Genomic DNA, 57,671 nt, shown 5'->3' on the forward strand with positions numbered 1-57,671 from the left:
TTTTGTTATTAACGGTGAGAATGCTAGTGATAATAGTGGCATCTCAGTCTCCTCAGCAGGCGATGTCAACGGCGATGGCTTGGATGACTTAATTGTTGGTGCTTTTCACGCGACCCCTAATAGTAAAAGTGAAGCAGGAAAATCTTATGTTGTCTTTGGTAAAACCAATGAAAGTGCTGTTAATTTATCAGTCATAGCTGCTAACACGGGTGGTTTTGTTATTAATGGTGAGAATGTTAATGATTGGAGTGGCATCTCAGTCTCCTCAGCAGGCGATGTCAACGGCGATGGCTTGGATGATTTGATTGTTGGTGCTTATTTTGCAGACCCTAGTAGTAGAAGCAATGCAGGTAAATCTTATGTTGTGTTTGGTAAAGTTGATAAAAATGCTGTTAATTTGTCAGCCTTAGGCACAGGTGGCTTTGTTATTAATGGTGAGAATGCTGGGGATTATAGTAGCATCTCAGTCTCCTCAGCAGGCGATGTCAATGGCGATGGTTTGGATGATTTGATTGTTGGCGCTTATGGAGCAGATGTTGCTAGTAATAAAGTCGATGCAGGTAGATCTTATGTTGTATTTGGTAAAATCAATGAAAGTGCTGTTAATTTATCGGTCATAGCCTCAGGCACGGGTGGCTTTGTTATCAATGGCGAGAGTGCTGGGGATAATAGTGGCATCTCAGTCTCCTCAGCAGGCGATGTCAACGGCGATGGCTTGGATGATTTGATTGTTGGTGCTTCTTTTGCAGACCCTAGTAGTAGAAGCAATGCAGGTAAATCTTATGTTGTATTTGGTAAAACCAATGGCAGTGCTGTTGATTTATCAGCCATAGCCTCTGGCACAGGTGGTTTTGTTATTAATGGTGAGAATATTGATGATGGCAGTGGCATCTCAGTCTCCTCAGCAGGCGATGTCAACGGCGATGGCTTGGATGATTTGATTGTTGGTGCTTATCGAGCTGACCCTAATAGTAAAGACAAAGCAGGTAAATCTTATGTTGTATTTGGTAAGACAGACACAAAAGCCATTGATTTAGCAGATGTTAGTGCTGGTAATGGTGTTGTTGCTCATGCTATTGATTTTCAAGGTAATGGCGAGAGCAACGCACTTACAGGTACCTCTGCCGATGAGTTGTTTGTTACTGGTTTAGGCGATGATACTTTAATAGGTAACGGAGGCACCGATGTCTTTAATGCAGGAGCCGGTAACGATACTATTGTTATTAATGCGGACAACCTTGCTAAACTCTCCAGCAAGATGCTGAGTAGCGATTTACTCGCTCGTGTTGATGGTGGTGGTAATACCGATACGCTGAAATTAGCAGGTGCGGATCTAAATCTAGATCTCACTCAAATAGACAATGGTCGTATTCAAGACATTGAAATCATTGATTTAACAGGTTCAGGTAACAATACTTTGAAACTTAATCTTAATGACTTATTGGATATTTCCAGTTCAACCAATGTTCTTAAAGTTATAGGTGATACGGGTGATAAAGTTGATATAGAACTTAGTGACAATGCTTTTGTTAAAGATTCTACAAAAACAGAGGACGGCATTACTTATGATATTTATAACAATGTTAATGCTGCTGACACTGTAGAATTATGGGTAGAACAAGATTTAGCGGTGTTTTAGATAATTTTTTTATCATTTAACCTTAGTGCAATAGAGCAATATTTCGACTAAATCTTTGTTGTTTGCATTAGCAATTGTTGCACTTGGCGGTATTGTTGTGCAGTTTTTTGGGTGATATTATCTGGCAGGCTTGATCTTGGTGCAGGTGGGGTTTTGCCCCAGTCTAGTGTTTCTAAATAATCACGCACAATTTGCTTGTCAAAACTTTTTGGACTGGTGCCGATGTGGTAGTCAGATTTTGACCAAAAGCGTGATGAATCGGGGGTTAGAACTTCGTCCATTAGGGTTAAGCAATTGTTTTCATCCAGTCCAAATTCAAATTTGGTGTCAGCGATAATAATGTCTTTTTTCAGGGCGTAGTCGCTGGCGAAATTGTAGCGTGCATGGACACCAAATTATTGCCAATTGGCATTTGGTAGATTGCATTATCACCTGTAAGTGAGGCGTGCATTTTTGTATGTTGCCTGTTGTTATCATTGTACGGTTTTTTTGTAATTCATCATTATTTTTTATTGGGTTGTTTTTTTAGGCTTTTGTTCCCAACAATTTCATTTTTAAGCGCAAATCTTTTAAGATTAACCAATGTATAATTACATAAAAATAATTATTATGTAGGAAAGAAACATGAAAAAATCCCAAATCACAACACAACAAAATAAAGCCCAAAAAATCACCAACCAACTTAACAAAGAAGTGCTTTCCCTCACCAAAGGCACCCACCACATCCAGCCACAAACCGGCATCGCCTACCAACTAAACCCCAAAGATTTTAATACTAAAAAAACCAGCCTAATCGCCAAAAGAGTAAACGATGATTTAGAAGTCACATTTGCAGAAAGCGTCCTCATCTTTGACAACTATTTCACCCTTTGTAAAACCGACTTATCTTGCCTAGTTTCCCTCCCCACCGAAGACGGTGGTCTTTACCATGTGGTTGCCGACACTTTCTTTACTTTAGAAGACGGCACTCAAGTCGTTTATTTTTATGGCGAACAATCCATTGTTGCTACAGAATCTAGTGCAACAAGCACAGGCGGCAATCAAAGTTTCTCTGATGTTATTGCCTCAAACATAGGCATCGTGGCTGCCGTTGTGGTTGCAGCCGTTGTGGTAGCCAGTAGCGGCAGTGGTAGTGATGGCGATGGCGATGTCAATGGCGATGATGACGATACAACACAGCCTATCGTAATCGCTTTAACGAATGACGCAGGTTCATCAAATAGCGATGGGATTAGCAAAAATGGCGAAATTACAATTAAGCATTTAAAAAGTGGTGACACTTGGGAGTATTCCACTAACGGCGGTAATAGTTTTATCAGTGGCACAGGCAATAGTTTTGTGCTGGCTAGTGGCACTTATGGGGCAAACGATATTCAGATTAAAGTGAGTGGCAGCGCCACAATTATCAAGTACACCTCCTCTATTACTATAGACACCTTAGCCCCTTCCTTCACCAGTGCAGCAACTGCCGAGGTTGAAGCAAATACCGAAGCATCGACAACAATATATACAGCAGCAACAGACGACAACACGGTAACTTATACTTTAAAAGCGGGAGAGCAACAAGACAAATTTACCATTAGTAATACTGGCGAATTAAAATACAAACAAGCGCAAACGCAAGCAGGCACTCACACAGTGACTATCATTGCCACCGATATTGCAGGCAATACAGCGGAAAAAACTGTTAGCGTATCGGTCGTAGATATCGGCTTGTCAACCTCAATTACTTGGAGCAATATCGGCACTGACAATATCATCAATACTGCTGAGATGGCAACGGCTACTTTGAGTGGCACAGTGAGCGTTATTGGCACAGTGAGTTCAATAAGTGTTAGTAGCATTGTTTTTAAACAAGGTGATACTACTGTTCATGTGATTACTACCAATCTTCCAGCTATTGTTAACAATACTTGGGCTTTAGACAATAACAGCGCTTGGACTTCAAAACTTACTCAGGGCGATTACACAGTTACTATTAACCTTGCTGGCAAAAACAGTGACAACCAAGATGTTACGGGTGTAGATTCAACAACAATAAAGGTTGACATGGCTCCACCAGTCCAACCCACATTTATTTTAGCAGATGACACAGGGGCATTAGATGACGATAAGGTTACCAAGATTGGCACAATAACAGTTGCTAGTTTGGAAGAAGGTGCAACTTGGCAATATTCCACAAATGGTGGTACTAACTGGACTAACGGCACAGGCACCAGTTTTACGCTGGCTGAAGGCACCCATGCTATTGATGCCATTCAGGTTAAGCAAACCAATGTAGCGGGTAATGTCTCAAGCGTTGTTAAGAATGCTGGCGCTATTGTTGTGGACACCTCAGATCCTTTGTTTGCTGGTGCGTCCACTGCTAATGTAGGGATAAATGCTGCTATCACTACAATTGTTTATGATGCTCAAGCCAGTAATCTTAATGGTGGCAATGCAGATGATGGTATTACTTATAGCATAAAAAATGCAAGCACCAGTAAGTTTGCAATTACTACTGATACTGGCATCGTTACTTATAAGGCAATACAAACGGCAGCGCATAGTGATACAGTGACCATTATTGCTACTGATGTTGCAGGTAATGCAACAGAACGGGTTGTTGCTGTGTCGGTGAGAGGTTCTATTGCACAAGGTTTTGTTATGAATGGTGAGAGTGCTGGGGACCAGAATGGTTATTCAGTCTCCTCAGCAGGCGATGTCAATGGCGATGGCTTGGATGATTTGATTGTTGGTGTTAGTAATGAGGTTTCCAATGGTACAAACGCAGGTAAATCTTATGTTGTATTTGGTAAAGTTGACGAAACTGCTATTAATTTATCAGCCATAGCCTTAGGCACGGGTGGCTTTGTTATTAATGGTGAAAGTGCTGGGGATAAAAGTGGTGTCTCAGTCTCCTCAGCAGGCGATGTCAACGGCGATGGCTTGGATGATTTGATTGTTGGTGCTTTTTTTGCAGACCCTAGTAGTAAAAACAAAGCAGGTAAATCTTATGTCGTGTTTGGCAAAACTGATAAAGGCGCTGTTAATTTATCAGCTATAGCCTCAGGCACGGGTGGCTTTGTTATTAATGGTGAGAGTGCTAATGATTGGAGTGGCATCTCAGTCTCCTCAGCAGGCGATGTCAATGGCGATGGCTTGGATGATTTGGTTGTTGGTGCTTTTTATGCAGACCCTGATAATAAAAGTGAGGCAGGCAAATCTTATGTTGTATTTGGTAAAACCAATGACAGTGCTATTAATTTATCAGCCATAGCCTCAGCCTCAGACACGGGTGGCTTTGTTATTAATGGTGAGAGTGCTAATGATCTTAGTGGCGTTTCAGTCTCCTCAGCAGGCGATGTCAATGGCGATGGCTTGGATGATTTGATTGTTGGTGCTTATCTGGCAGACGGCATTGCAGGCAAATCTTATGTTGTATTTGGTAAAACCAATGACAGTGCTATTAATTTATCAGCCATAGCCTCAGCCTCAGACACGGGTGGCTTTGTTATTAATGGTGAGAATGCTGGGGATTATAGTGGCGTCTCAGTCTCCTCAGCAGGCGATGTCAATGGTGATGGCTTGGATGATTTGATTGTTGGTGCTTATCTGGCAAAAATTAATGATAGAGCGACAGGTAAATCTTATATTGTATTTGGTAAGACCAATGGCAGTGCTATTAATTTATCAGCCATAGCCTCAGCCTCAGACACGGGTGGCTTTGTTATTAATGGTGAGAGTGCTGGGGATAGCAGTGGCATCTCAGTCTCCTCAGCAGGCGATGTCAATGGTGATGGCTTGGATGATTTGATTGTTGGTGCTTATCAAGCAGACCCTAATAGTAAAGACAAAGCGGGTAAATCTTATGTTGTATTTGGTAAAACCAATGGCAGTGCTGTTGATTTATCAGTCATAGCCTCTGGCAAGGGTGGCTTTGTTATTAATGGTGAGAATGCTGGGGATTATAGTGGCGTCTCAGTCTCCTCAGCAGGCGATGTCAACGGCGATGGCTTGGATGATTTGATTGTTGGTGCCCATCAAGCAGACCCTGATAATAAAAGCAAAGCAGGTAAATCTTATGTTGTATTTGGTAAAACCGATACAAAAGCCGTTGATTTAGCAGATATTAGTGCTGGTAATGGTGTTGTTGCTCATGCTATTGATTTTCAAGGTAATGGCGAGAGCAACGCACTTACAGGTACCTCTGCCGATGAGTTGTTTGTTGCTGGTTTAGGCGATGATACTTTAATAGGTAACGGAGGCACCGATGTCTTTAATGCAGGAGCTGGTAACGATATTATTGTTATTAATGCGGACAACCTTGCTAAACTCTCCAGCAAAGTGTTGAGTAGCGATTTACTCGCTCGTGTTGACGGGGGTGGTAATACCGATACGCTGAAATTAGCAGGTGCGGATCTAAATCTAGATCTCACTCAAATAGACAATGGCCGCATTCAAGACATTGAAATCATTGATTTAACAGGGTCAGGTAACAATACTTTGACACTGAATCTTAATGACTTATTAGATATTTCTAGTTCAACTAATGCGCTTAAAGTGGTTGGTAATTCGGGTGATAAAGTTGAAGTCAAGACACTCGGATTTGAAAAATCAAATGCAACCGAAGTTGCTAATGGTATTACTTATGATATTTATTCTCATGCAAGCGCTTCTACTGCAAAATTGTGGTTAGCGCAAAATTTAACGGTTTCTTTGCCCTCTATTGCACAAGGTTTTGTTATAAATGGAGAAAGTACTGAGGATTCTAGTGGTCGCTCAGTCTCCTCAGCAGGCGATGTCAATGGCGATGGCTTGGATGATTTGATTGTTGGTGCTTATCATGCAGATCCTGATAATAAAGATAAAGCAGGTAAAACTTATGTTGTGTTTGGCAAAAAAGACAAAGTTGCTGTTGATTTGTCAACCATAGCCTCAGGTGCGGGTGGTTTTGTTATTAATGGCGAGAATACCGAGGATTTGAGTGGCTTCTCAGTCTCTTCAGCAGGCGATGTCAATGGTGATGGCTTGGATGATTTGATTGTTAGCGCTCATCATGCAGACCCTGCTAATAAAAGCACTGCAGGTAAATCTTATGTTGTATTTGGTAAAACTAATGCAAGTGCCATTAATTTATCAGCCATAGCCTTAGGCACAGGTGGCTTTGTTATTAATGGTGAGAATGCTAACGATTTTAGTGCCTACTCAGTCTCTTCAGCAGGCGATGTCAATGGTGATGGCTTGGATGATTTGATTGTTGGTGCTTTTTTTGCAGGCTTTGACGCATACTATAGCGCAGGTAAATCTTATGTTGTATTTGGTAAAAAAGACAAAGTTGCTGTTGATTTGTCAATCATAGCCTCAGGCACAGGCGGCTTTGTTATTGGTGGTGAGGGTGGTGATGATTGGAGTGGCTACTCAGTCTCCTCAGCAGGCGATGCCAACGGCGATGGCTTGGATGATTTGATTGTTAGCGCTCATTATGCAGATCCTGCTAATAAAAGCAATGCGGGTAAAACTTATGTTGTATTTGGTAAAACTGATAAAGACGCTGTTAATTTATCAACTTTAGGTACAGGCGGCTTTGTTATTAATGGTGAGGATGCTAATGACGAGAGTGGCTATTCAGTCTCCTCAGCAGGCGATGTCAATGGCGATGGCTTGGATGATTTGATTGTTGGTGCTTATCAAGCAGACCCTGATAATAAAAGCGATGCAGGCAAATCTTATGTTGTATTTGGTAAAGTTGATAAAAATGCTGTTAATTTGTCAGCCTTAGGCACGGGTGGCTTTGTTATTAATGGTGAGAGTGCTGGGGATAATAGTGGCATCTCAGTCTCCTCAGCAGGCGATGTCAACGGCGATGGCCTGGATGATTTGATTGTTGGCGCCTATCAAGCAGACCCTGATAATAAAAGCAATGCAGGTAAATCTTATGTTGTATTTGGTAAAACCAATGGCAGTGCTGTTGATTTATCAACCATAGCCTCTGGCACAGGTGGTTTTGTTATTAATGGTGAGAATATTGATGATGACAGTGGCCGTTCAGTCTCCTCAGCAGGTGATGTCAATGGTGATGGTTTAGATGATTTGATTGTTGGTGCTTTTAATGCAGACCCTAATAATAAAAGCGATGCAGGTAAATCTTATGTTGTATTTGGTAAAACCGATACAAAAGCCGTTGATTTAGCAGATGTTAGTGCTGGTAATGGTGTTGTTACTCATGCTATTGATTTTCAAGGTAATGGCGAGAGCAACGCACTTACAGGCACCTCTGCCGATGAGTTGTTTGTCGCTGGTTTAGGCGATGATACTTTAATAGGTAACGGAGGCACCGATGTCTTTAATGCAGGAGCTGGTAACGATACTATTGTTATTAATGCGGACAACCTTGCTAAACTCTCCAGCAAGGTGCTGAGTAATCATTTACTCGCTCGTGTTGACGGGGGTGGTAATACCGATACGCTGAAATTAGCAGGTGCGGATCTAAATCTAGATCTCACTCAAATAGACAATGGTCGCATTCAAGACATTGAAATCATTGATTTAACAGGTTCAGGTAACAATACTTTGAAACTTAATCTTAATGACTTATTGGATATTTCCACTTCAACCAATTTTCTTAAAGTTATAGGTGATACGGGTGATAAAGTTGATATAGAACTTAGTAACAATGCTTTTGCTAAAGATTCTACAAAAACAGAGGACGGCATTACTTATGATATTTATAACAATGTTAATGCTGCTGACACTGTAGAATTATGGGTAGAACAAGATTTAGCGGTGTTTTAGATAATTTTTTTATCATTTAACCTTGGTGCAATGAAACAATATTTCGACTAAATCTTTGTTGTTTGCATTAGCAATTGTTGCACTTGGCGGTATTGTTGTGCAGTTTTTTGGGTGATATTATCTGGCAGGCTTGGTGCAGGTGGGGTTTTGTCCCAGTCTAGTGTTTCTAAACAATCACGCACAATTTGCTTGTCAAAACTTTTTGGACTGGTGCCGATGTGGTGTCAGATTTTGACCAAAAGCGTGATGAATCGGGGGTTAGAACTTCGTCCATTAAGGTTAAGCAATTGTTTTCATCCAGTCCAAATTCAAACCTGGTGTCAGCGATAATAATGTCTTTTTTCAGGGCGTAGTCGCTGGCGAAATTGTAGCGTGCATGGACACCAAATTATTGCCAATTGCCAATTGGCATTTGGTAGATTGCATTATCACCTGTAAGTGAGGCGTGCATTTTTGTATGTTGCCTGTTGTTATCATTGTACGGTTTTTTTGTAATTCATCATTGTTTTTTATTGGGTTGTTTTTTAGATCTTTATTCCCAACAATTTCATTTTTAAGCGTAAATTTTTTAAGATTAACCAATGTATAATTACATAAATAATAATTAAATGGAGAGAAACATGAAAAAATCCCAAATTACAACACAACAGAATAAAGCTCAAAAAATTACTAACCAACTTAACAAAGAAGTGCTTACCCTCACCAAAGGCACCCACCACATCCAACCACAAACTGGCATCGCCTACCAACTAAACCCCAAAGATTTTAACGCTAAAAAAACCAGCCTAATCGCCAAAAGAGTAAACGATGATTTAGAAGTCACATTTGCAGAAAGCATCCTCATCTTTGACAACTATTTCACCCTTTGCAAAACCGACTTATCTTGCCTAGTTTCCCTCCCCACCGAAGACGGTGGTCTTTACCATGTGGTTGCCGACACCTTCTTTACTTTAGAAGACGGCACTCAAGTCGTTTATTTTTATGGCGAACAATCCATTGTTGCTACAGAATCTAGTGCAACAAGCACAGACGGCAATCAAAGTTTCTCTGATGTTATTGCCTCAAACATAGGCATCGTGGCCGCCGTTGTGGTTGCAGCCGTTGTGGTAGCCAGTAGTGGCAGTGATGGCGATGGTGACGATACAACACAGCCACTCGCAATCGCTTTAACGAATGACGCAGGTTCATCAAATAGCGATGGGATTAGCAAAAATGGCGAAATTACGATTAAGCATTTAAAAAGTGGTGACACTTGGGAGTATTCCACTGACGGCGGTAATAGTTTTATCAGTGGCACAGGCAATAGTTTTGTGCTGGCTAGTGGCACTTATGGGGCAAACGATATTCAGGTTAAAGTGAGTGGCAGCGCCACAATTATCAAGTACGCCTCCTCTATTACTATAGACACCTTAGCCCCTTCCTTCACCAGTGCAGCAACTGCCAAGGTTGAAGCAAATACCGAAGCATCGACAACAATATATACAGCAGCAACAGACGACAACACGGTAACTTATACTTTAAAAGCGGGAGAGCAACAAGACAAATTTACCATTAGTAATACTGGTGAATTGAAATACAAACAAGCGCAAACGCAAGCAGGCACCCACACAGTGACTATCATTGCCACCGATATTGCAGGCAATACAGCGGAAAAAACTGTTAGCGTATCGGTCGTAGATATTGGTTTGTCAACCTCAATTACTTGGAGCAATATCGGCACTGACAATATCATCAATACTGCTGAGATGGCAACGGCTACTTTGAGTGGCACAGTGAGCGTTATTGGCACAGTGAGTTCAATAAGTGTTAGTAGCATTGTTTTTAAACAAGGTGATACTACTGTTCATGTGATTACTACCAATCTTCCAGCTATTGTTAACAATACTTGGACTTTAGCCAATAACAGCGCTTGGACTTCAAAACTTACTCAGGGCGATTACACAGTTACTATTAACCTTGCTGGCAAAAACAGTGACAACCAAGATGTTACGGGTGTAGATTCAACAACAATAAAGGTTGACATGGCTCCACCAGTCCAACCCACATTTATTTTAGCAGATGACACAGGGGCATTAGATGACGATAAGGTTACCAAGATTGGCACAATAACAGTTGCTAGTTTGGAAGAAGGTGCAACTTGGCAATATTCCACAAATGGTGGTACTAACTGGACTAACGGCACAGGCACCAGTTTTACGCTGGCTGAAGGCACTCATGCTATTGATGCCATTCAGGTTAAGCAAACCAATGTAGCGGGTAATGTCTCAAGTGTTGTTAAGAATGCTGGCGCTATTGTTGTGGACACCTCAGATCCTTTGTTTGCTGGTGCGTCCACTGCTAATGTAGCGATGAATACTGATATCACTACAATTGTTTATGATGCTCAAGCCAGTAATCTTAATGGTGGCAATGCAGATGATGGTATTACTTATAGCATAAAAAATGCAAGCACTAGTAAGTTTGCAATTACTACTGATACTGGCATCGTTACTTATAAAGCAATACAAACGACAGTGCATAGTGACACAGTGACCATTATTGCCACTGATGTTGCAGGTAATGCAACAGAACGGGTTGTTACTGTGTCGGTGAGAGGTTCTATTGCACAAGGTTTTGTTATGAATGGAGAAAGTGCTGAGGATCATAGTGGCTCTCCAGTCTCCTCAGCAGGCGATGTCAATGGTGATGGCTTGGATGATTTGATTGTTGGTGCTTTTCAAGCAGACCCTGCTAATAAAAGCAATGCAGGTAAATCTTATGTTGTATTTGGTAAAGTTGACGAAACTGCTATTAATTTATCAGCCATAGCCTCAGGCACAGGTGGCTTTGTTATGAATGGCGAGAGTGCTGGGGATAATAGTGGCTTCTCAGTCTCCTCAGCAGGCGATGTCAACGGCGATGGCTTGGATGATTTAATTATTGGTGCTTATCAAAACAGGGCAGGTAAATCTTATGTTGTATTTGGCAAAACTGATGGAAGTGCTGTTAATTTATCAGTCATAGCTGCTGGCACGGGTGGTTTTGTTATTAACGGTGAGAGTGGTGGTATTGACGGTGAGAGTAGTGGGGATTATAGTGGCTATTCAGCCTCCTCCGCAGGCGATGTCAACGGCGATGGCTTGGATGACTTAATTGTTGGTGCTTTTCATGCAGATTCTAGTGGTACAAATAATGCAGGAAAATCTTATGTTGTCTTTGGTAAAACCAATGAAAGTGCTGTTAATTTATCAGTCATAGCTGCTGGCACGGGTGGCTTTGTTATTAACGGTGAGAATGTTGATGATTGGAGTGGCTACTCAGTCTCCTCAGCAGGCGATGTCAACGGCGATGGCTTGGATGATTTGATTGTTGGCGCTTTTCAAGCAGACCCTGCTAGTAAAAGCAAGGCAGGTAAATCCTATGTTATATTTGGGAAAACTGATGAAACCTCTGTTGATTTATCAAAGATAGCCTCAGGCACGGGTGGCTTTGTTATTAATGGTGAGAATATCGATGATTGGAGTGGCCGCTCAGTCTCCTCAGCAGGCGATGTCAACGGCGATGGTTTGGATGATTTGATTGTTGGTGCTTATCTGGCAGATCCTAGTGGTACAAATGATGCAGGTGAATCTTATGTTGTATTTGGCAAAAAAGACAAAGCTGCTGTTGATTTATCAGTCATAGCCTTAGGCACGGGTGGCTTTGTTATTAACGGTGAGAATGCTGAGGATTATAGTGGCATCTCAGTCTCCTCAGCAGGCGATGTCAACGGCGATGGTTTGGATGATTTGATTGTTGGTGCTCATTATGCAGACCTTGATAATAAAAGCAAAGCAGGTAAATCTTATGTTGTATTTGGTAAAACCAACGGCAGTGCTGTTGATTTATCAGCCATAGCCTCTGGCACAGGTGGTTTTGTTATTAATGGTGAGAATACCGAGGATTTTAGTGGCCGCTCAGTCTCCTCAGCAGGCGATGTCAACGGCGATGGCTTGGATGACTTGATTATTGGCGCCTTTCAAGCAGACCCTAGTAGTAAAAACAAAGCAGGTAAATCTTATGTTGTATTTGGTAAGACAGACACAAAAGCCGTTGATTTAGCAGATGTTAGCACTGGCAAAGGTGTTGTTGCCCATACTATTGATTTTCAAGGTAATGATGATGATAATACACTCACAGGCACCTCTGCCGATGAGTTGTTTGTCGCTGGTTTAGGCGATGATACTTTAATAGGTAACGGAGGCACCGATGTCTTTAATGCAGGAGCCGGTAACGATACTATTGTTATTAATGCGGACAACCTTGCTAAACTCTCCAGCAAAGTGTTGAGTAGCGATTTACTCGCTCGTGTTGACGGGGGTGGTAATACCGATACGCTGAAATTAGCAGGTGCGGATCTAAATCTAGATCTCACTCAAATAGACAATGGCCGCATTCAAGACATTGAAATCATTGATTTAACAGGGTCAGGTAACAATACTTTGACACTGAATCTGAATGATTTGTTGGATATTTCTAGTTCAACTAATGTGCTTAAAGTGGTTGGTAATTCGGGTGATAAAGTTGAAGTCAAGACACTCGGATTTGAAAAATCAAATGCAACCGAAGTTGCTAATGGTATTACTTATGATATTTATTCTCATGCAAGCGCTTTTACTGCAAAATTGTGGTTAGCGCAAAATTTAACGGTTTCTTTGCCCTCTATTGCACAAGGTTTTGTTATGAATGGTGAGAGTGCTGACGACGAGAGTGGCTACTCAGCCTCCTCAGCAGGCGATGTCAACGGCGATGGCTTGGATGATTTAATTGTTGGTGCTCGTTATGCAGATCCTGCTAATAAAAGCAATGCGGGCAAAACTTATGTTGTATTTGGTAAAACCAATGAAAGTGCTGTTGATTTATCAGCCATAGCCTCAGGCACAGGCGGCTTTGTTATTGGTGGTGAGAGTGCTCGGGATAATAGTGGGTACTCAGTCTCCTCAGCAGGCGATGTCAATGGTGACGGCTTGGATGATTTGATTATTGGTGTTTTTCTGGCAGGCCCTGATAAAGCAGGTAAATCTTATGTTGTATTTGGTAAAACCAATAGCAGTGCTGTTGATTTATCAGCCATAGCCTCAGGCACAGGCGGCTTTGTTATTGGTGGTGAGAGTGCTTGGGATAGTAGTGGGCACTCAGTCTCCTCAGCAGGCGATGTCAATGGCGATGGCTTGGATGATTTGATTGTTGGTGCTGATCATGCAGACCCTGCTAATAAAAGCGCTGCAGGTAAATCTTATGTTGTATTTGGCAAAACTAATGCAAGTGCTATTAATTTATCAGCCATAGCCTCAGGCACAGGTGGCTTTGTTATGAATGGTGAGAATGCTAATGATTTTAGTGCCTTCTCAGTCTCTTCAGCAGGCGATGTCAACGGCGATGGCTTGGATGATTTGATTGTTGGTGCTTTTTTTGCAGGCTTTGACGCATACTATGGCACAGGCAAATCTTATGTTGTATTTGGTAAAAAAGACAAAGTTGCTGTTGATTTGTCAATCATAGCCTCTGGCACAGGCGGCTTTGTTATCAATGGTGAGAATACTAATGATCTTAGTGGCAGATCAGTCTCTTCAGCAGGCGATGTCAACGGCGATGGCTTGGATGATTTGATTGTTGGTGCTTATCAAGCAGACCCTGATAATAAAAGCAATGCGGGTAAAACTTATGTTGTATTTGGTAAAACTGATAAAGATGCTGTTAATTTATCAACTTTAGGCACAGGCGGCTTTGTTATTAATGGTGAGAATGCTGATGATAGCAGTGGCAACTCAGTCTCCTCAGCAGGCGATGTCAACGGCGATGGCTTGGATGATTTGATTGTTGGTGCTTATCAAGCAGACCCTGATAATAAAAGCAATGCAGGTAAATCTTATGTTGTATTTGGTAAAACCAATGGCAGTGCTGTTGATTTATCAGTCATAGCAGCTGGTACGGGTGGTTTTGTTATTAACGGTGAGAGTGCTAATGACAACAGTGGCGTCTCAGTCTCTTCAGCAGGCGATGTCAACGGCGATGGCTTGGATGATTTGATTGTTGGTGCTTCTTGGGCAGACCCTAGTAGTAAAGAAAGTGCAGGCAAATCTTATGTTGTGTTTGGTAAAACAGACACAAAAGCCATTGATTTAACAGATATTAGTGCTGGCAATGGTGTTGCTGCTCATGCTATTGATTTTCAAGGTAATGGTGAGAACAATATACTTACAGGCACCTCTGCCGACGAGTTGTTTGTTGCTGGTTTAGGCAATGATGTTTTAACAGGTAACGGCGGTGCCGATGTCTTTAATGCAGGCAAAGGTGATGATACTATTGTTATTAATGCGGACAACCTTGCTAAACTCTCCAGCAAAGTGTTGAGTAGCGATTTACTCGCTCGTGTTGATGGCGGTGGTAATACCGATACGCTGAAATTAGCAGGTGCGGATCTAAATCTAGATCTCACTCAAATAGACAATGGCCGCATTCAAGACATTGAAATCATTGATTTAACAGGGTCAGGTAACAATACTTTGAAACTTAATCTTAATGACTTATTGGATATTTCCAGTTCAACCAATGTTCTTAAAGTTATAGGTGATGCGGGTGATAAAGTTGATATAGAACTTAGTAACAATGCTTTTGCTAAAGATTCTACAAAAACAGAGGACGGCATTACTTATGATATTTATAACAATGTTAATGCTGCTGACACTGTAGAATTATGGGTAGAACAAGATTTAGCGGTATTTTAGATAATTTTTTTAAAGCTTTTTATCGTTTAACCTTGGTGCAATGAAACAATATTTCAACTAAACCTTTGTTGTTTGCATTAGCAATTGTTGCACTTGACGGTATTGTTGTGCAGTTTTTTGGGTGATATTATCTGGTAGGCTTGGCGCAGGTGGGGTTTTGTCCCAGTCTAGTGTTTCTAAACAATCACGCACAATTTGCTTGTCAAAACTTTTTGGACTGGTGCCGATGTGGCAGTCAGATTTTGACCAAAAGCGTGATGAATCGGGGGTTAGAACTTCGTCCATTAGGGTTAAGCAATTGTTTTCATCCAGTCCAAATTCAAACTTGGTGTCAGCGATAATAATGTCTTTTTTCAGGGCGTAGTCGCTGGCGAAATTGTAGCGTGTATTGACACCAAATTATTGCCAATTGCCAATTGGCATTTGGTAGATTGCATTATCACCTGTAAGTGAGGCATGCATTTTTGTATGTTGCCTGTTGTTATCATTGTACGGTTTTTTTGTAATTCATCATTGTTTTTTATTGGGTTGTTTTTTTAGGCTTTTGTTCCCAACAATTTCATTTTTAAGCGCAAATCTTTTAAGATTAACCAATGTATAAATGTATAAATGTATAATTACATAAAAATAATTATTATGTAGGAAAGAAACATGAAAGAATCCCAAATCACAACACAACAAAATAAAGCCCAAAAAATCACCAACCAACTTAACAAAGAAGTGCTTACCCTCACCAAAGGCACCCACCACATCCAACCACAAACTGGCATCGCCTACCAACTAAACCCCAAAGATTTTAACGCTAAAAAAACCAGCCTAATCGCCAAAAGAGTAAACGATGATTTAGAAGTCACATTTGCAGAAAGCGTCCTCATCTTTGACAACTATTTCACCCTTTGCAAAACCGACTTATCTTGCCTAGTTTCCCTCCCCACCGAAGACGGTGGTCTTTACCATGTGGTTGCCGACACCTTCTTTACTTTAGAAGACGGCACTCAAGTCGTTTATTTTTATGGCGAACAATCCATTGTTGCCACAGAATCTAGTGCAACAAGCACAGACGGCAATCAAAGTTTCTCTGATGTTATTACCTCAAACATAGGTATCGTGGCTGCCGTTGTGGTTGCAGCCGTTGTGGTAGCCAGTAGCGGCAGTGGCAGTGGCAGTGATGGCGATGGCGATGGCGATGTCAATGGCGATGATGACGATACAACACAGCCTATCGTAATCGCTTTAACGAATGACGCAGGTTCATCAAATAGCGATGGGATTAGCAAAAATGGCGAAATTACGATTAAGCATTTAAAAAGTGGTGACACTTGGGAGTATTCCACTAACGGCGGTAATAGTTTTATCAGTGGCACAGGCAATCGTTTTGTGCTGGCTAGTGGCACTTATGGGGCAAACGATATTCAGATTAAAGTGAGTGGTAGCGCCACAATTATCAAGTACGCCTCCTCTATTACTATAGACACCTTAGCCCCTTCCTTCACCAGTGCAGCAACTGCCAAGGTTGAAGCAAATACCGAAGCATCGACAACAATATATACAGCAGCAACAGACGACAACACGGTAACTTATACTTTAAAAGCGGGAGAGCAACAAGACAAATTTACCATTAGTAATACTGGCGAATTGAAATACAAACAAACGCAAACGCAAGTAGGCACTCACACAGTGACTATCATTGCCACCGATATTGCAGGCAATACAGCGGAAAAAACTGTTAGCGTATCGGTCGTAGATATCGGTTTGTCAACCTCAATTACTTGGAACAATATCGGCATTGACAATATCATCAATACTGCTGAGATGGCAACGGCTACTTTGAGTGGCACAGTGAGCGTTATTGGCACAGTGAGTTCAATAAGTGTTAGTAGCATTGTTTTTAAACAAGGTGATACTACTGTTCATGTGATTACTACCAATCTTCCAGCTATTGTTAACAATACTTGGGCTTTAGACAATAACAGCGCTTGGACTTCAAAACTTACCCAAGGCGATTATACGGTTATTGTTAATCTTGCTGGTAAAGGCGCTAGCAACCAAGATGTTACAGGCTTAAATTCAATAACAACAAAGATTGACATAACTCAACCAGCCCAGCCTACATTTACTTTAACAAATGACACAGGGGTATTAAATAGCGATGGTGTTACTAATAATGGCATGATGACGGTTGCTGGTTTGGAATCAGATGCAACTTGGCAATATTCCACGAATGGCGGCACTAACTGGACTAACGGCACAGGCACCAGTTTTACGCTGACTGAAGGCACCCATGCTATTGATGCCATTCAGGTTAAGCAAACCAATGTAGTGGGTAATGTCTCAAGTGTTGTTAAGAATGCTGGCGCTATTGTTGTGGACACCTTAGATCCTTTGTTTGCCGGTGCGTCCACTGCTAATGTAGCGATGAATACTGATATCACTACAACTGTTTATGATGCTCAAGCCAGTAATCTTAGTGGTGGTAATGCAGATGATGGTATTACTTATAGCATAAAAAATGCAAGCACCAGTAAGTTTGCAATTACTACTGATACTGGCATCGTTACTTATAAAGCAATACAAACGACAGTGCACACTGACGCAGTAACTATTATTGCCACTGATGTTGCAGGTAATGCAACAGAGCAGACGGTTACTGTGTCGGTGAGAATCGCTGATATTGCACAAGGTTTTGTTATGAATGGTGAGAATGTTGAGGATCATAGTGGTAAATCAGTCTCTTCAGCAGGCGATGTCAATGGTGACGGCTTGGATGACTTAATTGTTGGTGCTTATCATGCTGAAAGTTATGCAGGTAAATCTTATGTTGTATTTGGCAAAACTGATGGAAGTGCTGTTAATTTATCAGCCATAGCCTTAGGCACAGGTGGCTTTGTTATTAACGGTGAGAATGCTGATGATTGGAGTGGCAACTCAGTCTCCTCAGCAGGCGATGTCAATGGTGATGGCTTGGATGATTTGATTGTTGGTGCTTTTCAAGCAGACCCTGCTAATAAAAGCAAGGCAGGTAAATCCTATGTTATATTTGGGAAAACTGATGAAACCTCTGTTGATTTATCAAAGATAGCCTCAGGCACGGGTGGCTTTGTTATTAATGGTGAGAATATCGATGATTGGAGTGGCCACCCAGTCTCCTCAGCAGGCGATGTCAACGGCGATGGCTTGGATGATTTGATTGTTGGTGCTTATCTGGCAGATCCTAGTGGTACAAATGATGCAGGTAAATCTTATGTTGTATTTGGCAAAAAAGACAAAGCTGCTGTTGATTTATCAGTCATAGCCTTAGGCACGGGTGGCTTTGTTATTAACGGTGAGAATGCTGATGATTGGAGTGGCTACTCAGTCTCCTCAGCAGGCGATGTCAATGGTGATGGCTTGGATGATTTGATTGTTGGTGCTTTTCAAGCAGACCCTGCTAATAAAAGCAAGGCAGGTAAATCCTATGTTATATTTGGGAAAACTGATGAAACCTCTGTTGATTTATCAAAGATAGCCTCAGGCACGGGTGGCTTTGTTATTAATGGTGAGAATATCGATGATTGGAGTGGCCACTCAGTCTCCTCAGCAGGCGATGTCAACGGCGATGGTTTGGATGATTTGATTGTTGGTGCTTATCTGGCAGATCCTAGTGGTACAAATGATGCAGGTGAATCTTATGTTGTATTTGGCAAAAAAGACAAAGCTGCTGTTGATTTATCAGTCATAGCCTTAGGCACGGGTGGCTTTGTTATTAACGGTGAGAATGCTGGGGATTATAGTGGCGTCTCAGTCTCCTCAGCAGGCGATGTCAACGGCGATGGCTTGGATGATTTGATTGTTGGTGCTCATCAAGCAGACCCTGATAATAAAAGCAATGCAGGTAAACCTTATGTTGTATTTGGTAAAACCAATGGCAGTGCTGTTGATTTATCAGCCATAGCCTCTGGCACAGGTGGTTTTGTTATTAATGGTGAGAATATTGATGATGGCAGCGGCATCTCAGTCTCCTCAGCAGGCGATGTCAACGGCGATGGTTTGGATGATTTGATTGTTGGTGCTTATCAAGCTAACCCTAATAGCAAAGACGATGCAGGTAAATCTTATGTTGTATTTGGTAAGACAGGCACAAAAGCCGTTGATTTAGCAGATATTAGTGCTAGCAATGGTGTTGTTGCTCATGCTATTGATTTTCAAGGTAATGGTGAGAACAATATACTTACAGGCACCTCTGCCGATGAGTTGTTTGTCGCTGGTTTAGGCGATGATACTTTAATAGGTAACGGAGGCACCGATGTCTTTAATGCAGGAGCTGGTAACGATATTATTGTTATTAATGCGGATAACCTTGCTAAACTCTCCAGCAGGGTGCTGAGTAATCATTTACTCGCTCGTGTTGACGGGGGTGGTAATACCGATACGCTGAAATTAGCAGGTGCGGATCTAAATCTAGATCTCACGCAAATAGACAATGGCCGCATTCAAGACATTGAAATCATTGATTTAACAGGGTCAGGTAACAATACTTTGACACTGAATCTGAATGATTTGTTGGATATTTCTAGTTCAACTAATGTGCTTAAAGTGGTTGGTAATTCGGGTGATAAAGTTGAAGTCAAGACACTCGGATTTGAAAAATCAAATGCAACCGAAGTTGTTAATGGTATTACTTATGATATTTATTCTCATGCAAGCACTTCTACTGCAAAATTGTGGTTAGCGCAAAATTTAACGGTTTCTTTGCCCTCTATTGCACAAGGTTTTGTTATGAATGGTGAGAGTGCTGACGACAAGAGTGGCTACTCAGTCTCCTCAGCAGGCGATGTCAACGGCGATGGCTTGGATGATTTAATTGTTGGTGCTTATCAGGCTGACCCCAATAGTAAAAGCAATGCAGGTAAATCTTATGTTGTATTTGGTAAAACTGATGGAAGTGCTGTTAATTTATCAGCCATAGCCTTAGGCACAGGTGGCTTTGTTATTAACGGTGAGAATGCTGATGATTGGAGTGGCTACTCAGTCTCCTCAGCAGGCGATGTCAACGGCGATGGCTTGGATGATTTGATTGTTGGTGCTCGTCTTGCAGACCCTGATAATAAAGATAAAGCAGGTAAATCTTATGTCGTGTTTGGCAAAACTGATAAAGACGCTGTTGATTTATCAGCCATAGCCTCTGGCACGGGTGGCTTTGTTATTAATGGTGAGAATGCTGATGATCGGAGTGGCCTCTCAGTCTCCTCAGCAGGCGATGTCAACGGCGATGGCTTGGATGATTTGATTGTTGGTGCTTATTTTGCAGATCCTGATAATAAAGATAAAGCAGGCAAATCTTATGTTATATTTGGCAAAAAAGACAAAACTGCTGTTAATTTATCAGCCATAGCCGCCTCCTCAGGCATGGGTGGCTTTGTTATTAATGGTGAGAATGTTGATGATAGGAGTGGCGTCTCAGTCTCCTCAGCAGGCGATGTCAACGGCGATGGTTTGGATGATTTGATTGTTGGTGCTCTTATGGCAGACCCTGATAATAAAGATAAAGCAGGTAAATCTTATGTTGTATTTGGTAAAACCAATGGCAGTGCTGTTGATTTATCAGTCATAGCCTCTGGCGCGGGTGGCTTTGTTATTAATGGTGAAAATGCTGATGATTGGAGTGGCCTCTCAGTCTCCTCAGCAGGCGATGTCAATGGTGATGGCTTGGATGATTTGATTGTTGGTGCTTTTAATGCAGACCCCAATAATAAAAGCGATGCAGGTAAATCTTATGTTGTATTTGGTAAAAAAGAAAAAGATGCTGTTAATTTATCAGTTATAGCCTCTGGCACAGGTGGCTTTGTTATAAAAGGTGAGAGTGCTTATGACGACAGTGGCACCTCAGTCTCCTCAGCAGGCGATGTCAATGGCGATGGTTTGGATGATTTGATTGTTGGTGCTCATCTGGCAGACCCTGATAATAAAAGCAATGCAGGTAAATCTTATGTTGTATTTGGTAAAACCAATGGCAGTGCTGTTGATTTATCAGTCATAGCAGCTGGTACGGGTGGTTTTGTTATTAACGGTGAGAGTGCTAATGACAGCAGTGGCGTCTCAGTCTCTTCAGCAGGCGATGTCAACGGCGATGGCTTGGATGATTTGATTGTTGGTGCTTTTTGGGCAGCCCCTAGTAGTAAAGAAAGTGCAGGCAAATCTTATGTTGTGTTTGGTAAAACAGACACAGAAGCCGTTGATTTAGCAGATATTAGTGTTGGCAATGGTGTTGCTGCTCATGCTATTGATTTTCAAGGTAATGGTGAGAACAATATACTTACAGGCACCTCTGCCGATGAGTTGTTTGTTGCTGGTTTAGGCAATGATGTTTTAACAGGTAACGGCGGTGCCGATGTCTTTAATGCAGGCAAAGGTGATGATACTATTGTTATTAATGCGGACAACCTTGCCAAACTCTCCAGCAAAGTGCTGAGTAGCGATTTACTCGCTCGTGTTGACGGGGGTGGTAATACCGATACGCTGAAATTAGCAGGTGCGGATCTAAATCTAGATCTTACTCAAATAGACAATGGCCGCATTCAAGACATTGAAATCATTGATTTAACAGGTTCAGGTAACAATACTTTGAAACTTAATCTTAATGACTTATTGGATATTTCCAGTTCAACCAATGTTCTTAAAGTTATAGGTGATACGGGTGATAAAGTTGATATAGAACTTAGTGACAATGCTTTTGCTAAAGATTCTACAAAAACAGAGGACGGCATTACTTATGATATTTATAACAAGGCTACTGCTACTGTAGAATTATGGGTAGAACAAGATTTAGCGGTGTTTTAGATAATTTTTTTAAAGTTTTTTATTATTTAACCTTGGTGCAATGAAACAATATTTCAACTAAATCTTTGTTGTTTGCATTAGCAATTGTTGCACTTGGCGGTATTGTTGTGCAGTTTTTTGGGTGATATTATCTGGCAGGCTTGGTGCAGGTGGGGTTTTGCCCCAGTCTAGTGTTTCTAAATAATCACGCACAATTTGCTTGTCAAAATTTTTTGGACTGGTGCCGATGTGGTGTCAGATTTTGACCAAAAGCGTGATGAATCGGGGGTTAGAACTTCGTCCATTAGGGTTAAGCAATTGTTTTCATCCAGTCCAAATTCAAACCTGGTGTCAGCGATAATAATGTCTTTTTTCAGGGCGTAGTCGCTGGCGAAATTGTAGCGTGCATGGACACCAAATTATTGCCAATTGGCATTTGGTAGATTACATTATCACCTGTAAGTGAGGCGTGCATTTTTGTATGTTGCCTGTTGTTATCATTGTACGGTTTTTTTGTAATTCATCATTGTTTTTTATTGGGTTGTTTTTTTAGGCTTTTGTTCCCAACAATTTCATTTTTAAGCGCAAATCTTTTAAGATTAACCAATGTATAATTACATAAAAATAATTATGTATGCAGGAAAGAAACATGAAAAAATCCCAAATCACAACACAACAAAATAAAGCCCAAAAAATCACCAACCAACTTAACAAAGAAGTGCTTTCCCTCACCAAAGGCACCCACCACATCCAACCACAAACTGGCATCGCCTACCAACTAAACCCCAAAGATTTTAATACTAAAAAAACCAGCCTAGTCGCCAAAAGAGTAAACGATGATTTAGAAGTCACATTTGCAGAAAGCGTCCTCATCTTTGACAACTATTTCACCCTTTGCAAAACCGACTTATCTTGCCTAGTTTCCCTCCCCACCGAAGACGGTGGTCTTTACCATGTGGTTGCCGATACCTTCTTTACTTTAGAAGACGGCACTCAAGTCGTTTATTTTTATGGCGAACAATCCATTGTTGCCACAGAATCTAGTGCAACAAGCACAGACGACAATCAAAGTTTCTCTGATGTTATTGCCTCAAACATAGGCATCGTGTCTGCCGTTGTGGTTGCAGCCGTTGTGGTAGCCAGTAGTGGCAGTGATGGCGATGGTGACGATACAACACAGCCACTCGCAATCGCTTTAACGAATGACGCAGGTTCATCAAATAGCGATGGGATTAGCAAAAATGGCGAAATTACGATTAAGCATTTAAAAAGTGGTGACACTTGGGAGTATTCCACTAACGGCGGTAATAGTTTTATCAGTGGCACAGGCAATAGTTTTGTGCTGGCTAGTGGCACTTACGGGGCAAACGATATTCAGATTAAAGTGAGTGGTAGCGCCACAATTATCAAGTACGCCTCCTCTATTACTATAGACACCTTAGCCCCTTCCTTCACCAGTGCAGCAACTGCCGAGGTTGAAGCAAATACCGAAGCATCGACAACAATATATACAGCAGCAACAGACGACAACACGGTAACTTATACTTTAAAAGCGGGAGAGCAACAAGACAAATTTACCATTAGTAATACTGGCGAATTAAAATACAAACAAGCGCAAACGCAAGCAGGCACCCACACAGTGACTATCATTGCCACCGATATTGCAGGCAATACAGCGGAAAAAACTGTTAGCGTATCGGTCGTAGATATCGGTTTGTCAACCTCAATTACTTGGAACAATATCGGCACTGACAATATCATCAATACTGCTGAGATGGCAACGGCTACTTTGAGTGGCACAGTGAGCGTTATTGGCACAGTGAGTTCAATAAGTGTTAGTAGCATTGTTTTTAAACAAGGTGATACTACTGTTCATGTGATTACTACCAATCTTCCAGCTATTGTTAACAATACTTGGGCTTTAGACAATAACAGCGCTTGGACTTCAAAACTTACTCAGGGCGATTACACAGTTACTATTAACCTTGCTGGCAAAAACAGTGACAACCAAGATGTTACGGGTGTAGATTCAACAACAATAAAGGTTGACATGGCTCCACCAGTCCAACCCACATTTATTTTAGCAGATGACACAGGGGCATTAGATGACGATAAGGTTACCAAGATTGGCACAATAACAGTTGCTAGTTTGGAAGAAGGTGCAACTTGGCAATATTCCACAAATGGTGGTACTAACTGGACTAACGGCACAGGCACCAGTTTTACGCTGGCTGAAGGCACTTATGCTATTAATGCCATTCAGGTTGGACAAATCGATGTATCAGGTAACATCTCAAGTGTTGTTAAGAATGCTGGCACTATTGTTGTAGATACCTCAAATCCTTCGTTTACCAGTGCAACAAATGTTAATTTTGAAATAAATGCTGCTATCACTACAACTGTTTATGATGCTCAAGCAAGTAATCTTAATGGTGGCAATGCAGATGATGGTGTTACTTATAGCATAAAAAATGCAAGCACTAGTAAGTTTGCAATTACTACTGATACTGGCATCGTTACTTATAAGGCAATACAAACGGCAGTGCATAGTGATACAGTGACCATTATTGCCACTGATGTTGCAGGTAATGCAACAGAGCAGACGGTTACTGTGTCGGTAAGAAGCTCTATTGCACAAGGTTTTGTTATGAATGGTGAGAGTGGATACGATTGGAGTGGCTTCTCAGTCTCCTCAGCAGGCGATGTCAATGGCGATGGCTTGGATGATTTGATTGTTAGTGCTTATCTTGCAGACCCTGCTAATAAAAGCTCTGCAGGTAAATCTTATGTTATATTTGGTAAAACTAATGCAAGTGCTATTAATTTATCAGCCTTAGGCACAGGTGGCTTTGTTATTAATGGTGAGAATGCTAATGATTTTAGTGGTTATTCAGTCTCCTCAGCAGGTGATGTCAATGGCGATGGCTTGGATGATTTGATTGTTGGTGCCAATGGAGTAGGCTCATATGCAGGTAGGTCTTATGTCGTGTTTGGTAAAGTTGATAAAAATACTGTTAATTTATCAGCCTTAGACACAGGTGGCTTTGTTATTAATGGTGAGAATACTTGGGACAAGAGTGGCACCTCAGTCTCCTCAGCAGGCGATGTCAATGGCGATGGCTTGGATGATTTGATTGTTGGTGCCAATGGGGTAGGCTCAAATGCAGGTAGGTCTTATGTCGTGTTTGGTAAAGTTGATAAAAATGCTGTTAATTTGTCAGCCTTAGGCACGGGTGGCTTTGTTATTAATGGTGAGAATGCTGGGGACAAGAGTGGTTATTCAGTCTCCTCAGCAGGTGATGTCAATGGTGATGGCTTGGATGATTTGATTGTTGGTGCTAATAATGCAGACCCTACTGGCAAAACCAATGCAGGTAAATCTTATGTTGTATTTGGCAAAATAAATGAAAGTGCTGTTAATTTATCGGTCATAGCCTCAGGCACAGGTGGCTTTGTTATTAATGGTGAGAATACTGAGGATTATAGTGGGCTCTCAGTCTCCTCAGCAGGCGATATCAATGGCGATGGCTTGGATGATTTGATTGTTGGTGCTTATTTTGCAGATCCTGCTAGTAAAAGCAAGGCAGGTAAATCCTATGTTATATTTGGGAAAACTGATGAAACCTCTGTTGATTTATCAAAGATAGCCTTAGGCACGGGTGGCTTTGTTATTAATGGTGAGAATATTGAGGATTATAGTGGCCGCTCAGTCTCCTCAGCAGGCGATGTCAATGGCGATGGCTTGGATGATTTGATTGTTGGTGCTAGTGATGCAGACCTTACTGGTAAAAGAAATGCAGGTAAATCTTATGTTGTATTTGGTAAAGTTGATAAAAATGCTGTTAATTTGTCAACCTTAGGCACGGGTGGCTTTGTTATCAATGGTGAGAATGCTTTGGATCTGAGCGGCTACTCAGTCTCCTCAGCAGGCGATGTCAATGGTGATGGCTTGGATGATTTGATTGTTGGTGCTTATCAAGCAGGCCCTGATAATAAAATCAATGCAGGCAAATCTTATGTTGTATTTGGTAAGACAGACACAAAAGCCGTTGATTTAGCAGATATTAGTGCTTGCAATGGTGGTGTTGCTCATGCTATTGATTTTCAAGGTAATGGCGAGAGCAACGCACTTACAGGCACCTCTGCCGATGAGTTGTTTGTCGCTGGTTTAGGCGATGATACTTTAATAGGTAACGGAGGCACCGATGTCTTTAATGCAGGAGCTGGTAACGATACTATTGTTATTAATGCGGACAACCTTGCTAAACTCTCCAGCAAGGTGTTGAGTAATCATTTACTCGCTCGTGTTGACGGGGGTGGTAATACCGATACGCTGAAATTAGCAGGTGCGGATCTAAATCTAGATCTCACACAAATAGACAATGGTCGCATTCAAGACATTGAAATCATTGATTTAACAGGTTCAGGTAACAATACTTTGAAACTTAATCTTAATGACTTATTGGATATTTCCAGTTCAACCAATGTTCTTAAAGTTATAGGTGATGCGGGTGATAAAGTTGATATAGAACTTAGTAACAATGCTTTTGCTAAAGATTCTACAAAAACAGAGGACGGCATTACTTATGATATTTATAACAATGTTAATGCTGCTGACACTGTAGAATTATGGGTAGAACAAGATTTAGCGGTATTTTAGATAATTTTTTTAAAGCTTTTTATCGCTTAACCTTGGTGCAATGAAACAATATTTCGACTAAATCTTTGTTGTTTGCATTAGCAATTGTTGCACTTGGCGGTATTGTTGTGCAGTTTTTTGGGTGATATTATCTGGTAGGCTTGGCGCAGGTGAAGACCCCTGCATAGCACCCTAAAACCAACCATCAAAACCCAAAACCCTCAATTTTTGACTTTTCAAAGTCAAAAAACATATAAAATCCAGCTTTCATTAAAAAAATCATCAATATCAACTATAAATCGCTCATTTTTTACTCTTTTTTGTACTGTTTCCACAAAAAAGACACAATAATCCCTAGGTTGCATTTAATCCCTTGTTAATATAAACATTCGCCGCTCTAACTAGATTATAAGCAATAGCTTTAAGATTAACTTCGCTGGCAACTTTCTCTAAACCAATATAACGACTTCTTGCCAAACCATAAGTGCGTTTGAGCGTACCAAAGGTGCGTTCAACCACAAACCTTCTTTTGCTGATTGCTTTATTGCGTAATTTATTCCAATGACTCATTTGCTTGCCTTTGGGTTTTTTGCGCATAATACCATCTCTTAACTTTTGTGCTTTAAGTGCTTCACTATTAGCTTGAGAGGCTGTTCCTTTGTCGTATAAAACTCTTACGCCTTTTTGATTGCCTGCCTGTTTAACATTTTCTTCAAAATGAGTCATTTCACTATCATTAGCAGGGTGCGTAGTGGCTTTGTTAATTAATCCATTGGCATCAGTTGTTACTACTGATGAATATCCATAAGTGTATTTTCCCGCCTTAAATGTCCATCTTGCATCTTTATCATCTGAATATTGAATTGGGTTACTATCAATCTCATAAACCTCACCAGTTTTGTGTGTTGTAATAATCTTCTTAGTGCGTCTAGCACTTTGAATTAAGGTTGCATCCATGGCAACATGTTTGCCATTAGAGAGTTTGAGTTGATTATTCTCAAGCATAAGATTGATGCTACTCAAAAGTCTATCAAATAGATTTTGTTTGATTAGTTTGGTTCTAAATCTGCCAATGGTTGTAGCATCAGGTTTGTTGCCACTTAGGCTAAAGTTGCAAAAGTTAATAAAGACTAAATCTCTACTAAGACTATCAGCCAACTTCTCATCAGAGAGATTGTGCCATGTGCCTATTAATAGCGCTTTAAACAGACTAACAGCAGAATAGTCAACTTTAATATGAGACAGATCTTTGGCTATAACTTCCCAATCGATAACTTTGTTAATGATGTCTAGTTGGGAGTTTGGTATGTTGATAAAACTATCAGCAAAGGTTTGTTCTTGAGTGGTTTTAACTCGCATTTTTTTGTAAGTGTCTGATAATTATAGTATTTTATCATAAATGCTAATGTTTGCATAAGGTTTTGAGGGTTGATTTGTGATTTTTTGTTGGGTTTTTTAGTTTAATGCAGGGGTCTTAGGTGGGGTTTTGTCCCAGTCTAGTGTTTCTAAACAATCACGCACAATTTGCTTGTCAAAACTTTTTGGACTGGTGCCGATGTGGTGTCAGATTTTGACCAAAAGCGTGATGAATCGGGGGTTAGAACTTCGTCCATTAAGGTTAAGCAATTGTTTTCATCCAGTCCAAATTCAAACCTGGTGTCAGCGATAATAATGTCTTTTTTCAGGGCGTAGTCGCTGGCGAAATTGTAGCGTGCATGGACACCAAATTATTGCCAATTGCCAATTGGCATTTGGTAGATTGCATTATCACCTGTAAGTGAGGCGTGCATTTTTGTATGTTGCCTGTTGTTATCATTGTACGGTTTTTTTGTAATTCATCATTGTTTTTTATTGGGTTGTTTTTTAGACCTTTATTCCCAACAATTTAATCTTTAAGCGTAAATTTTTTAAGATTAACCAATGTATAATTACATAAATAATAATTAAATGGAGAGAAACATGAAAAAATCCCAAATTACAACACAACAGAATAAAGCTCAAAAAATTACTAACCAACTTAACAAAGAAGTGCTTACCCTTACCAAAGGCACCCACCACATCCAACCACAAACTGGCATCGCCTACCAACTAAACCCCAAAGATTTTAATACTAAAAAAACCAGCCTAATCGCCAAAAGAGTAAACGATGATTTAGAAGTCACATTTGCAGAAAGCGTCCTCATCTTTGACAACTATTTCACCCTTTGCAAAACCGACTTATCTTGCCTAGTTTCCCTCCCCACCGAAGACGGTGGTCTTTACCATGTGGTTGCCGACACTTTCTTTACTTTAGAAGACGGCACTCAAGTCGTTTATTTTTATGGCGAACAATCCATTGTTGCTACAGAATCTAGTGCAACAAGCACAGACGGCAATCAAAGTTTCTCTGATGTTATTGCCTCAAACATAGGCATCGTGGCCGCCGTTGTGGTTGCAGCCGTTGTGGTAGCCAGTAGTGGCAGTGATGGCGATGGTGACGATACAACACAGCCACTCGCAATCGCTTTAACGAATGACGCAGGTTCATCAAATAGCGATGGGATTAGCAAAAATGGCGAAATTACGATTAAGCATTTAAAAAGTGGTGACACTTGGGAGTATTCCACTGACGGCGGTAATAGTTTTATCAGTGGCACAGGCAATAGTTTTGTGCTGGCTAGTGGCACTTATGGGGCAAACGATATTCAGGTTAAAGTGAGTGGCAGCGCCACAATTATCAAGTACGCCTCCTCTATTACTATAGACACCTTAGCCCCTTCCTTCACCAGTGCAGCAACTGCCGAGGTTGAAGCAAATACCGAAGCATCGACAACAATATATACAGCAGCAACAGACGACAATACGGTAACTTATACTTTAAAAGCGGGAGAGCAACAAGACAAATTTACCATTAGTAATACTGGCGAATTAAAATACAAACAAGCGCAAACGCAAGCAGGCACCCACACAGTGACTATCATTGCCACCGATATTGCAGGCAATACAGCGGAAAAAACTGTTAGCGTATCGGTCGTAGATATCGGTTTGTCAACCTCAATTACTTGGAACAATATCGGCACTGACAATATCATCAATACTGCTGAGATGGCAACGGCTACTTTGAGTGGCACAGTGAGCGTTATTGGCACAGTGAGTTCAATAAGTGTTAGTAGCATTGTTTTTAAACAAGGTGATACTACTGTTCATGTGATTACTACCAATCTTCCAGCTATTGTTAACAATACTTGGGCTTTAGACAATAACAGCGCTTGGACTTCAAAACTTACTCAGGGCGATTACACAGTTACTATTAACCTTGCTGGCAAAAACAGTGACAACCAAGATGTTACGGGTGTAGATTCAACAACAATAAAGGTTGACATGGCTCCACCAGTCCAACCCACATTTATTTTAGCAGATGACACAGGGGCATTAGATGACGATAAGGTTACCAAGATTGGCACAATAACAGTTGCTAGTTTGGAAGAAGGTGCAACTTGGCAATATTCCACAAATGGTGGCACTAACTGGACTAACGGCACAGGCACCAGTTTTACGCTGGCTGAAGGCACCCATGCTATTGATGCCATTCAGGTTAAGCAAACCAATATAGCGGGTAATGTCTCAAGCGTTGTTAAGAATGCTGGCGCTATTGTTGTAGATACCTCAAATCCTTTGTTTGCTGGTGCGTCCACTGCTAATGTAGGGATAAATGCTGCTATCACTACAATTGTTTATGATGCTCAAGCCAGTAATCTTAATGGTGGCAATGCAGATGATGGTGTTACTTATAGCATAAAAAATGCAAGCACCAGTAAGTTTGCAATTACTACTGATACTGGCATCGTTACTTATAAAGCAATACAAACGACAGTGCATAGTGACACAGTAACTATTGTTGCCACTGATGTTGCAGGTAATGCAACAGAACGGGTTGTTACTGTGTCGGTGAGAGATTCTATTGCACAAGGTTTTGTTATGAATGGAGAAAGTGCTGGGGACGAGAGCGGCTATTCAGCCTCCTCAGCAGGCGATGTCAATGGCGATGGTTTGGATGATTTGATTGTTGGTGCTTTTAATGCAGACCCTGATAATAAAAACGATGCAGGTAAATCTTATGTTGTATTTGGTAAAATCAATAGCAGTGCTGTTGATTTATCAGCCATAGCCTCAGGCACAGGCGGCTTTGTTATTGGTGGTGAGAGTGCTTGGGATAATAGTGGGCACTCAGTCTCCTCAGCAGGCGATGTCAACGGCGATGGCTTGGATGATTTGATTGTTGGTGCTCGTTTTGCAGATCCTAATAGCAAACACGATGCAGGTAAATCTTATGTTGTATTTGGTAAAACTGATAAAGACGCTGTTGATTTATCAGCCATAGCCTCTGGCACGGGTGGCTTTGTTATTAATGGTGAGAATGATGAGGATTATAGTGGGCACTCAGCCTCCTCAGCAGGCGATGTCAACGGCGATGGCTTGGATGATTTGATTGTTAGTGCTTTTTTTGCAGACTTTCGCGCAGACTTTCGCGCAGGTAAATCTTATGTTGTATTTGGTAAAAAAGACAAAGTTGCTGTTGATTTGTCAATCATAGCCTCAGGCACAGGCGGCTTTGTTATTGGTGGTGAGGATGCTAATGATTGGAGTGGCTACTCAGTCTCCTCAGCAGGCGATGTCAACGGCGATGGCTTGGATGATTTGATTGTTGGTGCTCTTTATGCAGATCCTAATAGCAAAGACGAGGCAGGTAAATCTTATGTTGTCTTTGGTAAAACTGATAAGGACGCTGTTAATTTATCAACTTTAGGCGCAGGTGGCTTTGTTATTAATGGTGAGAGTACTGACGACGAGAGTGGCACCTCAGTCTCCTCAGCAGGCGATGTCAACGGCGATGGCTTGGATGATTTGATTGTTGGTGCTCGTTATGCAGATCCTGCTAATAAAAGCAATGCGGGCAAAACTTATGTTGTATTTGGTAAAACCAATGCAAGTGCTATTAATTTATCAGCCATAACCTCAGCCTCAGACACGGGTGGCTTTGTTATTAATGGTGAGAGTGCTGACGACGAGAGTGGCTACTCAGCCTCCTCAGCAGGCGATGTCAACGGCGATGGCTTGGATGATTTGATTGTTGGTGCCTATCAAGCAGATCCTGATAATAAAAGCAATGCAGGTAAATCTTATGTTGTATTTGGTAAAACCAATGGTAGTGCTGTTGATTTATCAGTCATAGCCTCTGGCACAGGTGGTTTTGTTATTAATGGTGAGAATATTGATGATGGCAGTGGCCGTTCAGTCTCCTCAGCAGGCGATGTCAACGGCGATGGCTTGGATGATTTGATTGTTGGTGCTTATCAAGCTGATCCTAATAGTAAAAACAAAGCAGGTAAATCTTATGTTGTATTTGGTAAGACAGACACAAAAGCCATTGATTTAGCAGATGTTAGTGCTGGCAATGGTGTTGCTGCTCATGCTATTGATTTTCAAGGTAATGGCGAGAGCAACACACTTACAGGTACCTCTGCTGATGAGTTGTTTGTTGCTGGTTTAGGCAATGATGTTTTAACAGGTAACGGCGGTGCCGATGTCTTTAATGCAGGCAAAGGTGATGATATTATTATTATTAATGCGGACAACCTTGCTAAACTCTCCAGCAAGGTATTGAGTAATCATTTACTCGCTCGTGTTGACGGGGGTGGTAATACCGATACGCTGAAATTAGCAGGTGCGGATCTAAATCTAGATCTCACTCAAATAGACAATGGCCGCATTCAAGACATTGAAATCATTGATTTAACAGGGTCAGGTAACAATACTTTGACACTCAATCTGAATGATTTGCTGGATATTTCTACTTCAACCAATGTTCTTAAAGTTATAGGTGATACGGGTGATAAAGTTGATATAGAACTTAGTAACAATGCTTTTGCTAAAGATTCTACAAAAACAGAGGACGGCATTACTTATGATATTTATAATAATGTTAATGCTGCTGACACTGTAGAATTATGGGTAGAACAAGATTTAGCGGTGTTTTAGATAATTTTTTTATCGTTTAACCTTGGTGCAATGAAACAATATTTCGACTAAATCTTTGTTGTTTGCATTAGCAATTGTTGCACTTGGCGGTATTGTTGTGCAGTTTTTTGGGTGATATTATCTGGCAGGCTTGGTGCAGGTGGGGTTTTGTCCCAGTCTAGTGTTTCTAAACAATCACGCACAATTTGCTTGTCAAAACTTTTTGGACTGGTGCCGATGTGGTGTCAGATTTTGACCAAAAGCGTGATGAATCGGGGGTTAGAACTTCGTCCATTAGGGTTAAGCAATTGTTTTCATCCAGTCCAAATTCAAACCTGGTGTCAGCGATAATAATGTCTTTTTTCAGGGCGTAGTCGCTGGCGAAATTGTAGCGTGCATTGACACCAAATTATTGCCAATTGGCATTTGGTAGATTGCATTATCACCTGTAAGTGAGGCGTGCATTTTTGTATGTTGCCTGTTGTTATCATTGTACGGTTTTTTTTGTAATTCATCATTGTTTTTTATTGGGTTGTTTTTTAGACCTTTATTCCCAATAATTTCATCTTTAAGCGTAAAATTTTTAAGATTAACCAATGTATAATTACATAAATAATAATTAAATGGAGAGAAACATGAAAAAATCCCAAATTACAACACAACAGAATAAAGCTCAAAAAATCACCAACCAACTTAACAAAGAAGTGCTTTCCCTCACCAAAGGCACCCACCACATCCAACCACAAACTGGCATCGCCTACCAACTAAACCCCAAAGATTTTAATACTAAAAAAACCAGCCTAGTCGCCAAAAGAGTAAACGATGATTTAGAAGTCACATTTGCAGAAAGCGTCCTCATCTTTGACAACTATTTCACCCTTTGCAAAACCGACTTATCTTGCCTAGTTTCCCTCCCCACCGAAGACGGTGGTCTTTACCATGTGGTTGCCGATACCTTCTTTACTTTAGAAGACGGCACTCAAGTCGTTTATTTTTATGGCGAACAATCCATTGTTGCTACAGAATCTAGTGCAACAAGCACAGACGGCAATCAAAGTTTCTCTGATGTTATTGCCTCAAACATAGGCATCGTGGCTGCCGTTGTGGTTGCAGCCGTTGTGGTAGCCAGTAGTGGCAGTGATGGCGATGGTGACGATACAACACAGCCACTCGCAATCGCTTTAACGAATGACGCAGGTTCGTTAGATAGCGATGGGATTAGCAAAAATGGCGAAATTACGATTAAGCATTTAAAAAGTGGTGACACTTGGGAGTATTCCACTGACGGCGGTAATAGTTTTATCAGTGGCACAGGCAATCGTTTTGTGCTGGCTAGTGGCACTTATGGGGCAAACGATATTCAGATTAAAGTGAGTGGTAGCGCCACAATTATCAAGTACGCCTCCTCTATTACTATAGACACCTTAGCCCCTTCCTTCACCAGTGCAGCAACTGCCGAGGTTGAAGCAAATACCGAAGCATCGACAACAATATATACAGCAGCAACAGACGACAACACGGTAACTTATACTTTAAAAGCGGGAGAGCAACAAGACAAATTTACCATTAGTAATACTGGCGAATTAAAATACAAACAAGCGCAAACGCAAGCAGGCACCCACACAGTGACTATCATTGCCACCGATATTGCAGGCAATACAGCGGAAAAAACTGTTAGCGTATCGGTCGTAGATATCGGTTTGTCAACCTCAATTACTTGGAACAATATCGGCACTGACAATATCATCAATACTGCTGAGATGGCAACGGCTACTTTGAGTGGCACAGTGAGCGTTATTGGCACAGTGAGTTCAATAAGTGTTAGTAGCATTGTTTTTAAACAAGGTGATACTACTGTTCATGTGATTACTACCAATCTTCCAGCTATTGTTAACAATACTTGGGCTTTAGACAATAACAGCGCTTGGACTTCAAAACTTACTCAGGGCGATTACACAGTTACTATTAACCTTGCTGGCAAAAACAGTGACAACCAAGATGTTACGGGTGTAGATTCAACAACAATAAAGGTTGACATGGCTCCACCAGTCCAACCCACATTTATTTTAGCAGATGACACAGGGGCATTAGATGACGATAAGGTTACCAAGATTGGCACAATAACAGTTGCTAGTTTGGAAGAAGGTGCAACTTGGCAATATTCCACAAATGGTGGTACTAACTGGACTAACGGCACAGGCACCAGTTTTACGCTGGCTGAAGGCACTTATGCTATTAATGCCATTCAGGTTGGACAAATCGATGTATCAGGTAACATCTCAAGTGTTGTTAAGAATGCTGGCACTATTGTTGTAGATACCTCAAATCCTTCGTTTACCAGTGCAACAAATGTTAATTTTGAAATAAATGCTGCTATCACTACAACTGTTTATGATGCTCAAGCAAGTAATCTTAATGGTGGCAATGCAGATGATGGTGTTACTTATAGCATAAAAAATGCAAGCACCAGTAAGTTTGCAATTACTACTGATACTGGCATCGTTACTTATAAAGCAATACAAACGACAATGCACACTGACGCAGTAACTATTATTGCCACTGATGTTGCAGGTAATGCAACAGAACGGGTTGTTGCTGTGTCGGTGAGAGGTTCTGTTGCACAAGGTTTTGTTATGAATGGTGAGAATGTTGAGGATCATAGTGGTAAATCAGTCTCCTCAGCAGGCGATGTCAATGGCGATGGCTTGGATGATTTAATTGTTGGTGTTTATTTTGCAGACCCTACTAATAAAAGCAATGCAGGAAAATCTTATGTTGTATTTGGTAAAGTTGACGAAACTGCTATTAATTTATCAGCCATAGCCTTAGGCACAGGTGGCTTTGTTATGAATGGTGAGAGTGCTGGGGATTATAGTGGCCACTCAGTCTCCTCAGCAGGCGATGTCAATGGCGATGGCTTGGATGATTTGATTGTTAGTACTAGTCTTGGTGAAGATGGTGTAGGTAAAGTAGGTAAATCTTATGTTGTATTTGGCAAAACTGATGGAAGTGCTGTTAATTTATCAGTCATAGCTGCTGGCACGGGTGGTTTTGTTATTAACGGTGAGAATGCTGGTGATTGGAATGGCTACTCAGTCTCCTCAGCAGGCGATGTCAATGGCGATGGCTTGGATGACTTAATTGTTGGTTCTTTTCAAGCAGACACTAATAGTAAAAGTGACGCAGGAAAATCTTATGTTGTCTTTGGTAAAACTAATGAAAGTGCTGTTAATTTATCAGTCATAGCTGCTGGTACGGGTGGTTTTGTTATTAACGGTGAGAATGCTAATGATTTCAGTGGCTACTCAGTCTCTTCAGCAGGCGATGTCAATGGCGATGGTTTGGATGACTTAATTGTTGGTGCTTTTCATGCAGACTCTAATGGTAAAAATAATGCAGGCAAATCTTATGTTGTATTTGGCAAAAAAGAAAAAGATGCTGTTAATTTATCAGTTATAGCCGCTGGCACGGGTGGCTTTGTTATTAATGGTGAGAGTATCGCTGATGATTTCAGTGGCGCCTCGGTCTCCTCAGCAGGTGATGTCAATGGCGATGGCTTGGATGATTTGATTGTTGGCGCTCATTTTGCAGATCCTGCTAGTAAAAGCGAGGCAGGTAAATCCTATGTTATATTTGGGAAAACTGATGAAACCTCTGTTGATTTATCAAAGATAGCCTCAGGCACGGGTGGCTTTGTTATTAATGGTGAGAATATTGATGATAGGAGTGGCGTCTCAGTCTCCTCAGCAGGCGATGTCAACGGCGATGGCTTGGATGATTTGATTGTTGGTGCTTATCTGGCAGATCCTAGTGGTACAAATAATGCAGGCAAATCTTATGTTGTATTTGGTAAAAAAGACAAGGCTACTGTTGATTTATCAGTCATAGCCTCAGGCACGGGTGGCTTTGTTATTAACGGTGAGAATGCTGGGGATTTCAGTGGCGTCTCAGTCTCCTCAGCAGGCGATGTCAATGGCGATGGTTTGGATGATTTGATTATTGGTGCTCGTCAAGCAGACCCTGATAATAAAAGCAAAGCAGGTAAATCTTATGTTGTATTTGGTAAAACCGATACAAAAGCCGTTGATTTAGCAGATATTAGTGCTGGCAATGGTGTTGTTGCTCATACTATTGATTTTCAAGGTAATGATGATGATAATACACTCACAGGCACCTCTGTCGATGAGTTGTTTGTTGCTGGTTTAGGCAATGATGTTTTAACAGGTAACGGCGGTGCCGATGTCTTTAATGCAGGCAAAGGTGATGATACTATTGTTATTAATGCGGACAACCTTGCCAAACTCTCCAGCAAAGTGCTGAGTAGCGATTTACTCGCTCGTGTTGACGGGGGTGGTAATACCGATACGCTGAAATTAGCAGGTGCGGATCTAAATCTAGATCTCACTCAAATAGACAATGGTCGCATTCAAGACATTGAAATCATTGATTTAACAGGGTCAGGTAACAATACTTTGAAACTTAATCTTAATGACTTATTGGATATTTCCAGTTCAACCAATGTTCTTAAAGTTATAGGTGATGCGGGTGATAAAGTTGATATAGAACTTAGTAACAATGCTTTTGCTAAAGATTCTACAAAAACAGAGGACGGCATTACTTATGATATTTATAACAATGTTAATGCTGCTGACACTGTAGAATTATGGGTAGAACAAGATTTAGCGGTATTTTAGATAATTTTTTTAAAGCTTTTTATCGTTTAACCTTGGTGCAATGAAACAATATTTCGACTAAATTTTTGTTGTTTGCATTAGCAATTGTTGCACTTGGCGGTATTGTTGTGCAGTTTTTTGGGTGATATTATCTGGTAGGCTTGGCGCAGGTGGGGTTTTGTCCCAGTCTAGTGTTTCTAAACAATCACGCACAATTTGCTTGTCAAAACTTTTTGGACTGGTGCCGATGTGGTGTCAGATTTTGACCAAAAGCGTGATGAATCGGGGGTTAGAACTTCGTCCATTAAGGTTAAGCAATTGTTTTCATCCAGTCCAAATTCAAACTTGGTGTCAGCGATAATAATGTCTTTTTTCAGGGCGTAGTCGCTGGCGAAATTGTAGCGTGCATTGACACCAAATTATTGCCAATTAAGACCCCTGCATTAAACTAAAAAACCCAACAAAAAATCACAAATCAACCCTCAAAACCTTATGCAAACATTAGCATTTATGATAAAATACTATAATTATCAGACACTTACAAAAAAATGCGAGTTAAAACCACTCAAGAACAAACCTTTGCTGATAGTTTTATCAACATACCAAACTCCCAGCTAGACATCATTAACAAAGTTATCGATTGGGAAGTTATAGCCAAAGATCTGTCTCATATTAAAGTTGACTATTCTGCTGTTAGTCTGTTTAAAGCGCTATTAATAGGCACATGGCACAATCTCTCTGATGAGAAGTTGGCTGATAGTCTTAGTAGAGATTTAGTCTTTATTAACTTTTGCAACTTTAGCCTAAGTGGCAACAAACCTGATGCTACAACCATTGGCAGATTTAGAACCAAACTAATCAAACAAAATCTATTTGATAGACTTTTGAGTAGCATCAATCTTATGCTTGAGAATAATCAACTCAAACTCTCTAATGGCAAACATGTTGCCATGGATGCAACCTTAATTCAAAGTGCTAGACGCACTAAGAAGATTATTACAACACACAAAACTGGTGAGGTTTATGAGATTGATAGTAACCCAATTCAATATTCAGATGATAAAGATGCAAGATGGACATTTAAGGCGGGAAAATACACTTATGGATATTCATCAGTAGTAACAACTGATGCCAATGGATTAATTAACAAAGCCACTACGCACCCTGCTAATGATAGTGAAATGACTCATTTTGAAGAAAATGTTAAACAGGCAGGCAATCAAAAAGGCGTAAGAGTTTTATACGACAAAGGAGCAGCCTCTCAAGCTAATAGTGAAGCACTTAAAGCACAAAAGTTAAGAGATGGTATTATGCGCAAAAAACCCAAAGGCAAGCAAATGAGTCATTGGAATAAATTACGCAATAAAGCAATCAGCAAAAGAAGGTTTGTGGTTGAACGCACCTTTGGTACGCTCAAACGCACTTATGGTTTGGCAAGAAGTCGTTATATTGGTTTAGAGAAAGTTGCCAGCGAAGTTAATCTTAAAGCTATTGCTTATAATCTAGTTAGAGCGGCGAATGTTTATATTAACAAGGGATTAAATGCAACCTAGGGATTATTGTGTCTTTTTTGTGGAAACAGTACAAAAAAGAGTAAAAAATGAGCGATTTATAGTTGATATTGATGATTTTTTTAATGAAAGCTGGATTTTATATGTTTTTTGACTTTGAAAAGTCAAAAATTGAGGGTTTTGGGTTTTGATGGTTGGTTTTAGGGTGCTATGCAGGGGTCTTCAATTGCCAATTGGCATTTGGTAGATTGCATTATCACCTGTAAGTGAGGCGTGCATTTTTGTATGTTGCCTGTTGTTATCATTGTACGGTTTTTTTGTAATTCATCATTGTTTTTTATTGGGTTGTTTTTTAGATCTTTATTCCCAACAATTTCATTTTTAAGCGTAAATTTTTTAAGATTAACCAATGTATAATTACATAAATAATAATTAAATGGAGAGAAACATGAAAAAATCCCAAATTACAACACAACAGAATAAAGCTCAAAAAATTACTAACCAACTTAACAAAGAAGTGCTTACCCTCACCAAAGGCACCCACCACATCCAACCACAAACTGGCATCGCCTACCAACTAAACCCCAAAGATTTTAACGCTAAAAAAACCAGCCTAATCGCCAAAAGAGTAAACGATGATTTAGAAGTCACATTTGCAGAAAGCATCCTCATCTTTGACAACTATTTCACCCTTTGCAAAACCGACTTATCTTGCCTAGTTTCCCTCCCCACCGAAGACGGTGGTCTTTACCATGTGGTTGCCGACACCTTCTTTACTTTAGAAGACGGCACTCAAGTCGTTTATTTTTATGGCGAACAATCCATTGTTGCTACAGAATCTAGTGCAACAAGCACAGACGGCAATCAAAGTTTCTCTGATGTTATTGCCTCAAACATAGGCATCGTGGCCGCCGTTGTGGTTGCAGCCGTTGTGGTAGCCAGTAGTGGCAGTGATGGCGATGGTGACGATACAACACAGCCACTCGCAATCGCTTTAACGAATGACGCAGGTTCATCAAATAGCGATGGGATTAGCAAAAATGGCGAAATTACGATTAAGCATTTAAAAAGTGGTGACACTTGGGAGTATTCCACTGACGGCGGTAATAGTTTTATCAGTGGCACAGGCAATAGTTTTGTGCTGGCTAGTGGCACTTATGGGGCAAACGATATTCAGGTTAAAGTGAGTGGCAGCGCCACAATTATCAAGTACGCCTCCTCTATTACTATAGACACCTTAGCCCCTTCCTTCACCAGTGCAGCAACTGCCAAGGTTGAAGCAAATACCGAAGCATCGACAACAATATATACAGCAGCAACAGACGACAACACGGTAACTTATACTTTAAAAGCGGGAGAGCAACAAGACAAATTTACCATTAGTAATACTGGTGAATTGAAATACAAACAAGCGCAAACGCAAGCAGGCACCCACACAGTGACTATCATTGCCACCGATATTGCAGGCAATACAGCGGAAAAAACTGTTAGCGTATCGGTCGTAGATATTGGTTTGTCAACCTCAATTACTTGGAACAATATCGGCACTGACAATATCATCAATACTGCTGAGATGGCAACGGCTACTTTGAGTGGCACAGTGAGCGTTATTGGCACAGTGAGTTCAATAAGTGTTAGTAGCATTGTTTTTAAACAAGGTGATACTACTGTTCATGTGATTACTACCAATCTTCCAGCTATTGTTAACAATACTTGGGCTTTAGACAATAACAGCGCTTGGACTTCAAAACTTACTCAGGGCGATTACACAGTTACTATTAACCTTGCTGGCAAAAACAGTGACAACCAAGATGTTACGGGTGTAGATTCAACAACAATAAAGGTTGACATGGCTCCACCAGTCCAACCCACATTTATTTTAGCAGATGACACAGGGGCATTAGATGACGATAAGGTTACCAAGATTGGCACAATAACAGTTGCTAGTTTGGAAGAAGGTGCAACTTGGCAATATTCCACAAATGGTGGTACTAACTGGACTAACGGCACAGGCACCAGTTTTACGCTGACTGAAGGCACTCATGCTATTGATGCCATTCAGGTTAAGCAAACCAATATAGCGGGTAATGTCTCAAGCGTTGTTAAGAATGCTGGCGCTATTGTTGTAGATACCTCAAATCCTTCGTTTACCAGTGCAACGAATGTTAATTTTGAAATAAATGCTGCTATCACTACAACTGTTTATGACGCTCAAGCAAGTAATCTTAATGGTGGCAATGCAGATGATGGTATTACTTATAGCATAAAAAATGCAAGCACTAGTAAGTTTGCAATTACTACTGATACTGGCATCGTTACTTATAAGGCAATACAAACGACAGTGCACACTGACGCAGTAACTATTATTGCCACTGATGTTGCAGGTAATACAACAGAACGGGTTGTTGCTGTGTCGGTGAGAGGTTCTATTGCACAAGGTTTTGTTATGAATGGAGAAAGTGCTGAGGATTTGAGTGGCTTCTCAGTCTCCTCGGCAGGCGATGTCAACGGCGATGGCTTGGATGATTTGATTGTTGGTGCTTATCGAGCAGACCCTGATAATAAAAGCAATGCAGGTAAATCTTATGTTGTATTTGGTAAAACCAATAGCAGTGCTGTTGATTTATCAGCCATAGCTTTAGGCACAGGTGGCTTTGTTATCAATGGCGAGAATGCTGCTGATTGGAGTGGTTATTCAGTCTCCTCGGCAGGCGATGTCAATGGCGATGGCTTGGATGATTTGATTGTTGGTGCCAATGGGGTAGGCTCAAGTGTAGGCAGGTCTTATGTTGTGTTTGGTAAAGTTGATAAAAATGCTGTTAATTTGTCAGCCTTAGGCACGGGTAGCTTTGTTATCAATGGCGAGAGTGTTGGGGATAATAGTGGCTTCTCAGTCTCCTCAGCAGGCGATGTCAACGGCGATGGCTTGGATGATTTGATTGTTGGTGCTTATCAAGCAGACCCTGATAATAAAAGCGATGCAGGTAAATCTTATGTTGTATTTGGTAAAGTTGATAAAAATGCTGTTAATTTGTCAGCCTTAGGCACGGGTGGCTTTGTTATTAATGGTGAGAATGCTGGGGATTATAGTAGCATCTCAGTCTCCTCAGCAGGCGATGTCAACGGCGATGGCTTGGATGATTTGATTGTTGGTGCTCGTTATGCAGATCCTGCTAATAAAAGCAATGCAGGTAAATCTTATGTTGTATTTGGTAAAATCAATAGCAGTGCTGTTGATTTATCAGCCATAGCTTCAGGCACAGGCGGCTTTGTTATTAATGGTGAGAATGATGAGGATTTTAGTGGCCGCTCAGTCTCCTCAGCAGGCGATGTCAACGGCGATGGCTTGGATGATTTGATTGTTGGTGCTTATCAAGCAAACCTTGCTAATAAAGGCGATGCAGGTAAATCTTATGTTGTATTTGGTAAAATCAATAGCAGTGCTGTTGATTTATCAGCCATAGCCTCAGGCACAGGCGGCTTTGTCATTAATGGTGAGAATACCGAGGATTTGAGTAGCTTCTCAGTCTCCTCAGCAGGCGATGTCAACGGCGATGGCTTGGATGATTTGATTGTTGGTGCTCATCAAGCAGACCCTGCTAATAAAAACCATGCAGGTAAATCTTATGTTGTATTTGGTAAAACCAATGGCAGTGCTGTTGATTTATCAGCCATAGCCTCTGGCACAGGTGGTTTTGTTATTAATGGTGAGAGTGCTAGTGATAACAATGGCGTCTCAGTCTCCTCAGCAGGCGATGTCAACGGCGATGGCTTGGATGATTTGATTGTTGGTGCTTATCGAGCTGACCCTAATAGCAAAGACGATGCAGGTAAATCTTATGTTGTATTTGGTAAGACAGGCACAAAAGCCGTTGATTTAGCAGATATTAGTGCTGGCAATGGTGTTGTTGCTCATGCTATTGATTTTCAAGGTAATGGTGAGAACAATATACTTACAGGCACCTCTGCCGATGAGTTGTTTGTTGCTGGTTTAGACAATGATGTTTTAACAGGTAACGGCGGTGCCGATGTCTTTAATGCAGGCAAAGGTGATGATACTATTGTTATTAATGCGGACAACCTTGCCAAACTCTCCAGCAAAGTGCTGAGTAGCGATTTACTCGCTCGTGTTGACGGGGGTGGTAATACCGATACGCTGAAATTAGCAGGTGCGGATCTAAATCTAGATCTCACGCAAATAGACAATGGTCGCATTCAAGACATTGAAATCATTGATTTAACAGGGTCAGGTAATAATACTTTGACACTGAATCTGAATGATTTGTTGGATATTTCTAGTTCAACTAATGTGCTTAAAGTGGTTGGTAATTCGGGTGATAAAGTTGAAGTCAAGACACTCGGATTTGAAAAATCAAATGCAACCGAAGTTGCTAATGGTATTACTTATGATATTTATTCTCATGTAAGTTCATCTACTGCAAAATTATGGGTGGCACAAAGTTTAACCGTTTCTTTGCTGGTTCCTGTTGCACAAGGTTTTGTTATGAATGGTGAGACTGCTGGGGACGAGAGTGGCCTCTCAGTCTCCTCAGCAGGCGATGTCAACGGCGACGGCTTGGATGATTTGATTGTTGGTGTTTATCAAGCAGACCCTAGTAGTGGAAATAATGCAGGTAAATCTTATGTTGTATTTGGTAAAGTTGACGAAACTGCTATTAATTTATCAGCCATAGCCTCAGGCACGGGTGGCTTTGTTATTAATGGTGAGAGTGCTGAGGATAATAGTGGCCTCTCAGTCTCCTCAGCAGGCGATGTCAATGGCGATGGCTTGGATGATTTGATTATTGGTGCTTATTCTAGTCAAAACGGGGCAGGTAAATCTTATGTTGTCTTTGGTAAAACCAATGAAAGTGCTGTTAATTTATCAGTCATAGCTGCTGGCACGGGTGGTTTTGTTATTAACGGTGAGAATACTAATGATTTCAGTGGCCTCTCAGTCTCCTCAGCAGGCGATGTCAACGGCGATGGCTTGGATGATTTGATTGTTGGTGCTTATCATGCAGACCCTGATAATAAAAGCAATGCAGGCAAATCTTATGTTGTCTTTGGTAAAACCAATGAAAGTGCTGTTAATTTATCAGTCATAGCTGCTGGCACGGGTGGTTTTGTTATTAACGGTGAGAATGCTAATGATTTCAGTGGCTACTCAGTCTCCTCAGCAGGCGATGTTAACGGCGACGGCTTGGATGATTTGATTGTTGGTGCTTATCATGCAGACCCTAGTAGTGGAAATAATGCAGGTAAATCTTATGTTGTATTTGGTAAAATAAATGAAAGTGCTGTTAATTTATCGGTCATAGCCTCAGGCACAGGTGGCTTTGTTATTAATGGTGAGAATGTCGATGATTGGAGTGGCATCTCAGTCTCCTCAGCAGGCGATGTCAATGGCGATGGCTTGGATGATTTGATTATTGGTGCTTATTTTGCAGATCCTGCTAGTAAAAGCGAGGCAGGTAAATCCTATGTTATATTTGGGAAAACTGATGAAACCTCTGTTGATTTATCAAAGATAGCCTCAGGCACGGGTGGCTTTGTTATTAATGGTGAGAATATCGATGATTGGAGTGGCCACTCAGTCTCCTCAGCAGGCGATGTCAACGGCGATGGTTTGGATGATTTGATTGTTGGTGCTTATCTGGCAGATCCTAGTGGCACAAATGATGCAGGTGAATCTTATGTTGTATTTGGCAAAAAAGACAAAGCTGCTGTTGATTTATCAGTCATAGCCTTAGGCACGGGTGGCTTTGTTATTAACGGTGAGAATGCTGATGATTGGAGTGGCTATTCAGTCTCCTCAGCAGGCGATATCAACGGCGATGGCTTGGATGATTTGATTGTTGGTGCTTTTAATGCAGACCCTAATAATAAAAGCGATGCAGGTAAATCTTATGTTGTATTTGGTAAAACCGATACAAAAGCCGTTGATTTAGCAGATGTTAGTGCTGGCAATGGTGTTGTTACTCATGCTATTGATTTTCAAGGTAATGGCGAGAGCAACGCACTTACAGGTACCTCTGCCGATGAGTTGTTTGTCGCTGGTTTAGGCAATGATACTTTAATAGGTAACGGAGGCACCGATGTCTTTAATGCAGGAGCCGGTAACGATACTATTGTTATTAATGCGGACAACCTTGCTAAACTCTCCAGCAAGATGTTGAGTAATCATTTACTCGCTCGTGTTGATGGCGGTGGTAATACCGATACGCTGAAATTAGCAGGTGCGGATCTAAATCTAGATCTCACGCAAATAGACAATGGCCGCATTCAAGACATTGAAATCATTGATTTAACAGGTTCAGGTAACAATACTTTGAAACTTAATCTTAATGACTTATTGGATATTTCCACTTCAACCAATTTTCTTAAAGTTATAGGTGATACGGGTGATAAAGTTGATATAGAACTTAGTGACAATGCTTTTGTTAAAGATTCTACAAAAACAGAGGACGGCATTACTTATGATATTTATAACAATGTTAATGCTGCTGACACTGTAGAATTATGGGTAGAACAAGATTTAGCGGTGTTTTAGATAATTTTTTTATCATTTAACCTTAGTGCAATAGAGCAATATTTCGACTAAATCTTTGTTGTTTGCATTAGCAATTGTTGCACTTGGCGGTATTGTTGTGCAGTTTTTTGGGTGATATTATCTGGCAGGCTTGATCTTGGTGCAGGTGGGGTTTTGCCCCAGTCTAGTGTTTCTAAACAATCACGCACAATTTGCTTGTCAAAACTTTTTGGACTGGTGCCGATGTGGTGTCAGATTTTGACCAAAAGCGTGATGAATCGGGGGTTAGAACTTCGTCCATTAAGGTTAAGCAATTGTTTTCATCCAGTCCAAATTCAAATTTGGTGTCAGCGATAATAATGTCTTTTTTCAGGGCGTAGTCGCTGGCGAAATTGTAGCGTGCATGGACACCAAATTATTGCCAATTGGCATTTGGTAGATTGCATTATCACCTGTAAGTGAGGCGTGCATTTTTGTATGTTGCCTGTTGTTATCATTGTACGGTTTTTTTGTAATTCATCATTATTTTTTATTGGGTTGTTTTTTAGACTTCTGTTTCCAACAATTTCATTTTTAAGCGTAAATTTTTTAAGATTAACCAATGTATAATTACATAAATAATAATTAAATGGAGAGAAACATGAAAAAATCCCAAATTACAACACAACAGAATAAAGCTCAAAAAATTACTAACCAACTTAACAAAGAAGTGCTTACCCTCACCAAAGGCACCCACCACATCCAACCACAAACTGGCATCGCCTACCAACTAAACCCCAAAGATTTTAATACTAAAAAAACCAGCCTAGTCGCCAAAAGAGTAAACGATGATTTAGAAGTCACATTTGCAGAAAGCGTCCTCATCTTTGACAACTATTTCACCCTGTGCAAAACCGACTTATCTTGCCTAGTTTCCCTCCCCACCGAAGACGGTGGTCTTTACCATGTGGTTGCCGACACTTTCTTTACTTTAGAAGACGGCACTCAAGTCGTTTATTTTTATGGCGAACAATCCATTGTTGCCACAGAATCTAGTGCAACAAGCGCAGACGGCAATCAAAGTTTCTCTGATGTTATTGCCTCAAACATAGGCATCGTGTCTGCCGTTGTGGTTGCAGCCGTTGTGGTAGCCAGTAGTGGCAGTGATGGCGATGGCGATGTCAATGGCGATGGTGATGGTGACGATACAACACAGCCACTCGCAATCGCTTTAACGAATGACGCAGGTTCGTTAGATAGCGATGGGATTAGCAAAAATGGCGAAATTACGATTAAGCATTTAAAAAGTGGTGACACTTGGGAGTATTCCACTAACGGCGGTAATAGTTTTATCAGCGGCACAGGCAATAGTTTTGTGCTGGCTAGTGGCACTTATGGGGCAAACGATATTCAGATTAAAGTGAGTGGTAGCGCCACAATTATCAAGTACACCTCCTCTATTACTATAGACACCTTAGCCCCTTCCTTCACCAGTGCAGCAACTGCCGAGGTTGAAGCAAATACCGAAGCATCGACAACAATATATACAGCAGCAACAGACGACAACACGGTAACTTATACTTTAAAAGCGGGAGAGCAACAAGACAAATTTACCATTAGCAATACTGGCGAATTGAAATACAAACAAACGCAAACGCAAGTAGGCATCCACACAGTGACTATCATTGCCACCGATATTGCAGGCAATACAGCGGAAAAAACTGTTAGCGTATCGGTCGTAGATATCGGTTTGTTAACCTCAATTACTTGGAACAATATCGGCATTGACAATATCATCAATACTGCTGAGATGGCAACGGCTACTTTGAGTGGCACAGTGAGCGTTATTGGCACAGTGAGTTCAATAAGTGTTAGTAGCATTGTTTTTAAACAAGGTGATACTACTGTTCATGTGATTACTACCAATCTTCCAGCTATTGTTAACAATACTTGGACTTTAGCCAATAACAGCGCTTGGACTTCAAAACTTACCCAAGGCGATTATACGGTTATTGTTAATCTTGCTGGTAAAGGCGCTAGCAACCAAGATGTTACAGGCTTAAATTCAATAACAACAAAGATTGACATAACTCAACCAGCCCAGCCTACATTTACTTTAACAAATGACACAGGGGTATTAAATAGCGATGGTGTTACTAATAATGGCATGATGACGGTTGCTGGTTTGGAATCAGATGCAACTTGGCAATATTCCACGAATGGCGGCACTAACTGGACTAACGGCACAGGCACCAGTTTTACGCTGGCTGAAGGCACCCATGCTATTGATGCCATTCAGGTTAAGCAAACCAATGTAGTGGGTAATGTCTCAAGTGTTGTTAAGAATGCTGGCGCTATTGTTGTGGACACCTTAGATCCTTTGTTTGCTGGTGCGGCCACTGCTAACTTAGAGGTGAATGCTGCTATCACTACAATTGTTTATGATGCTCAAGCCAGTAATCTTAGTAGTGGCAATGCAGATGATGGTATTACTTATAGCATAAAAAATGCAAGCACCAGTAAGTTTGCAATTACTACTGATACTGGCATTGTTACTTATAAAGCAATACAAACGACAGTGCACACTGACGCAGTAACTATTATTGCCACTGATGTTGCAGGTAATGCAACAGAGCAGACGGTTACTGTGTCGGTGAGAATCACTGATATTGTACAAGGTTTTGTTATGAATGGTGAGAGCGCTGGGGACGAGAGTGGTTATTTAGTCTCCTCCGCAGGCGATGTCAATGGCGATGGTTTGGATGATTTGATTGTTGGTACTCCTCAAGCAGACCCTGCTAGTAAAGACAGCGCAGGTAAATCTTATATTGTGTTTGGTAAAACTGATGGAGCTACTGTTGATTTATCAGCCATAGCCTCAGGTATAGGTGGTTTTGTTATCAATGGTGAGGATGCTAATGACGAGAGTGGACATTCAGTCTCCTCAGCAGGCGATGTCAATGGCGATGGCTTGGATGATTTGATTGTTGGTGCTTATCATGCAACCCCCGCTAGTAAAAACAGCGCAGGTAAATCTTATGTCGTGCTTGGCAAGGTTGATGGAACCGCTGTTAATTTATCAGTCGTAGCCTCAGGCACGGGTGGCTTTGTTATCAATGGCGAGAGTGCTGAGGACGAGAGTGGCTATTCAGTCTCCTCAGCAGGCGATGTCAACGGCGATGGCTTGGATGATTTGATTGTTGGTGCTTTTGCAGGCTTTAGCGCAGACTCTAGCGCAGGTAAATCTTATGTTGTATTTGGCAAAAAAGACAAAGTTGCTGTTGATTTGTCAATCATAGCCTCAGGCACAGGCGGCTTTGTTATTGGTGGTGAGGATACTGATGATTGGAGTGGCTACTCAGTCTCCTCAGCAGGCGATATCAACGGCGATGGCTTGGATGATTTGATTGTTGGTGCTTTTTTTGCAGACCCTAGTAGTAGAAGCAGTGCAGGTAAATCTTATGTTGTATTTGGCAAAACCGATAAAGACGCTGTTAATTTATCAGCCATAGCCTTAGGCACGGGTGGCTTTGTTATTAATGGTGAGGGTACTAATGATCGGAGTGGCTACTCAGTCTCCTCCGCAGGCGATGTCAACGGCGATGGTTTGGATGATTTGATTGTTGGTGCTTATCAAGCAGACCCTGATAATAAAAGCGATGCAGGCAAATCTTATATTGTATTTGGTAAAAAAGACAAAGTTGCTATTGATTTATCAGACATAGCCTCAGACACAAGCACGGGTGGCTTTGTTATTAATGGTGAGAGTGCTGAGGACGGGAGTGGCCTCTCAGTCTCCTCAGCAGGCGATGTCAATGGCGATGGCTTGGATGATTTGATTGTTGGTGCTTATCGAGCAGACCCTGATAATAAAAGCAATGCAGGTAAATCTTATGTTGTATTTGGTAAAACCAACGGCAGTGCTGTTGATTTATCAGCCATAGCCTCTGGCACAGGTGGTTTTGTTATTAATGGTGAGAATACCGAGGATTTGAGTGGCCGCTCAGTCTCCTCAGCAGGCGATGTCAACGGCGATGGCTTGGATGACTTGATTATTGGCGCCTTTCAAGCAGACCTTAGTAGTAAAAACAAAGCAGGTAAATCTTATGTTGTATTTGGTAAGACAGACACAAAAGCCGTTGATTTAGCAGATGTTAGCGCTGGCAAAGGTGTTGTTGCCCATACTATTGATTTTCAAGGTAATGATGATGATAATACACTCACAGGCACCTCTGCCGATGAGTTGTTTGTCGCTGGTTTAGGCGATGATACTTTAATAGGTAACGGAGGCACCGATGTCTTTAATGCAGGAGCTGGTAACGATACTATTGTTATTAATGCGGACAACCTTGCTAAACTCTCCAGCAAGGTGTTGAGTAATCATTTACTCGCTCGTGTTGACGGGGGTGGTGATACTGATACGCTGAAATTAGCAGGTGCGGATCTAAATCTAGATCTCACGCAAATAGACAATGGCCGTATTCAAGACATTGAAATCATTGATTTAACAGGTTCAGGTAACAATACTTTGAAACTTAATCTTAATGACTTATTGGATATTTCCACTTCAACCAATTTTCTTAAAGTTATAGGTGATACGGGTGATAAAGTTGATATAGAACTTAGTGACAATGCTTTTGCTAAAGATTCTACAAAAACAGAGGACGGCATTACTTATGATATTTATAACAATGCTACTGCTACTGTAGAATTATGGGTAGAACAAGATTTAGCGGTGTTTTAGATAATTTTTTTAAAGTTTTTTATTATTTAACCTTGATGCAATATTTCGACTAAATCTTTGTTGTTTGCATTAGCAATTGTTGCACTTGGCGGTATTGTTGTGCAGTTTTTTGGGTGATATTATCTGGTAGGCTTGGTGCAGGTGGGGTTTTGTCCCAGTCTAGTGTTTCTAAATAATCACGCACAATTTGCTTGTCAAAACTTTTTGGACTGGTGCCGATGTGGTCAGATTTTGACCAAAAGCGTGATGAATCGGGGGTTAGAACTTCGTCCATTAGGGTTAAGCAATTGTTTTCATCCAGTCCAAATTCAAACTTGGTGTCAGCGATAATAATGTCTTTTTTCAGGGCGTAGTCGCTGGCGAAATTGTAGCGTGCATTGACACCAAATTATTGCCAATTGGCAATTGCCAATTGGCATTTGGTAGATTGCATTACCACCTGTAAGTGAGGCGTGCATTTTTGTATGTTGCCTGTTGTTATCATTGTACGGTTTTTTTGTAATTCATCATTGTTTTTTATTGGGTTGTTTTTTAGACCTTTATTCCCAACAATTTCATTTTTAAGCGTAAATTTTTTAAGATTAACCAATGTATAATTACATAAATAATAATTATGGAGAGAAACATGAAAAAATCCCAAATCACAACACAACAAAATAAAGCCCAAAAAATCACCAACCAACTTAACAAAGAAGTGCTTTCCCTCACCAAAGGCACCCACCACATCCAACCACAAACTGGCATCGCCTACCAACTAAACCCCAAAGATTTTAATACTAAAAAAACCAGCCTAATCGCCAAAAGAGTAAACGATGATTTAGAAGTCACATTTGTAGAAAGCGTCCTCATCTTTGACAACTATTTCACCCTTTGCAAAACTGACTTATCTTGCCTAGTTTCCCTCCCCACCGAAGACGGTGGTCTTTACCATGTGGTTGCCGACACCTTCTTTACTTTAGAAGACGGCACTCAAGTCGTTTATTTTTATGGCGAACAATCCATTGTTGCCACAGAATCTAGTGCAACAAGCACAGACGGCAATCAAAGTTTCTCTGATGTTATTACCTCAAACATAGGTATCGTGGCTGCCGTTGTGGTTGCAGCCGTTGTGGTAGCCAGTAGTGGTAGTGATGGCGATGGCGATGTCAATGGCGATGGCGATGGTGACGATACAACACAGCCACTCGCAATCGCTTTAACGAATGACGCAGGTTCGTTAAATAGCGATGGGATTAGCAAAAATGGCGAAATTACGATTAAGCATTTAAAAAGTGGTGACACTTGGGAGTATTCCACTGACGGCGGTAATAGTTTTATCAGCGGCACAGGCAATAGTTTTGTGCTGGTTAGTGGCACTTATGGGGCAAACGATATTCAGATTAAAGTGAGTGGCAGCGCCACAATTATCAAGTACACCTCCTCTATTACTATAGATACTTTAGCCCCCTCCTTCACCAGTGCAGCAACTGCCAAGGTTGAAGCAAATACCGAAGCATCGACAACAATATATACAGCAGCAACAGACGACAATACGGTAACTTATACTTTAAAAGCGGGAGAGCAACAAGACAAATTTACCATTAGTAATACTGGCGAATTAAAATACAAACAAGCGCAAACGCAAGCAGGCACCCACACAGTGACTATCATTGCCACCGATATTGCAGGCAATACAGCGGAAAAAACTGTTAGCGTATCGGTCGTAGATATCGGTTTGTCAACCTCAATTACTTGGAGCAATATCGGCACTGACAATATCATCAATACTGCTGAGATGGCAACGGCTACTTTGAGTGGCACAGTGAGCGTTATTGGCACAGTGAGTTCAATAAGTGTTAGTAGCATTGTTTTTAAACAAGGTGATACTACTGTTCATGTGATTACTACCAATCTTCCAGCTATTGTTAACAATACTTGGGCTTTAGCCAATAACAGCGCTTGGACTTCAAAACTTACCCAAGGCGATTATACGGTTATTGTTAATCTTGCTGGTAAAGGCGCTAGCAACCAAGATGTTACAGGCTTAAATTCAATAACAACAAAGATTGACATAACTCAACCAGCCCAACCTACATTTACTTTAACAAATGACACAGGGGTGTTAAATAGCGATGGTGTTACTAATAATGGCATGATGACGGTTGCTGGTTTGGAATCAGATGCAACTTGGCAGTATTCTATTAATGGCGGCACTAACTGGACTAACGGCACAGGCACCAGTTTTACGCTGACTGAAGGCACCCATGCTATTGATGCCATTCAGGTTAAGCAAACCAATATAGCGGGTAATGTCTCAAGCGTTGTTAAGAATGCTGGCGCTATTGTTGTGGACACCTCAGATCCTTTGTTTGCTGGTGCGTCCACTGCTAATGTAGGGATAAATGCTGCTATCACTACAATTGTTTATGATGCTCAAGCCAGTAATCTTAATGGTGGCAATGCAGATGATGGTGTTACTTATAGCATAAAAAATGCAAGCACCAGTAAGTTTGCAATTACTACTGATACTGGCATCGTTACTTATAAAGCAATACAAACGACAGTGCATAGTGACACAGTAACTATTATTGCCACTGATGTTGCAGGTAATGCAACAGAACGGGTTGTTACTGTGTCGGTGAGAGGTTCTATTGCACAAGGTTTTGTTATGAATGGAGAAAGTGCTGAGGATTGGAGTGGCTCCCCAGTCTCTTCAGCAGGCGATGTCAATGGTGACGGCTTGGATGACTTAATTGTTGGTGCTTATCAAGCAGACCCTGATAATAAAGATAAAGCAGGTAAAACTTATGTTGTATTTGGTAAAACTGATGGAAGTGCTGTTAATTTATCAGCCATAGCCTTAGGCACGGGTGGCTTTGTTATTAATGGTGAGAATGCTGGGGATAACAGTGGCAACTCAGTCTCCTCAGTAGGCGATGTCAATGGCGATGGCTTGGATGATTTGATTGTTAGTACTAATCTTGGTGATACTTATACAGGAAAATCTTATGTTGTCTTTGGTAAAACCAATGAAAGTGCTGTTAATTTATCAGTCATAGCTGCTGGCACGGGTGGTTTTGTTATTAACGGTGAAAATGCTGATGATTGGAGTGGCTACTCAGTCTCCTCAGCAGGCGATGTCAATGGCGATGGCTTGGATGACTTAATTGTTGGTGCTTTTCTAGCAGACACTAATGGTGAAAGTAACGCAGGAAAATCTTATGTTGTTTTTGGTAAAACCAATGAAAGTGCTGTTAATTTATCAGTCATAGCTGCTGGCACGGGTGGTTTTGTTATTAACGGTGAGAATGCTGATGATTGGAGTGGCTATTCAGTCTCCTCAGCAGGCGATGTCAATGGCGATGGTTTGGATGATTTGATTGTTGGTGCTTTTCAAGCAGACCTTGCTAATAAAAGCAAGGCAGGTAAGTCCTATGTTATATTTGGGAAAACTGATGAAGCCTCTGTTGATTTATCAAAGATAGCCTCAGGCACGGGTGGCTTTGTTATTAATGGTGAGAATACTAGCGATCGGTCTGGAGCCTCAGTCTCCTCAGCAGGCGATGTCAATGGCGATGGCTTGGATGATTTGATTGTTGGTGCTTATCTGGCAGATCCTAGTGGTACAAATGATGCAGGTAAATCTTATGTTGTATTTGGCAAAAAGGACAAAGCTGCTGTTGATTTATCAGTCATAGCCTTAGGTACGGGTGGCTTTGTTATTAACGGTGAGAATGCTGGGGATTATAGTGGCGTCTTAGTCTCCTCAGTAGGCGATGTCAACGGCGATGGTTTGGATGATTTGATTGTTGGTGCTCATAAAGCAGACCCTGATAATAAAAGCAATGCAGGTAAATCTTATGTTGTATTTGGTAAAACCAATGGCAGTGCTGTTGATTTATCAGCCATAGCCTCTGGCACAGGTGGTTTTGTTATTAATGGTGAGAATATTGATGATGGCAGTGGCATCTCAGTCTCCTCAGCAGGCGATGTCAACGGCGATGGCTTGGATGATTTGATTGTTGGTGCTAATCAAGCAGACCCTAGTAGTAAAAACAAAGCAGGTAAATCTTATGTTGTATTTGGTAAGACAGACACAAAAGCCGTTGATTTAGCAGATGTTAGCACTGGCAAAGGTGTTGTTGCCCATACTATTGATTTTCAAGGTAATGATGATGATAATACACTCACAGGCACCTCTGCCGATGAGTTGTTTGTCGCTGGTTTAGGCAATGATACTTTAATAGGTAACGGAGGCACCGATGTCTTTAATGCAGGATCCGGTAACGATACTATTGTTATTAATGCGGACAACCTTGCTAAACTCTCCAGCAAGGTGTTGAGTAATCATTTACTCGCTCGTGTTGACGGGGGTGGTAATACCGATACGCTGAAATTAGCAGGTGCGGATCTAAATCTAGATCTCACGCAAATAGACAATGGTCGTATTCAAGACATTGAAATCATTGATTTAACAGGTTCAGGTAACAATACTTTGAAACTCAATCTGAATGATTTGCTGGATATTTCCACTTCAACCAATGTTCTTAAAGTGGTGGGTAATTCAGGCGATACAGTTGAAGTCAAGACACGCGGATTTGAAAAATCAAATGCAACCGAAGTTGTTAATGGTATTACTTATGATATTTATTCTCATGCAAGCGCTTCTACTGCAAAATTGTGGTTAGCGCAAAATTTAACGGTTTCTTTAACCTCTATTGCACAAGGTTTTGTTATGAATGGAGAAAGTGCCGGGGATTTTAGTGGTCGCTCAGTCTCCTCAGCAGGCGATGTCAACGGCGATGGCTTGGATGATTTGATTGTTGGTGCTTTTAATGCAGACCCTGATAATAAAAGCAATGCAGGCAAATCTTATGTTGTATTTGGTAAAAAAGACAAAGTTGCTGTTGATTTGTCAACCATAGCCTCAGGCACGGGTGGTTTTGTTATTAATGGTGAGAGTGCTGAGGATAATAGTGGCATCTCAGTCTCCTCAGCAGGCGATGTCAACGGCGATGGCTTGGATGATTTGATTGTCGGTGCTAATCTTAGTGAAAGTTATGCAGGTAAATCTTATGTTGTATTTGGCAAAACTGATAGAAGTGCTGTTAATTTATCAGTCATAGCTGCTGGCACGGGTGGTTTTGTTATTAACGGTGAGAATGCTAATGATAATAGTGGCATCTCAGTCTCCTCAGCAGGCGATGTCAACGGCGATGGCTTGGATGATTTGATTATTGGTGCTTATCGAACTGAAAACCAAACAGGCAGATCTTATGTTGTATTTGGCAAAAAAGACAAAGATGCTATTAGTTTATCAATCATAGCCTCTGGCACAGGTGGCTTTGTTATTAATGGTGAGAATGAAGATGATTTGAGTGGCCGTTCAGTCTCCTCAGCAGGCGATGTCAATGGCGATGGCTTGGATGATTTGATTGTTGGTGCTTATAAAGCTGACCCTAATAGTAAAGACAAAGCAGGTAAATCTTATGTCGTATTTGGCAAAACCAATGAAAGTGCTGTTGATTTATCAGCCATAGCCTCAGCCTCAGACACAGGTGGTTTTGTTATTAATGGTGAGAGTGCTGAGGATAATAGTGGCATCTCAGTCTCCTCAGCAGGCGATGTCAATGGCGATGGCTTGGATGATTTGATTGTTGGTGCTTTTTGGGCAGACCCTGCTAGTAAAACCAGTGCAGGCAAATCTTATGTTGTATTTGGTAAAACCAATGGCAGTGCTGTTGATTTGTCAGTCATAGCCTCTGGCACAGATGGTTTTGTTATTAACGGTGAGAATGCTAATGATTTCAGTGGCTACTCAGTCTCCTCAGCAGGCGATGTCAACGGTGATGGCTTGGATGATTTGATTGTTGGTGCTTATTATGCAGACCCTGATAGTAAAAGCGATGCAGGCAAATCTTATGTTGTATTTGGTAAAATCAATGGCAGTGCTGTTGATTTGTCAGTCATAGCCTCTGGCGCGGGTGGCTTTGTTATTAATGGTGAAAATGCTGATGATTGGAGTGGCCTCTCAGTCTCCTCAGCAGGCGATGTCAACGGCGATGGCTTGGATGATTTGATTGTTGGTGCTTTTAATGCAGACCCTAATAATAAAAGTGATGCAGGCAAATCTTATGTTGTATTTGGTAAAACCGATACAAAAGCCGTTGATTTAGCAGATATTAGTGCTAGCAATGGTGTTGTTGCTCATGCTATTGATTTTCAAGGTAATGGCGAGAGTAATATACTTACAGGCACCTCTGCCGATGAGTTGTTTGTTGCTGGTTTAGGCAATGATGTTTTAACAGGTAACGGCGGTGCCGATGTCTTTAATGCAGGCAAAGGTGATGATATTATTATTATTAATGCGAACAACCTTGCTAAACTCTCCAGCAAAGTGTTGAGTAGCGATTTACTCGCTCGTGTTGACGGGGGTGGTAATACCGATACGCTGAAATTAGCAGGTGCGGATCTAAATTTAGATCTCACTCAAATAGACAATGGTCGTATTCAAGACATTGAAATCATTGATTTAACAGGGTCAGGTAACAATACTTTGAAACTTAATCTTCATGACTTATTGGATATTTCCAGTTCAACCAATTTTCTTAAAGTTATAGGTGATACGGGTGATAAAGTTGATATAGGACTTAGTGACAATGCTTTTGCTAAAGATTCTACAAAAATAGAGGGCGGCATTACTTATGATATTTATAACAATGTTAATGCTACTGCTACTGTAGAATTATGGGTAGAACAAGATTTAGCGGTGTTTTAGATAATTTTTTTAAAGTTTTTTATTATTTAACCTTGGTGCAATGAAACAATATTTCGACTAAATCTTTGTTGTTTGCATTAGCAATTGTTGCACTTGACGGTATTGTTGTGCAGTTTTTTGGGTGATATTATCTGGTAGGCTTGGTGCAGGTGGGGTTTTGTCCCAGTCTAGTGTTTCTAAATAATCACGCACAATTTGCTTGTCAAAACTTTTTGGACTGGTGCCGATGTGGTAGTCAGATTTTGACCAAAAGCGTGATGAATCGGGGGTTAGAACTTCGTCCATTAGGGTTAAGCAATTGTTTTCATCCAGTCCAAATTCAAATTTGGTGTCAGCGATAATAATGTCTTTTTTCAGGGCGTAGTCGCTGGCGAAATTGTAGCGTGTATTGACACCAAATTATTGCCAATTGGTAGATTGCATTATCACCTATAAGAGACCTTTGCATAAATATGGGTGATTAGCAAAATTCAATTTTTGCCCAATTGGTAATTTTCTTAAATCTTGTCCTAGCAGGGCTAAGGCTGGGTTTAAAAAATTACCAAGTGGGTGAAAAGTGGATTTTTGATGATAATTCATATTTATGCAAAGGTCTCTATAAGTAAGGCGTGCATTTTTGTATGTTGCCTGTTGTTACCATTGTTTTTTATTGGGTTGTTTTTTAGACTTTTGTTCCCAACAATCCCATTTTTAAGTGCAAATCTTTATAAGATTAACCAATGTATAAATATATATATAAATGTATAATTACATAAAAATAATTATTATGTAGGAAAGAAACATGAAAAAATCCCAAATCACAACACAACAAAATAAAGCCCAAAAAATCACCAACCAACTTAACAAAGAAGTGCTTTTCCTCACCAAAGGCACCCACCACATCCA

Annotated in this window: 18 protein-coding genes and 10 pseudogenes (2 of these 28 cut by a window edge); 12 read left to right on the top strand and 16 right to left on the bottom strand. The window is 40.9% G+C overall.

The window, feature by feature from the left end; all coding sequences use genetic code 11:
• Nucleotides 1-1,639: the 3' portion of a beta strand repeat-containing protein gene (locus MS2017_RS10905; protein WP_164707545.1), read on the top strand. 2,405 nt of this gene lie to the left of the window's left edge; the window shows 1,639 of its 4,044 coding nt (coding positions 2,406-4,044); its start codon lies beyond the left edge, outside the window; it ends in the stop codon at nt 1,637-1,639.
• Between the two features lie 47 nt (nt 1,640-1,686).
• Here the strand turns inward: MS2017_RS10905 and MS2017_RS00240 are convergent.
• A pseudogene (locus MS2017_RS00240) lies at nt 1,687-2,016 on the bottom strand (phosphoribosylaminoimidazolesuccinocarboxamide synthase); the annotation flags it as partial.
• A 247-nt stretch (nt 2,017-2,263) separates the two neighbouring features.
• Here MS2017_RS00240 and MS2017_RS00245 point away from each other — a divergent pair.
• On the top strand, nt 2,264-8,413 hold the full coding sequence (locus tag MS2017_RS00245; RefSeq protein ID WP_122950889.1) for a beta strand repeat-containing protein: 6,150 nt from the start codon (nt 2,264-2,266) through the stop codon (nt 8,411-8,413).
• A 47-nt stretch (nt 8,414-8,460) separates the two neighbouring features.
• Here the strand turns inward: MS2017_RS00245 and MS2017_RS00250 are convergent.
• A pseudogene (locus MS2017_RS00250) lies at nt 8,461-8,783 on the bottom strand (phosphoribosylaminoimidazolesuccinocarboxamide synthase); the annotation flags it as partial.
• Nucleotides 8,756-8,995: a hypothetical protein gene (locus MS2017_RS00255; protein WP_122950890.1), complete on the bottom strand. Its 240-nt coding sequence runs from the start codon at nt 8,993-8,995 to the stop codon at nt 8,756-8,758. The pseudogene MS2017_RS00250 and the gene MS2017_RS00255, both read right to left, overlap by 28 nt.
• A gap of 38 nt (nt 8,996-9,033) precedes the next feature.
• On the opposite strand from MS2017_RS00255, the gene MS2017_RS10910 reads away from it, so the two are divergent.
• Nucleotides 9,034-15,159, top strand: a complete 6,126-nt coding sequence (locus MS2017_RS10910) for an FG-GAP repeat protein (RefSeq protein ID WP_164707546.1) — start codon at nt 9,034-9,036, stop codon at nt 15,157-15,159.
• Between the two features lie 57 nt (nt 15,160-15,216).
• Here the strand turns inward: MS2017_RS10910 and MS2017_RS00270 are convergent.
• A pseudogene (locus tag MS2017_RS00270) lies at nt 15,217-15,540 on the bottom strand (phosphoribosylaminoimidazolesuccinocarboxamide synthase); the annotation flags it as partial.
• 270 nt (nt 15,541-15,810) lie between these two features.
• On the opposite strand from MS2017_RS00270, the gene MS2017_RS00275 reads away from it, so the two are divergent.
• Nucleotides 15,811-21,975, top strand: a complete 6,165-nt coding sequence (locus tag MS2017_RS00275) for an FG-GAP-like repeat-containing protein (RefSeq protein ID WP_122950892.1) — start codon at nt 15,811-15,813, stop codon at nt 21,973-21,975.
• Nucleotides 21,976-22,032: 57 nt separating this feature from the next.
• Here MS2017_RS00275 and MS2017_RS00280 read toward each other — a convergent pair.
• A pseudogene (locus MS2017_RS00280) lies at nt 22,033-22,355 on the bottom strand (phosphoribosylaminoimidazolesuccinocarboxamide synthase); the annotation flags it as partial.
• Between the two features lie 248 nt (nt 22,356-22,603).
• Here MS2017_RS00280 and MS2017_RS11635 point away from each other — a divergent pair.
• Nucleotides 22,604-26,614, top strand: a complete 4,011-nt coding sequence (locus tag MS2017_RS11635) for a beta strand repeat-containing protein (RefSeq protein ID WP_241156942.1) — start codon at nt 22,604-22,606, stop codon at nt 26,612-26,614.
• Between the two features lie 333 nt (nt 26,615-26,947).
• Here MS2017_RS11635 and MS2017_RS00290 read toward each other — a convergent pair whose 3' ends face one another.
• Both MS2017_RS00290 and MS2017_RS00295 read right to left on the bottom strand, forming a co-directional pair.
• Nucleotides 26,948-27,952 (bottom strand): IS5 family transposase, encoded by a 1,005-nt coding sequence (locus tag MS2017_RS00290; protein WP_122950893.1) that lies wholly within the window; start codon nt 27,950-27,952, stop codon nt 26,948-26,950.
• Nucleotides 27,953-28,069: 117 nt separating this feature from the next.
• Nucleotides 28,070-28,308 (bottom strand): annotated as a pseudogene (locus MS2017_RS00295) (phosphoribosylaminoimidazolesuccinocarboxamide synthase); the annotation flags it as partial.
• A gap of 244 nt (nt 28,309-28,552) precedes the next feature.
• On the opposite strand from MS2017_RS00295, the gene MS2017_RS00300 reads away from it, so the two are divergent.
• Nucleotides 28,553-32,611, top strand: a complete 4,059-nt coding sequence (locus MS2017_RS00300; RefSeq protein WP_164707547.1) for a beta strand repeat-containing protein — start codon at nt 28,553-28,555, stop codon at nt 32,609-32,611.
• 47 nt (nt 32,612-32,658) lie between these two features.
• Here the strand turns inward: MS2017_RS00300 and MS2017_RS00305 are convergent.
• Nucleotides 32,659-32,981, bottom strand: a pseudogene (locus MS2017_RS00305) (phosphoribosylaminoimidazolesuccinocarboxamide synthase); the annotation flags it as partial.
• Nucleotides 32,954-33,187, bottom strand: coding sequence for a hypothetical protein (locus MS2017_RS00310; RefSeq protein WP_122950895.1), 234 nt, complete (start codon nt 33,185-33,187; stop codon nt 32,954-32,956). The pseudogene MS2017_RS00305 and the gene MS2017_RS00310, both read right to left, overlap by 28 nt.
• Nucleotides 33,188-33,225: 38 nt before the next feature.
• On the opposite strand from MS2017_RS00310, the gene MS2017_RS10915 reads away from it, so the two are divergent.
• Nucleotides 33,226-37,284, top strand: a complete 4,059-nt coding sequence (locus MS2017_RS10915) for a beta strand repeat-containing protein (protein ID WP_164707548.1) — start codon at nt 33,226-33,228, stop codon at nt 37,282-37,284.
• Between the two features lie 57 nt (nt 37,285-37,341).
• Here MS2017_RS10915 and MS2017_RS00320 read toward each other — a convergent pair.
• Nucleotides 37,342-37,664: pseudogene (locus tag MS2017_RS00320) on the bottom strand (phosphoribosylaminoimidazolesuccinocarboxamide synthase); the annotation flags it as partial.
• A 147-nt stretch (nt 37,665-37,811) separates the two neighbouring features.
• Between MS2017_RS00320 and MS2017_RS00325 the strand changes: the two are divergent.
• On the top strand, nt 37,812-38,816 hold the full coding sequence (locus MS2017_RS00325) for an IS5 family transposase (protein ID WP_122950896.1): 1,005 nt from the start codon (nt 37,812-37,814) through the stop codon (nt 38,814-38,816).
• Between the two features lie 158 nt (nt 38,817-38,974).
• Here the strand turns inward: MS2017_RS00325 and MS2017_RS00330 are convergent, their stop codons facing one another.
• The gene (locus MS2017_RS00330) at nt 38,975-39,184 is read right to left on the bottom strand and encodes a hypothetical protein (protein WP_122950897.1); all 210 of its coding nucleotides are present in this window, start codon (nt 39,182-39,184) and stop codon (nt 38,975-38,977) included.
• 38 nt (nt 39,185-39,222) lie between these two features.
• Between MS2017_RS00330 and MS2017_RS10920 the strand changes: the two genes are divergently transcribed.
• Entirely contained in the window at nt 39,223-45,327 is a 6,105-nt protein-coding gene (locus MS2017_RS10920; RefSeq protein WP_164707549.1) for a beta strand repeat-containing protein, read from the top strand.
• Between the two features lie 47 nt (nt 45,328-45,374).
• On the opposite strand, the pseudogene MS2017_RS00345 reads toward MS2017_RS10920, so the two are convergent.
• Nucleotides 45,375-45,703, bottom strand: a pseudogene (locus MS2017_RS00345) (phosphoribosylaminoimidazolesuccinocarboxamide synthase); the annotation flags it as partial.
• A gap of 243 nt (nt 45,704-45,946) precedes the next feature.
• Here MS2017_RS00345 and MS2017_RS10925 point away from each other — a divergent pair.
• Entirely contained in the window at nt 45,947-50,029 is a 4,083-nt protein-coding gene (locus MS2017_RS10925; protein ID WP_164707550.1) for a beta strand repeat-containing protein, read from the top strand.
• A 49-nt stretch (nt 50,030-50,078) separates the two neighbouring features.
• Here the strand turns inward: MS2017_RS10925 and MS2017_RS00355 are convergent.
• Together MS2017_RS00355 and MS2017_RS00360 are read right to left on the bottom strand one after the other, a co-directional pair.
• A pseudogene (locus tag MS2017_RS00355) lies at nt 50,079-50,399 on the bottom strand (phosphoribosylaminoimidazolesuccinocarboxamide synthase); the annotation flags it as partial.
• Between the two features lie 18 nt (nt 50,400-50,417).
• Complete coding sequence (locus MS2017_RS00360; protein WP_122950899.1) at nt 50,418-50,618, bottom strand: hypothetical protein; 201 nt, start codon at nt 50,616-50,618, stop codon at nt 50,418-50,420.
• Between the two features lie 36 nt (nt 50,619-50,654).
• On the opposite strand from MS2017_RS00360, the gene MS2017_RS10930 reads away from it, so the two are divergent.
• Nucleotides 50,655-56,786 (top strand): FG-GAP repeat protein, encoded by a 6,132-nt coding sequence (locus MS2017_RS10930; RefSeq protein WP_164707551.1) that lies wholly within the window; start codon nt 50,655-50,657, stop codon nt 56,784-56,786.
• Between the two features lie 57 nt (nt 56,787-56,843).
• Here MS2017_RS10930 and MS2017_RS00375 read toward each other — a convergent pair.
• Together MS2017_RS00375 and MS2017_RS10935 are read right to left on the bottom strand one after the other, a co-directional pair.
• Nucleotides 56,844-57,167, bottom strand: a pseudogene (locus MS2017_RS00375) (phosphoribosylaminoimidazolesuccinocarboxamide synthase); the annotation flags it as partial.
• 48 nt (nt 57,168-57,215) lie between these two features.
• Nucleotides 57,216-57,365: a hypothetical protein gene (locus MS2017_RS10935; protein ID WP_164707541.1), complete on the bottom strand. Its 150-nt coding sequence runs from the start codon at nt 57,363-57,365 to the stop codon at nt 57,216-57,218.
• 202 nt (nt 57,366-57,567) lie between these two features.
• Here MS2017_RS10935 and MS2017_RS10940 point away from each other — a divergent pair, with 202 nt between their 5' ends.
• Nucleotides 57,568-57,671: the beginning of a beta strand repeat-containing protein gene (locus MS2017_RS10940; RefSeq protein ID WP_164707552.1), read on the top strand. Its footprint extends 3,985 nt past the window's final position; only the first 104 of its 4,089 coding nucleotides appear in the window; the start codon lies at nt 57,568-57,570; the stop codon falls past the right edge of the window.

This window comes from Bathymodiolus thermophilus thioautotrophic gill symbiont (assembly GCF_003711265.1).
Lineage (GTDB): Bacteria > Pseudomonadota > Gammaproteobacteria > PS1 > Pseudothioglobaceae > Thiodubiliella.

Bases quoted from the DNA above. Each gene is read 5' to 3' on its own strand.
- MS2017_RS00245 (WP_122950889.1), top strand. From the start codon at position 2,264: ATGAAAAAATCCCAAATCACAACACAACAAAATAAAGCCCAAAAAATC.
- MS2017_RS00275 (WP_122950892.1), top strand. From the start codon at position 15,811: ATGAAAGAATCCCAAATCACAACACAACAAAATAAAGCCCAAAAAATC.
- MS2017_RS10925 (WP_164707550.1), top strand. From the start codon at position 45,947: ATGAAAAAATCCCAAATTACAACACAACAGAATAAAGCTCAAAAAATT.
- MS2017_RS00290 (WP_122950893.1), bottom strand. From the start codon at position 27,952: ATGCGAGTTAAAACCACTCAAGAACAAACCTTTGCTGATAGTTTTATC.
- MS2017_RS10915 (WP_164707548.1), top strand. From the start codon at position 33,226: ATGAAAAAATCCCAAATTACAACACAACAGAATAAAGCTCAAAAAATC.
- MS2017_RS10935 (WP_164707541.1), bottom strand. From the start codon at position 57,365: ATGAATTATCATCAAAAATCCACTTTTCACCCACTTGGTAATTTTTTA.
- MS2017_RS00300 (WP_164707547.1), top strand. From the start codon at position 28,553: ATGAAAAAATCCCAAATTACAACACAACAGAATAAAGCTCAAAAAATT.
- MS2017_RS10920 (WP_164707549.1), top strand. From the start codon at position 39,223: ATGAAAAAATCCCAAATTACAACACAACAGAATAAAGCTCAAAAAATT.
- MS2017_RS10910 (WP_164707546.1), top strand. From the start codon at position 9,034: ATGAAAAAATCCCAAATTACAACACAACAGAATAAAGCTCAAAAAATT.
- MS2017_RS11635 (WP_241156942.1), top strand. From the start codon at position 22,604: ATGAAAAAATCCCAAATCACAACACAACAAAATAAAGCCCAAAAAATC.
- MS2017_RS00325 (WP_122950896.1), top strand. From the start codon at position 37,812: ATGCGAGTTAAAACCACTCAAGAACAAACCTTTGCTGATAGTTTTATC.
- MS2017_RS10930 (WP_164707551.1), top strand. From the start codon at position 50,655: ATGAAAAAATCCCAAATCACAACACAACAAAATAAAGCCCAAAAAATC.